Raw genomic sequence first — 55,683 nt, 5'->3', positions numbered from 1 at the left:
CAGGCTGTCATCTAACACCCAGCCAACTGGCGGCGCCGTGACGTGGCATACGTAGTAGGCTCATTGGAAGGACAAGTGACGAGGGGGACTCGATGTTTGCATGGTTGGTCGACAACGGTTGGCTGATATGGCTGGTCGTGTTTCTTGGTTTGGCCGTGGTCGAAATGCTGACCCTCGGCCTCTATTTCATCCTCATGTCCGTCGGCGCCCTGGCGGCCATGGTCGCCTACTTCCTGCACGCCGACTTCACGCTCCAGGTAGTGGTGTTCTGCGTCGTCGCGGCCGCCATGACCATCTTCATCCGGCCCGTCGCGATGGTCCACCTGCGCCGCGGCCCCGCCGACCTGCTGACGAACGTGGACCGCCTGATCGGGCGCGACGCCGTCGTCGTCGAGACCATCGGCGCCGCGGGCGGGCGCGTGAAGATCGGCGGCGACGTCTGGTCCGCCCGGGCCGCATCCGGCACCGAACTGGCGGCCGGGACCCCCGTCGTCGTGTCCGCGATTGACGGCGCCACCGCCGTCGTCACCAGCACGACGGCGGCGCCAACCGCGGGCGCCTAGGCCCACCCGCGCACCGGGCCATCCGGCAGCCGCCGAAGAACTTGTCACTCATGCCCGACAGCAACGAAAGAGGGGAACGCAATGTTAGGTTTCGGAGGTGCGGCGTTGACCGTCGTACTCATCATCCTGATCATCTTTGTGGTGGTCGTCCTGGTGAGGTCGGTACGGATCATCCCGCAGGCGCGCGCCGGCGTCGTCGAGCGCCTCGGCAAGTACCAGCGCACGCTCAACCCCGGGCTGACCATCCTGATCCCCTTCGTCGACCGGTTGCTGCCGCTGCTGGACCTGCGCGAACAGGTTGTCTCCTTCCCGCCGCAGCCGGTGATCACCGAGGACAACCTGGTCGTGTCCATCGACACGGTGGTGTACTTCCAGGTCACCGACCCGCGCGCGGCCACGTACGAGATCGCGAACTACATCCAGGCCGTGGAGCAGCTGACCACGACCACGCTGCGTAACGTGGTCGGCGGGCTGAACCTCGAGGAGGCGCTGACCTCGCGCGACCAGATCAACGGCCAGCTGCGCGGCGTCCTCGACGAGGCGACCGGCCGCTGGGGCATCCGCGTCAGCCGCGTCGAGCTGAAGGCCATCGACCCGCCACTGTCCATCCAGGACTCCATGGAGAAGCAGATGCGCGCCGAACGTGACCGCCGCGCCGCCATCCTGACGGCCGAGGGCACCAAGCAGTCGGCCATCCTCACCGCCGAGGGTGAACGGCAGTCCGCAATCCTGAAGGCCGAAGGTGACGCGAAGGCGGCCATCCTGCGCGCGGACGGTGAGTCGCAGGCCATCCAGAAGGTGTTCGACGCCATCCACAAGGGCAACCCGACGCAGAAACTGCTGGCGTACCAGTACCTGCAGACGCTGCCGAAGATCGCCACCGGATCGTCGAACAAGCTGTGGATCATCCCCAGTGAGGTGGGCGAGGCGCTAAAGGGCATCGGCAACGTGCTCGGCGCCACGACGCCCGATCTCGCCGTCCCCGGGGAGAGCGCCGGCGAGCACGTATAATGGATGTTCGGCCGGGCGGCGCATCGAAAGCCGCCGGCCCGGACGCGGGGAACATCCGTCCATGTTTCCGCGTTGAAACTGTAGACGTTACAAGCCTGCACACCACCCGACACGGTGGCGTGCGGGCATCCCGCCTGCCACGGACGACCTGCCGGCAGGCGCCTACTTGAGGAGAAGTCATGAGCGATCGCAGCCTGCGGGGCATGCGCCTGGGTGCCCAGAGCATGGAAACCGAGTCCGGAGTCGAACCGGCCCCCCGCCAGCGGGTGGAGTACCGGTGCGCCGACGGCGAGCAGGTGTTCGTGACATTCTCCATGGAGGCGGAGATTCCCCCGGTCTGGGTGTCCAAGACCGGCAAGGAGGCGATCCTGGTCGACGGCGAGAAGCCCGTGGACGCCAACGCGAAGCCCGTGCGCACGCACTGGGACATGCTGCTGGAGCGCCGCACCGAGGCCGAGCTGGAGCAGATCCTGGCCGACCGCCTGACGGCATTGCGTGAACGGCGCGGCGAAAGCGCCTGACGGCCGCTCGGCGCAAACAACCGCAATCACCCGCAAACGCGAAGGGGCCGGGCCGGAATCCGTGCAGGATCCCGGCCCGGCCCCTTTCGTGCGGGCGGCCCGGGGCGAACGCTACTTGCCCCGACCGGTGAGCTTCGCCCAGCGGGCCGCCAGGCCCCACCGCGTCACGTTGACCACGGCCTCCTGGAAAATGCCGCCGCTCATCTTCGAGGCGCCAAACTCGCGCTCGACGAACGTGATGGGCACTTCCACGATGCGCAACCCCTTGAGCGCCACGCGCCACAACATGTCGACCTGGAAGCCGTAGCCGACCGAATCGACCGTGCCAAGGTCGACGGCCTCCAGGGTGCTGCGCCGGAACGCGCGGTAGCCGCCGGTGATGTCGCGCACCGACAGGCCCAGCAGCAGGCGCGAGTAGAAACTGCCGCCACGGGAGATCAGCTTGCGGTGCAGTGGCCAGTTCACGACCTTCCCCCCGGGCACCCAACGGGACCCGAGCGCCAGGTCCGCGCCCTGCTCCACGGCGTCCAGCAGCAGCGGAAGCTGTTCGGGCTGGTGCGAGCCGTCGGCGTCCATTTCGACCAGCACGTCGTAGCCGGCCTCCAGACCCCAGGCGAAGCCGGCCAGGTAGGCGGCGCCGAGCCCCGCCTTGCCGGCGCGGTGCAGGACATGGACCTGGGGGTCGGCGGCGGCGAACTCGTCGGCCAGCGCGCCCGTGCCGTCCGGGCTGTTGTCGTCGGCGACGAGCACATCCACCTGGGGGGCCGCGGCGCGTAGCCGGGTCAGCGTCTTCGGCAGCGATTCGAGCTCGTTGTAGGTGGGGATGATCGTGAGGACGCGCAAGTAACGGGTGCCTTTCGTGTGGCCGCAAGGGAGGCGCCGGGCCCACCCCGGGGAATGCTTGGCGGGGTGCACCGGCGGGCGTGTCGGCGAACCGCCCATGTCAGCGCGCCAAGAGTCCATTATAGGTGGAATGCGCCGCCGCCAGCGTCACGGGTCACGCGCATCAGGGCGGGCAAAGACAAATCCACGCGCCTTCGGGCCAGCATGGGCCGGATTTTCAAAGATCACGGCCAAGCTGTTTTCTGATGACGCGTGGACTTGTCCCCCCTGAAGAAGCCGGCCCGCATTCCTGCGTTGCCGGCGGGGCCACGAGGATGACTGGCCCAAAGGCCAGCACCATTCGGTAAGCCGTTGTCCTAAATCCTATTGCCTCAGCGGCGTGTGTCAACAAGCGCAAGACCAGCGCCAACGCCGTCAACATGCGGGTCGGAACCGTTAGGATCCCGGGCGGGGAATCATCCGACAGTTTGTGCACTAGTAGGGGTGGCTTGTGAATAAGTGAAATATCCGACGCTATGGTTTGGCTGATCGTCGCATTGGGGGGCGGTGCGAATTTCGGCTTTGGGCGGCACTCGCGACGCCACCGCTGGGGGGATCAGCCGCCGAAACGGAGGGTGATCAGCAGGCCGATCAGTGCCACGACGCCGGCCAGAAGCATCGCTGCCCTGGGATTGCCGAAGTTGAGCGTCCATCCCAGACCGAACCGGCGCGGAACCAGCAGCGTGTGGTCTTCGCGGTTGATGTAGAACAGGCCACCGCGCCAGTACTTGTCGTCCTCCCGGTGGGTCAGGCCGGTGTCCTCCTCGCCCTCATCCTGCTCACGGTTGTTCCTGGCCAGGACCACGACTGCCACCACGACGGCGGCCAGGATCGGGAGCACGATCACCAACGGCGCCCACGAAGTGACCGTCCCGGTCCACATCAGCAGCGATGATCCCAGCATCCCCAAGTCGATCATCGCGACCAGCCCGAGCAGCGCCTTGGCGCCCAGTGACATGTACCGGCGGTGCCAGTGCGCGGAGCCGGCCGGGTGTGCCGGGTCGATGTCGGGCCGGCTGCGGAAGAAGATGGCCGCCGCGATACCCACGAGCAGTGCAGTCACGCCGATCTGCACGAACACCAATGAGAAGGCGGTGCCGACCGACTTGGCAACCAACCGGTTGGGCACGCCCTTGGCGCCGTAGTGCACCGCGAGGATCTCGGGCATCGACGGGTAGCTGATCACGCCGATCACCACCGTAGCGACCGTGACGATCAGCGCCGGTGCCAGCCAGAGCCAGGGAAACCGCGGTGGATCGGTCCGCAGCGCGGTGTCCACCGCGATGCCTTGGTGCAGGCCCTGGTACCAGCCCCCGGCGGTCTTGGCGGCCCGGATCTCGTGGTTGGCCAGGAAGAAGCAGCCGTACCAGACACCGACGAGCACCAGCACCGACAACGGCAGCAGCAACGTCTCGCCTGTCACGCCGTAGATGACGACGCCGACCCCGGCGGCGACGATCCCACTGACGAGTACCCGCCATCGGTAGATGCGGGTCTGCCTGACCACCGTCGGGTCCTCGGCACGCTGGGCCGGTACCCGAACCCCGAAGGGCACGGTCGGACTGTTGATCGAGGGCAGCGCCAGGGCGAGTACGAGCACCAGTGCCAACAACACGGAACTCAGGACGATGGCAACGGTCATGGCATGTCCTCTGGATGCGTGGTACCGAATGAATCGAGCACGGACCGACAGGTCTTGAGAACCTCGTGAGCCGGTACTCCCCTGGCGACGGCCTCGGCCAACAGGGTCCGTGCCCTCGCGGTCCACTCCGCGGGGAACGGCGGGTCCGCGACCGTCGAGGTCACCACTGCACCGGTCTTGCGGTTGAGCCGGATCAAGCCCTGCTGTCGCAGGAGGTCGTAGGCCTTGTTCACGGTGTGGAAGTTGATCCCAAAGTCCGCAGCGAGCGTCCTGGTGGCCGGCAACGAGCTGCCCTCGGCCAGCACGCCCTCGGCGATCGCCTCCACGATCTGGTCCCGAAGCTGCTGGTAGATCGGCACCTCGCTGGCCAGGTCGACGTTGAGGATCATCACTCCCACCTCCTACCTTTGTTCTATAAGTTATAGAACAAATAGTGGCCGATGGCAACGTCGAACCGTCTTGCCATCTAGGGGTTGAGCGGGATCCGTGCAGCGATTGGCGCTCGTGGATCAAATCAGTGTTGTACCGGCGGATTTTGGAGGCTTGAGGACCAACGCTCGGGAAAGGGTCGTTCACAAGACACTCCAAGGGGTCTGTGCAGAGTGTTCCATGGACGGTCGTCTGCACGAGTCATGCATGGTTCGGTCCTGATTGGCGGTACGAGGTGCGACATCGAAGCTCAAGAGGGTCTTTGGGTCACCCTATTGACGGGCGGCCGAACGAGGGCTGTAGCCTAGTGCACTGAGAGTGCAGTATGATGCACTTATGGATCAGAGTACAACGACCTTGGCGCTGGCAATCGGCGCCCGGGTTAAGCAGGAGAGGCAGTTGCGGGGCTGGACGCTTGATCAGCTGGCCGAGTCTGCAGGGGTAAGCCGCAGGATGGTAGTCAACGTGGAGCAGGGTGCCGCGAATCCCAGCGTGGGAACACTCCTGAGGATCAGCGACGCGCTCGGTGTGGGGCTGCCGGCGTTGGTCGAGCCACCTCGGCCGAAGCCGGTAAATGTCACCCGCAGTGGTGAGGGCGCCGCTTTGTGGATCGGTGAGTCCGGCGGCCGCGGGGTATTGGTTGCCGGCACCGAGCCGCCGGACGTGGTTGAACTATGGGACTGGACGCTGGGTTCCGGCGACCGTCACGTGAGCGAGGCCCACACATCGGGCACCAAGGAGCTCTTGCAGGTCCAGCAGGGCACTGTCACGGTAGAGGTCGCAGGCCAATCGGTCACCCTCGATGTAGGCGATGCAGTGACGTTCCCGGGCGACGTGGCACACTCTTACGCCAATCCGGGCACGGAGCCGGCAAGGTTCTCCCTGGCCGTCTTCGAGCCGGGTGTGGGAACAAGACACCGGCCGGAGGCGTCCGATGCCTGAGCTGAGCATGCTCCAGGCGGCGGAGTCCGCGGCCCGCGAGCTGCTCGGCGACCGGCCGGTCGAGCAGCTCCCGCACGTGGCTGCGTGGCGCGAGGCTTACCATGGCTTCGGAGCCAAACCGAACCGCACGCGCAACAGCCTGGAGGCGCTCCTGCGCCGTGCGGTGTCCGGGTTGCCTCGGGTGAACGGTCTCACCGACCTCTATAACGCGGTCTCAGTGCTCCACCAGGTCCCGCTGGGCGGGGAGGATCTGACTCGCTACAGCGGTGCGCCCCGGCTGGTCCGCGCCACCGGCAAGGAACCCTTCGATACCGCCGCCGACGGCGTCGCGGTGATCGAACACCCGGAATCCGGCGAGGTGGTGTGGTGCGATGACGCCGGAGTGACCTGCCGGCGCTGGAACTGGCGCCAGGCACGCCGCACCCAGCTCGGCGAGCACACCACCACCGCACTGTTCATCCTCGACGCGCTCGAACCCATGACCGACGAGGCGCTCCACACCGCAGCCGAGGACCTGGTCGCCCGGCTCGGTCCCGACGTCAGGGTCGCCCGCCGCCTGATAGCCGCCGGCACGACAGTCAATGAGAGAGACTGACATGCTTTTCCATTCCCGGATAAGCGCGTTCGGCGACTGGCAGACCCGAAGGGGCCAGCCGTGAGCAAACGCGTCCTAAAAAGTGTTCCCGTGCCGCCGTGGGGACTGGCCGTGGCGGCGATGCTCTCGGTCCAGCTCAGCTCGGCCCTATCAGTAGATCTGATTGCGGCGGTGGGGCCGGCCGGAACCGCCTGGCTCAGACTCAGCGTGGGAGCACTCATCTTCCTGGCCATCGCCCGTCCTCCATTGCGCGCGCTACGCCGCCACGACGTCCCCGTGCTTCTGGGGCTGGGCGTCGCCACGGGACTGATGACCATCGCTTTCCTCGCCTCAATCGAGCGTATTCCGCTCGGCACCGCCGTCGCGATCGAGTTCCTCGGTCCGTTGGCGGTCGCCGCGGTGCGTAGCCACAGCGCGCGGGCACTTATCTGGCCAGCCTTGGCACTGCTCGGAGTCGTCCTGCTGACAGAACCCTGGGATGGCGACATCAACCTCGCCGGTATCGGGTTCGCAGGGCTCGCGGCCATCGGGTGGGCCGCCTACATCTTGCTGACCCAACGGATCGGCAATCGCTTCACGGGCATCGGCGCACTCTCACTCACCGTCCCCATCGCCGCTGCCACGGCAGCGGTCGTTGGCATTCCGCAGTCCGCCGGACACCTCAACCTCGGTATCCTCGCTGCCGCCTTCGGACTGGCCGTCCTGATGCCGGTGCTGCCGTTCGCGCTCGAGATGTTCGCCCTGCGCCGGATGACGCCCACCGCATTCGGTACCCTGATGGCCCTCGAACCCGCCATCGGCGTGCTCCTCGGCCTGCTCGTGCTGCACCAGCAACCCTCGCTCACCCAATTCGGTGGCATCACGCTCGTCGTCCTCGCCGGCGCCGCCGCGCAACGCGGTGGCCGACGGCAACCGCGCTCCCGCGAACACGCCGGCCCCCGCACCGACCCCGACCTCATCGGCCAGGGGATGAAGTAGGCGACAGGCATCCAGGTAAGTGAGTCCGTCAGACTGTCGCCACGCGAGATTTCCCTGCTTACAGGTGCACACGTAGCTCAGCCCGCCCGGGGCAACGGCACATGCCGCACACTTTGCTTCCACCGTGATTCAAACAAAGGAGTTAAACGATGTTCACCGGCTTGAGTGCCTTCCCCCTGACCCCTCTGGTAAATGATGCGGTTGACGAGAGTGCTTTCGTTCGCCTGATAGAACGGCTCGCCGAGGCGAATGTTGATTCCATTACTGCGCTCGGATCCACCGGCTCGTACGCGTACCTGAGCAGTGAGGAACGAAGCCGCGTCGCCCGTCTGGCAGTCGAGCATGCCGGTGAGACACCCGTGTTCATTGGTGTCGGGGCGCTGCGGACCTCACAAGTACTCGCCAACGCTGAGAAGGCAGAGCAGGCGGGGGCTTCCGGGCTCCTGCTGGCTCCGATGACCTATCAGCCCCTCACCGGTGATGACGTGTTCGAACTGTTCCGGACCGTCACTGCGGGCTCGTCGCTGCCCGTCATCGTCTATGACAACCCGGCCACCACCCACTTCACGTTCACGACCGGGCTCTACGGACGCATCGCGGAACTGCCCGGTATCGCTTCCATCAAAATCCCGAGCGTACCGGCCGACCCGAAGCAAGCACGAGCCCGGGTCCAGGAAATCCGCGCGGCTGTCCCTGCGCACGTGACCATCGGAGTTTCCGGTGACGCCAAGGCCGCCACCGGCCTGGCCGCCGGATGCGATGCCTGGTACTCGGTCATCGCAGGCACACTGCCGGCCCCGGCCATGCGGATCACCCGGGCTGCCCTGGAAGGGCGGCTCTCTGACGCGATGGCCGAGTCCGAACGGCTCGCACCGTTGTGGCAGCTGTTCGCCGAGCTTGGCGGCAGCATCAGGGTCATTGCGGCAATAGCGGAACAGCTGGGATTGGCATCAAAATCGTGCCTGCCTCTTCCCATCCAAGGGCTGAACGAGGGCCAGCGCGCCCGTGTAGCCGGCGTTGTGAATGAACTCGGCCTCAACCGGCAGCTCTGACACCGGGGTTCCATGCGGGACGGAACGCCGGATCGGGGCGCCGGCGCGATACGTCTTCGCCGCGACGCTGGTCCGCAGCGCCGATGGGGGCGCACAGTGATCGCCTTCTTCGCCGTCCTCCAGTGGGGGCCAGGTCACCTGTGGTTCACAGTGTCGCGGGCAGCCCGTCCGCGGCGTGGAGCACCCGGCCGTGGTGCACAGTCTGCAGGCACTTCGGCGCCACCGGGGTGTCAACGGCCGGCAATAGCGGTGTCCGGGAGCGCGGATCCGTGGACCACGACTGGACGCGTTCGTCGGCCACCTGCACCATCAGTTCCTCAACCTCCCAGACGGCGAAACTGGCCGGCGCGCCCGGGCCCAGCTGGCCCAGCAGCGGGTTCGCGGCCTTGGCCGCACGCCAGCCCGCCCGGCTGTGGCCGATGAACGCGGCCCTGGCGGAGATGCGCTGACGCTCCTGGCGATGCTCCAGGGCAGCCCGGACGCTCGCCCACGGGTCGAGCGGCGTGACCGGCGAGTCGGACCCGAAGCAGACCGGCACGCCGGCGCCAAAGTAGTCGGCGATCGGGTTCAGCGTGGCCGCACGGTTGGCGCCGAGCCGTTTCGCATACAGCTCCGCTCCCCCGCCCCACCGCGCGTCGAAGACGGGTTGGACGGACACCGTCACGGCGTGCCGGGCCAGCGCCTCGATGGCGCCCGCATCGGCCATCTCGGCGTGCTCGAACCGGTGGCCGGCGGCACGCACCTTGTCGATGCCCACACGCTCCGCCGCACGGCGCAGGCCCTCCACGGCGATGTCCATGGCCGCGTCGCCGATCACGTGGAAGCCGGCCGTCAACCCCAGCTCGGACGCGGCGGCCAGGTGGTCGGTGACCTGTTCCACCGTCAGGTACTGCTGGCCCCTGTGCCCCGGCGCGTCCGCGTAGGGCTCGCGCAGCAGCGCCGTATGCGAGCCGAGGGAGCCGTCGATGAACAGGTCGCCGGCCAGCCCGAGCACGGGTGTGCCGAGCCCGGCCAGCACGGCGCGGGCCTCCTCGGCGCTGGCCACGGCCTGGCCCCAGTAGGGCAGGACCTCGGGCAGTGCCTCCTCCGCGTCCGGCGCCGTCAGGGCGGCCAGTGCGGCCAGGTCTGCCGGCGATCCGCCATGCGGGGCCGCCATTTCCGCCAGTGCCACGTATCCGGCGGCCGCCGCATGCCGCAACGCGTGCCGCCGTGCGGCGTCCCGGCCCTCGCCGGTCAGGTTCCGGGCGGCGTCCCGGGCCGTCGCGTGCGCGTCTCCGGTGACCAGGCCGTCGACCGTCCAACCCGCCCGTGCGGCCAGCCCGTGGGCCGAAGCCAGGGCCGGCGACACGACGGCGGAGTGGAGGTCCACTCGGGCCGCGTACGCCTCGCGCCCGTTCACGGCGCGGTCCAGTTCGGCCGCCGTGAACGGGCGCTGCTCCGGCCAGCGCGTCTCGTCCCAGCCATGGCCGAGCACGATGGCGCCGGCGGCCGCCGCCATCAGGTCCAGCGCCGCGGCCAGCGTCGGCGCACCGGACAGGTCCACGGACGCCAGCGCCAGGCCAGTCTCCGTCACGTGCGCGTGGGAGTCGACGAACCCGGGCGTGACAAGGGCGCCGTCCAGGTCAACGAGCGTCATCCGGTCGTCGAGCAGCAACGCGGCCGCATGCTCCGAACCGACCCAGGCCACCGTGTCGCCGTCGACGAGCATGGCGGTGGCCAGCGGGTCGGCCGTGCTGTAGACGGAGCCGTTGCGGTACAGCGTCAAGGACATGGGGAAGGATCCTTTCGGGAAGGGGGTCCGGATGCGCCGGTGCATGGCACATCCGGCTATTCGATAACGGAGGAATATTCGACGACGCCGCGCCGGAGAAGCCTGATCGCGTCAACGCACAGCCTCGGGAAGCCGGCGGGCATGCCGGGGACCTTGGCGAACTGGTCGAGCAGGTCGATGACCTGCTTCGTCCAGCGCACGAAGTCGCCGGCGGCGAGTTCCGTGCCCTGCAGCACGGCCTGCAGGTCGCGTCCGTGCGCCCACTTGTACAGGGGCCAGACCAGCCCCAGTTCGGGCTCGCCCGTCAGCGGCAGCTTATGGGCCTCCTCGACGTCCTCCAGCGCCGACCACTGGCGCACCAGCGTCTCGACCGCGCCCTCCAAGGCGACGGAGGGCATCTTCGGGCGCAGCCCCTGTTCCTCGCGCTTGGCCTGGTACACGAGCGCGCCGGCGAGCGTGGCCAGCTCGGCGGCGTCCAGGTCCTCGAACGCGCCCTCGCGCAGGCACAGGGCGATCAGCAGGTCCTTCTCGCCGTAGACCCGGCGCAGGCGTTGCCCGTCGGCGCTGGGAGCCAGCCGTCCGTCGTCGCCCGTCTCGAGGAAGCCGTACCCGGCCAGCAATTCACAGACCCGGTCGAACGTCTTGGCGATGGTGTTGGTGCGGCCCTGGATCTGGCGCACCAGCGCATCGGTCTCGCGCCGCAGGGTCCACCACCGCTCACCCCAGCGTGCGTGCGCCTCGCGGTCGCTGCAGCCGTGGCAGGGGTGCGCGCGCAATTGCCGGCGCAGCGCGTTGATGGCCGCCTCCTGCCCGGCGGCGGCCGGGCGCAGCGTGAAGCCGCCCTGCCGGGAGCCGCCGCCGGCCGGGGCGGCCAGGCGGTCCAGCACGGCGGCGACCAGCGCCTTGCGGTCCCGGGCCACCTTGACATTGAACCCCTTGGGCACGCGCACACGCGTCTGCGGCCCGATGGGTCCCTCCAGGTCGTGCACGCCCAGCCGCCGCACCTCCTTGTCCACCGTGAGGATGGTGGGGCGTGGCTCGTGCGCGTGGGCGTCACCGAAAACAACGACGGCGTGGCCGGGCGCGCGCCCGGCCGGTACGTTGATCACGTCGCCCGGTCGCAGGCTGGCCAGTGAGTCGACGAGGGCGCCGCGGTGCCGCTTGGACTGGTCGCGGGCGGCGCCGGATTCGAGGTCGGCGAGCCGCCGGCGCAATTGCGCGTACTCGCCGAAGTCGCCGAGGTGGCAGGTCATGGCCTCCGCGTAGCCGGCCAGCGACTCTTCCCGGGAGCGCACCTGCCGGGCCAGCCCGACGACGGACCGATCCGCCTGGAACTGGGCGAACGACGATTCAAGGATGCCGCGTGCCCGCTCCCGGCCGAACTGGGCGATCAGGTTGATGCTCATGTTGTAGGTGGGGCGGAAACTGGAGGTCAGCGGATAGGTTCGGCGGGAGGCCAGCCCGGCCACGGCGGCCGGGTCGGTGCCCGGCTGCCACAGCACGACGGCGTGCCCCTCCACGTCGATGCCGCGCCGCCCGGCCCGGCCGGTCAACTGCGTGTACTCCCCCGCCGAGATGCCCACATGCGCGTCGCCGTTGAACTTCTCCAGCTTCTCGAGCACGACGGTGCGGGCGGGCATGTTGACGCCCAGCGCCAGGGTCTCGGTGGCGAACACGGCGCGCACGAGCCCGTCGGCGAACAGGTCCTCCACCACCTCCTTGAAGGCGGGAAGCATGCCGGCGTGGTGGGCGGCCAGGCCGCGCAGCAGCCCGTCCCGCCAACCCCAATAGCCCAGGACCTCGCGGTCGGAGTCGGGCAGGTCCCGGCAGGCGGCGTCGACGCGCCGGGCGATCTCGTCGCGTTCGGCCACGCTGGTGAGCGACAGACCGGCGTCCGCGCATTGCTTGACGGCGGCGTCACAGCCGGCGCGGGAGAAGATGAACGTGATGGCCGGCAGCAGGTCGGCCCGGTCCAGCGCGGCGATGACCTGCGGCCGGGTCGCGCGCCGCACGGCACCCGGATGGTCTTCGGTCCGGTATGCCGGGCGGCCGTTGCGCGAGCTCCTGTCCCGGCGGGTGGGCCGGGCACCGTGGCCGTACCACCCCCGGAACGCGCCGGACGATTCGTGCCGGGCCAGGCGCAGCAGCTCCGGGTTGACCTCGAACTTCGGCCCGTCACCGGGCGCGGGCGCGGGTTCGGCCGCGGCGTCGTCGAAGCTTGTCCCGGACGCGAACAGGTCCACGATCTGCCGCCCCGCCATGACGTGCTGCCACAGCGGCACGGGGCGGTGCTCGGAAACGATGACGGCGGTGTCGCCACGCACGGTGTCCAGCCAGGCGCCGAATTCCTCCGCGTTGGACACCGTGGCGCTGAGCGAGACGATCCGCACCTCGGCGGGCAGGTGGATGATCACCTCCTCCCACACGGCGCCGCGGAACCGGTCGGCCAGGTAGTGCACCTCGTCCATGACGACGTAGGCGAGGGACTCGAGGGCGTCGGAGTCGGCATACAACATGTTGCGCAACACCTCGGTGGTCATCACAATGACCGGGGCGTCCGGGTTGATGCTCGTGTCGCCGGTGAGCAGGCCGACGACATCCGCCCCGTACTTGTGCGCCAGTTCCTGGTACTTCTGGTTGCTCAGGGCCTTGATGGGCGTCGTGTAGAACGCCTTCCGGCCCTGGGCCAAGGCCAGGTGGACGGCGAATTCCCCGACGATCGTCTTGCCCGCCCCCGTCGGCGCCGCGACAAGCACGCCCCGGCCGGCCTCGAGCGCTTTGCAGGCGTCGCGTTGGAAGTCGTCGAGCGGGAAGTCGAACGTTGCCCGGAACGCGCCGAAACGGGTCCTCGCCTCCGCGGCACGTTCCTTGGCTGCCAGATAACGCTCTGCCGCGGGGGGTGTTTCCGGCGATGACATGCCTCTAGCCTATCCCGCGGCGGTGATTGAGCTTGTCCCCGCGGCGGTGATTGGGCTTGTCCCCGCGGCGGTGATTGAGCTTGTCGAAATCACCGGGGGCCCGCTCCCGGGTCTCGACAAGCTCGACCACCGGGGGCCCAAGCTCGACCACTGGCTAGAGGTTGCCCAGCTCGTTCAACGGCGTACCGGTGTCCGCCGTGGCATCCGTCTCCTCGACCCGCTTCGCCTCGCGCAGGTCGCGACGCTTGTCGTTGAGGATGCACAACCCGATGGAACCGAAGTAGAGCGCCAGCAGGGGCACGGCCAGGAAGAACATAGAGAACGCGTCTGCGCCCGGCGCGGCCATGGCCGAAACGATGGTGACGGCCAGGATGGTGACCCGCCAGCCCTTCAACATGGTCTTGCCACGCACCAGCCGGGCCGAGTTCAGCGCGACGAGCACCACCGGCACCAGGAAGGCGATACCCATGAACAGCATCAGCTGCGTCACGAACTGCAGGTAGTCGGTGGCGTGGATGATGTTCGAGCCGCCGCTGGGCGTGAACGACGTCAGGGCGAACACGATGTTCGGCAGGATCAACCAGCCGGCGTACACGCCGGCCAGGAACAGCGGGATCGCCGAGAACATGTACGCAAGCGTGTACTTGCGTTCCTTCCGGGTCAGCCCGGGCGTGACGAACGCCCAGATCTGGTAGATCCAGACCGGCGAGGAGATGAGTACGCCGAGGAACAGCGACATCTGGATCTTCAGGTCGAAGGACGTCGAGACGCCGTCGAAGTTCAGCGTTGCCACGACGCCGCGATCGCGGCTGATCTTCCGAATGGGCTCGGAGATGTCGGCGAACAGCTGATCGTACAGGATCCATCCGGCGATGGCGCCGGCGAGCAGCGCCAGGGCACTCTTGAACAGCCGGTTACGCAGTTCAACAAGGTGTTCCTTGAGGGACATGCGTCCCTCTGGATTGGCCTTGCGGCCCTTCGGTGCACTCACGGTGGACTATTGCTGGTTAGTGGTACCGGTGCCGGTACCCTCACCGCTGGCAGCATTCCCCGGCTGCGACGGATTGTTCACGATGCGGCCCTCGACGGGCGGTTCGGCGGCCGGCGGGTTCGACGCCGCCGGTGCGGCGGTGTCGGCCTTTCCATCGTTCTTCATTTCCTTGACCTCGGACTTGATGATCCGCATCGACTGGCCCAGACTGCGGGCCATACCGGGAAGCTTCGGTGCAGCGAACAACAAAACAACCACGATGACAATGATCGCGATCGCCCACGGGCTATCAAACAGTCTTCCCACGAGAAGTCCTTTCCTTTTGGTTCATCCTACGTCTTTCAAGGCATCGATGTCGCGCAAGGATTGGAGCTGTCCGCGTTTGGTCCTGCGGGCGACGCGCCGGCCGATCCGCCCGAGCTTCCGGGCCGCCTTGCCGGCCGTGTAATCATCCTTCATATCCTCGGGGGTTGCAAAAACCGCCGACCCCGGTGCGTCGCGCGCCGGCGCGTTGATGCGGGTGGCTGCGGCCGCGTCCTCGGCGAGCCGGGCGGCGCGGGCGCGCTGGTAGTCACCCAGCCGCTCGCCCGCGGCGTCGAAGGCACGCATCGTCTTGGCGGCATCCCGCCAGACCTTGATGCCCAGCAGCACCACATACAGCGCGGCCAGCGCCACGAGCGCAACCCATATGACTATCCACGACCACCACGGCATGGCGTCACTCCCCTTCCGGGGTCTCGACAGGCTCGACCACCGGGGTCTCGACAGGCTCGACCACCGCGGGCTCGACAGGCTCGACCACCGGGGTCTCGACAGGCTCGACCACCGCGGGCTCGACCACCGGGTAGGCGGCCACGGCGTCGGCGAGCCAACGGCGCGTGGTGGCGACGACGTCGGCCGGTCCCCCGACACGGGCCGCGCCGCCGAGCCGGGCGATGAGCGGCGGCACGATCGCCGTGCTGCCGACGAGGAGGTTGACGCCGACGACGCCGGCCCCGGCCTTGGTCTGCCGGCCGCCGAACGCGTCGGTCACGGCGTCGGCGGTACGCGGATCCGTGAGGAGCACGACCTCGGTGTCCGTCGGGCCCGGAGCGTACAGGGATCCCTCGGGTGGACCCACGGTGGCGTGCCGGCTCGTCGCCGGCTCGTCCAGCTCGCGGTGCGAGATGACGCGATCGAGCCGGAAATTGCGCCAGCCGTCGGCATCCCGGCACCACGCGTGCAGGTACCAGGCCGAATCCATGGAGAACAGGGCCAGGGGCTCGACGACGCGCACGCCGACCGTCTCGCGGCCTGCCGCCATGTATCCCAGCTCCACGGCGTGCCCCGAGTCGACGAGGGACTGGAACCGGCGCAGGGTGTCCGCCGTGGTGTCCGGGACAAGTTCGACGGCCACCGCGTCGCCCAACCAGGCCAGGTCGCCGGCCACAGCGTGCACCTCCCCGCGCACCCGCTCCAGCAGGGCGGCGTCGCCGCCGGGCAGCGCGGCAAGCGCGGCCAGGCCCACAAGCAGGGCACAGGCCTCATCCTGGGACAGGCGCAGCGGCCTGGCCAGCACGTCCGCGTCCCGGATGAACACGACACCGTCGTCCCAGGTGATGTCGATCAGGTCGCCCGGATAGTAGCCCGGCAGCCCGCACATGATGAGCAGGTCCAGGTCCTTCTTCAGCTGGGCCTCGCCGAGGTCGAACTCGGCGGCGACGGCTGCCACGCTGATGCCGGGGTTGGCCAGCAGGAACGGCACCATGGCCAGCAGCCGCACGAGCCTGTCCCTGGAGTCCGCGGTGTGGACGGCACGCGGACGCGGCCGGCCCGTGAGCTCCACGGCCGTCGCGTCCACCGCGGACGCGGCCGCGGCGGCGTGCAGTTTCCCGGCGACGAGGCGGCGCAGGTCGTCGGGTTCGCGCACGAGGGCCGCGGCGCCGAGGGAGGCGAACTCGTCCGCCATCAACTCGACGTCGCGGTACGTCACCTCGAGCCGGTCCCAGCCGTCCGGGGCGCCGTCAACGGCCACGGTCCGGGGCTCGTGGCGCAGGCGTTGGTTCGTCCCGGCCGGCACGTCGACCAGGGCGGTGTGGGGGGTGCCGGTGCCCAGGCGGGCCAGCACGTCGGCCATCCGGAATCCGGGGTCCCGCTCGAACGCGGCGCGGGTGTCGATGGTGACGCCGGCCACGATGCGGGAGAGCCGGAACAGCCGCTCCCCACCCGCGGCCACGTCGCGGCCGCTCAGGTACCACTGGCCGTACTTGTTGCCCAGGCCCCACGGTTCCACGGTGCGCTCCGTGACGGTCGCGTCGCCGGAGCGGCGGTAGTCGAACGTGACGCGGTGCCCACCGGCCAGGGCGGTCCACAACGGGTCGAAAGCGGGTTCCCGGGTGCGGATCCGGGACCGGACGCTCGTGTCGTCGTCGTGCAGGGCAACGCCGGAGCGCAACGCCAACTTGCGCAGGGCACCGCGCGCGGCCGGCCCGAACGAGGCCTGGCCCCAGACGCGGGCGGCGACGGTGAGCAGCGCCAGCCCTTCCCCGTCCAGGCGGACGTCGGGCACGGCGTACTGCGCCGGGTCGATCCGGTACGTGTACGAGTCCTCGTCGTCGAACTCGCTGTGCCGTTCGGTGATGATCGGGATGCCGAGCGAGCGCAGCGTGTCCTTGTCGCGCTCCAGGGCGCGGTCGAACGCGCCCACGGGGTCCAGCCCGCGCGGGTCGGGCGCGTATCCGTTGACCCGCCCCCGGATGAACGCCTTGCTGCGCCCATACCGGGACCCGAGCAGGGCGATGACCAGGTTCAGCAGGCGTTCGGCGGCGGGGATTCTTTCGGGCACGCCCTCAGCCTACTTGGCCGGGACGGCTCAGTTGCGCACGCCGACCAGGTCGACGACGAAGATGAGCGCCTCGTTCGGGCCGATGGCTCCGCCGGCGCCACGGGAACCGTACGCCAGCTCCGAGGGGATCTCGAGCCGGCGGCGGCCGCCGACCTTCATGCCGAGCAGGCCCTGGTCCCAGCCCTGGATGACCTGGCCGATGCCCGCACGGAACTCCAGCGGCGTGCCGCGGTTCCAGGACGAGTCGAACTCCTCGCCCGTGGAGAAGGCGACCCCCACGTAGTGGGTGGACACGGTGCTGCCGGCGACGACCTCGGTGCCGGTGCCCTCGATCAGGTCCTCGATGACCAGTTCGGTGGGGACGTCGTGGTCCGGGAAGTCGATCTCCGGCTTCTGGCGGTCAAAGTTGCGGGTTCCGAAGGACATGATGCTCCTCAATGGTTGGTGGGGTTGCGGTACTACTTCTTGGACACGATCTGGACGACGAACACGAGGGGACCGCCGGGCTGGCCGGAGGACGGGCTGTCGCCGTAGGCCATGGCGGCCGGGATGACGAGCAGCACCTTCGAGCCGACCTTCTGCCCGGCCAGGCCTTTGGTCCAGCCGGAGATGACCTGCTTCAGGCTGAAGCTTGCGGGCTGGCCGCGGTCCCAGGACGAATCGAACTTGGTGCCGTTGGCCCACTGCCAGCCGGTGTAGTTGGCCGTGATGGTGTCTGATTCGGCGACGACCGCACCGGTGCCCTCGGAGAGCACCTTCACGACCAGGTCGGCGGGGGCGGTCTTCTTGGGGATGGTGACGCCCGGGACGCCCTTGGCGTCGAACGTCACCGTCGGCAGGCCGCCGGCCGCGTCCAGCTTCTTCACGTCATCCTGGCCCATGACGGCCGGCGGGTTCTTGGCCGACTCGATGTAGAACACGCTCACGGACGCCGGCTGGGCGGGCTGGTTGGGCGCGGCGGTGCTGCCGGCGACGGCCGGGGTGGCCGGGGTGGCGTAGGCGACGTAGGATCCGACGGTGGCGCCGACGAAGGCGCCGTACACCAGCGGGAAGGTCTCCTTGAAGTTGGCGTTGAACACGAAGTCCTGGCCGGCCGGCTTCGTGAAGTTCTCGCCCTCCAGCGCGGCCGTGTCGGCGTTGTAGGCGACCTGGCGCAGCACGACGGACTGGCCGTCCTTGACGACGGCGCCGGTGCCCTTGGTGATGACGCGGATCGCTTCGGCCTTGATGGCCAGCGGCTTGTCGAAGGTGACCTTCGGTGCCTTGCCCTTGCCGCCGTCGACCACCTGCACCGAGGCCAACGCCTGGGCATTGGCCGCAGGCACGGTCGTCGTGGCGGTGGGCGACGCCGACGGCGTGGCCTGGCCGCCACCGCAGGCGGTCAGCAACAGCAGGACGGGTAGCAACAGCGCAAGAAGTCGGCGCACGGAATCACTTTCGTTGGAGACGTGGGGTCAGGCCCGGCGTGGCGGTCCCGGCGGGCCCGACCAGCTTAGCGGCAAAGTCTGGACGCTTGCTGTACCAGGCTGGACCACCGGTGATTGAGCTTGTCGAAATCCCTGGTCAGGCTCGACCACCGGGAGTCTCGACACGCTCGACCACCGGGGGCCGTTACGGCAGGTGCAGGGAGGCGATGAGCTCGTCGACCCGCTCGTCCTCGCTGGCGAACGGGTCCTTGCACAGCACCGTCTGGTGCGAACGGTCATTGAGCTTCAGATGCACCCAGTCGACCGTGTAGTCGCGTCCGGCGTCGCGGGCCTGGCGGACGAAATCGCCGCGCAGCCGGGCCCGCGTCGTGGCCGGCGGGACGTCGACGGCCTCGGCGATGGCCGCATCGGTCGTGACCCTCGCGGTGCGGCCCCTGGCCTGCAACAGGTTGAACAGCCCGCGCGTCGGGGAGATGTCATGGTACGTCAGGTCCAGTTGCTGGATGCGCGGCGTTCCGAGCGCCAGCGAATGCTTCGCCGCATAGCCGTCGAGCAGCTTCTTCTTGATGGCCCAGTCGATTTCCGTGTCGATGCCGGAATGGTCGCCGGATTCGACCGCGTCGAGGGTGCGCTCCCACAGGTCCAGGATGCGCGGCACCAGTGGCGTGTGGGCGCCGTTGGCGGCCACGAAGCCGACGGCCCGGGACAGGTATTCACGCTGGATGTCGATGGCCGTCATGGTCTTGCCGGTGGCCATCTTCACCGGGTGCCGGCCGGTCAGGTCGTGCGAGATCTCCCGGATGCTGCGGATGGGGTTCTCCATGCGCAGGTCGCGCATGATCGTGCCGGCCTCGACCATGCGCAGGATCAGGTCCACGGTGCCGACCTTGAGCATGGTGGTGGTCTCGCTCATGGTCGAGTCGCCCACGATGACGTGCAGCCGGCGGTAGAATTCGGCGTCGGCGTGCGGTTCGTCCCGGGTGTTGATGATGGGCCGGGAACGCGTGGTCGCCGAGGAGACGCCCTCCCAGATGTGGTCGGCGCGCTGGGAGAACGCGTACAGCCCGCCCTGCTGGGCGGACAGCACCTTGCCGGCCCCGGCGATCAGCTGGCGGGTGACCAGGAACGGGATCAGGATGTCGGCCAGCCGGGTGAACTCGCCGCGCCGGCTGATCAGGTAGTTCTCATGGCTGCCGTACGAGTTGCCGGCCGAATCGGTGTTGTTCTTGAACAGGAAGATCTGCCCGTCGAATCCCTCGAGTATGAGCCGCTGCTGCGCCTCGGCCACCAGGTCGCCCAGGACCAACGACCCGGCGGCGTCGTGGGTGATCAGCTGCCCAACACTGTCGCACTCGGCACTGGCGTACTCCGGGTGCGAGCCGACGTCCAGGTACAGCCGGGCGCCGTTGGTGAGGAACACGTTGGAGGACCGCCCCCAGCTGACGACCTTGCGGAACAGGTAGCGGGCCACCTCCTCCGGGGACAGCGGCCGCCCGCCGGGCGCGGAATAGGCGATCCCGAATTCCGTCTCGATGCCGAAGATGCGCCGGTCCACCGCTACTCCCCGCCCTGTCCGACGGCGGTGTCCGTGCCGGCGCCCGTTGCCAGCAGCGCGGCCACCTCGTCGTCGGCCAGCCGCCGGAACGCCCGGTGCGTGCCGCGGCGTGCCGGGGTGTCACGTTCCAGCACCGCCACCTCCAACATTTCGGGCGCCAGCGCACCGGCCAGGCCGCCGGCCTGCCGGGGCGCGTCCAGCGCCACCACCGCCCATGACAGGGCCACGGCCAGCGGCGCACCGGGGCGCCAGTGCTCCAACAGGCGCGCCTGGACGGCGTCGGCCTGCCCGCCCATGGCCAGGAAACCGTGCTCGTCGGCGATGGAGCCGTCGAACGTGAGCCGGTAGATGTGGTCCCCCGCCTGGGTTGCACCCACCTCGGCGACGGCCAGTTCCACCTCGAACGGCTTCTGCTCGGCCGTGAACACCGCCCCGAGGCTCTGCGCGTACACACTGGCCAGTCCGCGGGCCGTGACGTCGTCGCGGTCGTATGAGTATCCGCGCACGTCGGCGTACCTGACCCCGGCCTGGCGCAGGCTCTCGAACTCGTTGTACTTGCCCACGGCGGCGAAGCCGATCTTGTCGTAGATCTCACCGATCTTGTGCAGCGACCGGGACAGGTTCTCGGCCACAAGCGCAATGCCGTCCTCGCAGGTGACGACGACGACGGACTTGCCCCGGGCGATGCCCTTGCGGGCGAAATCGGCCCGGTCCTTCATGACCTGTTCGGGTGAGACGTAGAACTGCTGGGTCATCTAGGCCTCCCGGCGTTCGGCGGTGCGTCGGTCAAGGATGGCCTGCACGACGACGGCGAGCTCGTCGTCGTCGACCCGGCGGGCGCCGTCGGCCGTCACCGAATACACGACCGGCCACAACTGCCGGACCAGGTCCGGGCCGCCGGTGGCGGAATCGTCGTCGGCCGCGTCGATGAGGGACTCGGTGGCCACGGCCAGCGCCTGCGGCTCCGTCATCCCGGGTGTCCACAGTTTCTTCAGCGCGCCGCGGGCGAACATGGAGCCGGAACCGACGCTGTGGTGCTCGAGCTCCTCATAACGGCCGCCTGTGACGTCGTAGGAGAACAACCGGCCGGTGCCCTCGGCGTCGTCGTAGCCGGCGAACAGCGGCACCACGGCCAGGCCCTGCAGGGCCATGGGCAGGTTCGCGCGGATCATGGCGCCGAGCCGGTTGGCCTTGCCGTCGAGGCTGAGCAGCGTGTCCTCGATCTTCTCGTAGTGCTCGAGCTCCACCTGGAACAGCTTGACGATGTCGATGGCGACCCCGGCCGTGCCGGCGACGCCGAGCACGGAGAACCGGTCGGCGGCGAACACCTTCTCGATCCGGCGGCTGGCGATCGTGGAGCCCATGGTGGCGCGCCGGTCGCCGGCCATGAGGACGCCGCCGGCGAACGTGGCGGCCACGATGGTGGTGCCGTGCGGGGTGGCCGGCATGTCACCTGCCGGCAGGGTGCGGCCGAACGGCAGCAAGTCGGGGGTGGTCCGGGCGACGAAGTCGGTGAACGACGACGTCGCCGCCGCGGCGATGGCGGCCGGCAGGCCGGGGTTCGCGTCCACGCCGGCCCCCTACTGGCCGCCCTTTTGGACGAAGCCGCGCACGAATTCCTCCGCGTTGGCCTCGAGCACGCCATCGATCTCGTCCAGCAGGTCGTCGACGCCGGCGGTCTGGGCGTTGCCGGCCGCGCCTGCCGGCGCCGGTTCGGGAGTGGGTACGGCGTCGGCCTCCACTTCCTCGTCACGCCCGGATGTGTTCCTCTGCTCCTGTGCCGGCATGGCCGTTCCTCCTTCGTCGCTCGCTTCCTACTGCCATCCTGCCACGGAAAACAACTCAGCGACGCGGCGTGCCCAGCAACGCGGCCAAAAAAGATGCGGCGTCCGGATGGGCGTCGAAAAGCTCCCGTGTCAGCGCCTCCGTGCCGCGCAGCGGCTCCTTCGTGGGAACGCGTTGCAGGCGTCGCTGGTGCGGCAGCTCGAAGATGACCGAATCCCAGCTCGCGCCCACCACCTGGGCGCCGAATTGCCGGATGCATCGGCCACGGAAGTACGCGCGCGTGTCCGTGGGCGGGTTCAGGGCCGCGGCGCCGATCGCCTCGTCCGCAACCAGCCGCTCCATCCGCCCGCGCTGCAGCAGGCGATGGTACAGGCCCTTCTCCGGCCGGACGTCGGACCATTGCAGGTCGATCAGCGCCAGCCGGGGGTCCGTCCAGGCCAGCCCGTCCCGGTCCCTGAACTGCTGAAGGAGTTCCAGTTTCGCCACCCACTCGACCTTGCCGGCAACGCTCGAGACGTCGCCGGAGAGCCCGGCCAGAACCTCCTCCCAGAGCCGCAGCACGGTGGCTGTGTGGCCGTCCCCGGTGACCGGGTCGGCGGCACCGGTGCGTTCGGCCAGGGCCCGGGCGGCCTCCAGGTACATCCACTGCACATCGAGTGCCGTCACGCGGCGGCCGTCGGCGAGCCGGTACTTGTCCCGCAGCTGCCAGTCGTGGCTGACGGCATGCAGGGTGCCGACCGGGGCCATGATCTCCACGTCGGGGACGGCGTTGTTCTCGATCAGGTCCAGCACCAGCGCCGTCGTGCCGAACTTCAGGTACGCCGACACCTGGGACAGGTTGGCGTCGCCGATGATCACGTGCAGGCGGCGGTACTTGTCCGCCGTGGCGTGGGGTTCGTCGCGGGTGTTGATGATGGGCCGGCGGATGGTGGTCTCCAGCCCGACCTCCGCCTCGAAGAAGTCCGCCCGGGCGCTGACCTGGAACCCGGCCCGGGAGCCGTCCTGCCCCAGCCCGATGCGCCCGGCGCCGCAGATGAGCTGCCGGGTGGTGAAGAACGGCGTCAGGCCGGTCACCAGGTGCGGGAACGGCACGTGCCGCGGCACCAGGTAGTTCTCGTGGCTGCCGTACGAGGCCGACTTGTTGTCCGTGTTGTTCTTGTACAGCGTGATGGGCGGCAGCCCGGGCGTGGCGGCGATGCGCCGGACCGCGGCCAATGCCACGACGTCCCCCGCCGCGTCCCACGTCACGGCGTCCAACGGGTTGGTGACCTCGGGCGAGGAGTATTCGGGGTGGGCGTGGTCAACGTACAGCCGCGCGCCGTTGCCCAGCACCATGTTCATCATGAGGGGGCCCATCGTGCCGTCGGCGGCCTCGGCCAGCCCGCCCTCGAGCGCGATCTGGGCGGCCGTGACCTCCTGCTCCTCGTCCGTGAGCTGGCTGGCGTGGGCCTCGTTGCGGGGCACCACCCAGCCGCGCGCGTCCGCCAACGGGTCCTCGTCCGTGTAGTCCCACCGCGTCTCCCCGCCGGCGGCCGCGCGGTGGCCGGTCTCCAGCGAATAGGCGTGCACCACCTGGGTGGACAGCCAGGTGGCGTTGAACGACGAGTGCCCGGGGGTGTGGATGCCGAACTCGGTCTCCGCGCCCATGACGCGCACGGCGCTCACAGGTACTGCCCCGTGTTGGTCACCGTCTCCAGGGTCTTGCCCGGCTCCTGGCCTTCCTTGCTCTGGACGATGGTGCGGATGTAGGTGATGCGTTCACCCTTCTTGCCCGAGATCCGTGCCCAGTCGTCGGGGTTCGTCGTGTTGGGCATGTCCTCGTGTTCGCGGAATTCGTCGACGACGGCCCGCAGCAGGTGTTCGATGCGAAGCCCCTTCTCGCCGCTGGTGAGAAGTTCCTTGATGGCGTACTTCTTGGCCCGGTCCACCACGTTCTGGATGACGGCGCCGGAGTTGAAGTCCTTGAAGTACAGCATCTCCGTGTCGCCGTTGGCGTAGGTGACTTCGAGGTACTCGTTCGACTTGTCGGTCGAGTACATGGCCTCCACGGTGCGCTGGATCATGGCGTCGACGGTCTCCTGCAGGCTGCCGTTGTTGGCCTCCAGGTCGTCCCGGTGGAAGGGCAGGCCCGTGGTGATGTACTTGGCGAAGATGTCCGCGGCGGCCTCCGCGTCCGGGCGCAGGATCTTCACCTTCACATCCAGCCGGCCCGGGCGCAGGATGGCCGGGTCGATCATGTCCTCACGGTTGGAGGCGCCGATGACGATGACGTTGTCGAGCCGTTCGACGCCGTCGATCTCGCTGAGCAGCTGCGGCACGATCGTCGTCTCCACATCGGAGGACACGCCGGTGCCGCGCGTGCGGAACAGCGAGTCCATCTCGTCGAAGAAGACGACGACGGCGCTGCCGTCCGATGCCTTCTCCCGGGCGCGGGAGAAGATCAGCCGGATCTGGCGTTCCGTCTCGCCGACATATTTGTCGAGCAACTCCGGGCCCTTGATGTTCAGGAAGTAGCTCTTCTGGTCCTTGACGCCGGAGCGTTCGCGCGCGCGCTTGGCCAGCGAGTTCGCCACCGCCTTGGCGATGAGCGTCTTGCCGCACCCGGGCGGGCCGTACAGCAGGATGCCCTTGGGCGCTTTCAACCCGTGTTCGCGGTACAGGTCCGGGTGCAGGAACGGCAGCTCCACGGCGTCGCGGATCTGTTCGATCTGCGACGACAGCCCGCCGATGTCCGCGTAGGAGATGTCCGGCACCTCTTCGAGGATCAGGTTCTCCACCTCGGAGCGGGGGATCTTCTCCAGGGCGTAGCCGGTGCGCCCGTCCATGGTGAGCGCGTCACCGACGCGCACCCCGGCGGCGGCCAACGCGCCGGCGACGCGCACCACGCGTTCCTCGTCGGCGCGCCCCGTCACCAGCACGCGGTCGCGGCCGAGCAGTTCCTTGACGGTGACCAGCTCGCCGACGCGTTCGAATCCGAGCGCCGCGATGACGGTGTAGGCCTCGTTGAGCAGCACCTCCTGGCCGACGCTGAGCGACTTCACATTGACCAGCGGGCTCAGTCCCACGCGCATCTTGCGGCCGGCCGCGTAGATGTCGACGGTCTCCTCGGTGACGGCGATGCCGGCCGCGGTTCCCGGCACCGTGGCCGAGGCGGCCGCCCGCGGGTTGACGGACACGAGCGTGCCGAACGAATACGGCGGCTGGCCGTCGTTCTCCAGTGCCGTGCGCAGCTTCAGGATCTCGGTCTTGGCCGCCTCCAGCGTGGTGACCAGGCGGGTGTTGTTCGTCGTGGCGGCGGCAAGTTGGCGGTCCAGGTTGCGGGCCTTCTCGCGAAGAACGTTCAGTTGGCGCTCCAGGGCGGCGTGCTGGGCCGGGAGCGGTGCCGGCTCGCCTGCTGTGGGTATGCCAGTCGTTGGATCATTCATGAGTCCACCGTCCCTTCGCTCATTGCTGCCGTTCCACTATCGAGCCTAGCGCGTCCGGCTAGGACGCCGCTGGGGGTGTGCCGTTCGTTGCGCCGCGCGACGCCTTGGGCCGGGTGCCCTTCGTCTGGACGGTGGACACGGCGTCGCGGGCGGCCCGGCGCAGCTTGCGGTCCGAGACGGCCCGCTCCCCCACGGACTCCGGCGTCCACGCGTTGAGGTCCTCGTCGGTGAACTCCGTCTTGTTGCGCTTCTTCAACGCCAGGCCGGTGACGCCGTCGGCGAGCCGGCGGGTCACCAGCAGGAAGCCGGTGTGCGCCACCATCCGGTGGTCCGGGCGCACCGCCAGGCCCTCCAGGTGCCAGCCGCGGACCATCGACTCCCAGGCATCCGGCTCGGTGAAGCGGCCATCGGCGCGGATGGCCTCGGCCGTGCGCGAGAGCTGGGTGACGGTGGCGACGTAGTTGATCCACACGCCCCCGGGCGCGAGCACGGTGGCGACCGCGTCAAGGCATTCCCACGGGGCGAGCATGTCGAGGACGACGCGGTCGACACTGCCCGGCTCCTCCTGCGCGACGACCTGTTCCTGGAAGTCGCCCAGCGAGACCCGCCAGGCCGGGTGCGGGCCGCCGAAGATCGTCTCGACGTTGCCGCGGGCGATGTCCGCGAACTCCTCGCGCCGTTCGAACGAGTGCAGGTACCCGCCGTCGCCCACGGCACGCAGCAGCGAGATGGACAGGGCGCCGGAGCCGACGCCGGCCTCGACGACGCGGGCGCCCGGGTAGATGTCGGCCATCGTGATGATCTGGCCGGCGTCCTTGGGGTAGACGACGGCCGCACCACGCGGCATGGACAGCACGAAGTCGGAGAGCAGCGGCCGCAGCGCCTGGTACTGCTGGCCGATGTTGTTCGCCACGATGGACCCCTCGGGCGCGCCGATGATCACGTCGTGGTTCAGGAACCCCTTGTGCGTGTGGTACGCGGTCCCCGGGGTCAGCATGATGGTGTTCATGCGCCCGCGCTCGTCGGTGAGCTGGACGCGCTCGCCGGCACGGAACGGCCCGCGCCGGATCGCGGCACCATGGGGCAGGCCGGCGGGCTGGGCCGCCGGCCCCGGGACGGTCTCGGTGGGGTCAATGTGGCTCATGGGGGTGTCCTTCGGATGTGTGGCTCGAAACGTGGTGGCGGAGGCGGGGCGGTGCGGCCCGGCTTCCGTGCCGGTTGCCTGTCATTTTCCCTGCAGGGCGGCAACGACGACGGCCTGTTGCAGCAGGCCCGTGACCCGACCCTCGGCGTCGATGACGGCATACTCGCTGCCTGCCAGCTGGGCCAGGTACTGGACCAGCTCGGCACCGGCCGCCTGCTGCGGCACGTAGGCGCCCGGTGCGAGGGTGCGGGCGACCGACGTGGCCGGCGTGTGGCCGGCGATGGCGGGCGGCACGTTGGCCAGGGACGGTTCGTCCACGACGGCCGACGGGCGGCCCTCGGCCGAGCACAGGATGATGGGCGCGGACGGATGCGCGGCGCGCATGGCCCACAGCTGGGCCACGCTGCAGGTGGCCGGCGCACCCACCGCGGGCACGGCCAGCGACCCCGCCGTGACGGTCGGCAGGCGCAGGCGCAGCCTCGCGTTCGCGATGGACGCGGACGCCCCCATCCACAGGAACCCGGCCAGGAACAAGGTCACCACGATCGTGGTCAGGTCCGGTCCGCCACCCAGCCACACCGGCCAGCCCAGGCCGACGATGACGATGAGGATCGTGACGATGCGCCCGGCCCAACCCGCCGCGATCGTGCCCTTCTCCTGGCTGCCGGTCGCCTTCCAGACGATGGATTCGACCAGGCGGCCGCCGTCAAGTGGCAGCCCGGGCAGGATGTTGAACCCGCCGATGAGCAGGTTCGCCCAGATGAAGATGTTGCCCAGCAGGAGCAGGACGGCGCCGGCCAGCCCGGTTCCCGCCGGCGCGGCGAGGTACACCAGGTAGGCGATGCCGGCGAGCACGAAGTTGGCGACGGGCCCGGCGAAGGCGACGACGACGGCGGCACCCGGGCGGGACTTCCCGCCGTCGAACTCGGTGTGGCCGCCCCACAGGTTCAACACGATCTTGTGGATGGGCCAGCCGTACATCTTCGCGCTCAACGCGTGGGCGAGTTCATGGACCAGCACGGAGAACAGGAGCAGCAGGGCGTAGCAGAAGGCGATGACGTAGCCCCAGATGCCCATGTCCGGGTGGATGCGTTGGAGTTGCGGGCCGAACACGATCACCGTGAACGCGGCGATGACGAACCATGACTGCGCCAGCACAATCGGCACCCCGGCAATGTGCCCGAGCGGGATGCCCTCGCGGAACCGGCCGCCGCGTGCGGGCTGGTCCGTCATCGGCCGCCCTCCACGGACAACAGCGCCCGCAGGTCCGCCGTCGTCCGGCCCGCCAGCGTCGGCCACGCCACGTGCCCGCCGTCGTCGTCCAGCGGCACGTGGTGCGCGATGCCCACGGTCAGCAGGCCGGCGGCCACGGCCGAGGCCACGCCGGGCACCGAGTCCTCCAGGGCCACGCAATTGCCGGCGCCGAGGGAGGGATCGGTGGCCCGCAACCGCTCGATGGCGCGCAGGTACGGTTCCGGGTGGGGCTTGCCCCGCGACACCTGGTCGCCGGTGACAAGGAACTCGAAGTACGGGCCGGGCAGCGACGCGGCGATCTCGCCGGCCAGCGGGCCCTCGCTCATGGTCACCAGGGCGCAGCGGACCCCGGCGCCGTGCAGGTCGGCCAGCAACTCGCGCGCGCCCGGGCGCCACGGCAGCTCCCGGCGCACCTGGGCGATCACCCGTTCCGTGAGGTGGTCGACGATCTCCCGGATCCCCCAAGGGACGCCCGCCTCCTGCAACACGACGGCCGAATCCTCAAGGGCCTTGCCCACCAGGGACAGCGCCTGCTCATGGCCCCAGTGCCCGCCGTGGGACGTCACCAGCTCGGTTTCGGCGGCGATCCAATACGGTTCGGTGTCCACGAGCGTGCCGTCCATGTCCCACAGGACCGCCTTCAACACGGTGTCCAATCCACTGGACGGGGCGGGCGCGGCGGAAGCAGGCGAAGAAGAGGGGGATCGCATGGGCCTAGTCTACGGGGCGCGCCGGGGGGAAGATTGTTCTTCATCCGACGGCGCAATGCGGCCGTCCGGGACCTCCGGCGTCGTAGGGTGGTGGTGTGATGAGTTTCAACGGTGGGGACCAGAATCCGGCCCATGCGCTGTTCGGGACCATACCGGACGGTGAGCGTGTGACCGTGATGTTGGCTGCCTTCGAGGGCTGGAACGACGCCGGCGACGCGGCCAGCGACTCGTTGAAATACCTGCACCGGTTGTGGGGGGCGAAGCGCATCGCCACGCTGGAGCCGGACGACTATTACGACTTCCAGTTCACCCGGCCGGCCATCCACCGCGCCGGCGACGGATCGCGGAAGATCCGCTGGCCCGTGACGAAGATCGCGAGGGCGTCCATCCCCGGCACGCCCATCGACATCGTGTTCGTGCACGGCGTGGAGCCGTCCTACCGGTGGCGGGCCTACACGATGGAACTGTTGGCCAAGGCGGCCGAGTTCGACGTCAACTACGTGGTGCTGGTGGGCGCGTTGCTGGCCGACGTGCCGCACACCCGGCCCATCCCCGTCACGGCCACGTGCGAGGACAACGAGCTGCGCGAACGGCTGAATCTGGAACCATCCGAATACGAGGGCCCCATCGGCATCGTCGGGGTGCTCAATGAGATGGCGCAGCTGGCCGGCCTGCCGACGGTGGCGTTGTGGGCGGCCGTGCCACACTATGTGGCCCAGGCCCCCTCCCCGAAGGCGGAGCTGGCGCTGCTGCACCGCATCGAGGACATGCTGGCGACCCCGTTCACGACGGCGGAACTCGCCGACGACGCCCAGGCGTGGGAGCGCGGCGTGAACGACCTGGCCGGTGAGGACCCCGAGATCGCCGCCTACGTGCGCCAGCTCGAGGAGGCCAAGGACACCGCCGACCTGCCCGAGGCAAGCGGTGAGTCGATCGCCAAGGAGTTCGAACGCTACCTGCGCCGGCGCGGCAAGGACCAGCCCTAGAGCCTGATGCCCAGGAGCGCCTCCAACGCATCGGTGACGAGGGCCTCGTCGAGGGCGCTCGGCGCGCCGGATCCGGCCAACGCGGCCGCGGCCCACGCGTCGACGGCGGCCAGTGCGGCCGGGGCGTCCAGGTCGTTGGCCAGGGCGGCGCGCAGGTGCGCCAGCAACGGACCGGCCGACCCCTGGCCGGAGTGAACGGCGGCGCGGCGCCACGTGTCCAGCCGGGCGGTGGCGGTGACCAGCAGCTTGTCCGTCCAGAACCAATCGGACCGGTAGTGGTTGGCCAGGATGGCCAGCCGGATGGCGTCCGGCTCGACTCCGTCGGCGCGCAGTTTCGAGACCAGCACCAAGTTGCCACGGGATTTGCTCATCTTCTCGCCGTCCAGGCCCACCATGCCGGCGTGCGTGTAGTGCCGGGCCAACGGCACCCGGCCGAGCGCGTAGGCGTGCCCGGCCCCCATTTCGTGGTGCGGGAACACCAGGTCGGAGCCGCCGCCCTGGACCGTGAACGGCCGGGGCAGGAAGCGTTGGGCGATGACCGTGCACTCGATATGCCAGCCCGGCCGGCCGGCGCCCAGCGACCCCCCGTCCCAGCTCGGTTCGCCGTCCCGGGCGACCCGCCACAACAGGGCGTCGAGCGCGTTGCGCTTGCCCGGGCGCTCGGGGTCGCCGCCGCGTTCGCCGAAGACCGGCACCATCTCGCGCTCGCTCAGCCCGGAGACCTGGCCCAGCCACCACGGCCCGTCGAGGCCGCCCCGGCCCGACGCGGAGGCGGCGTCGACGGAGAAGTAGATATCGCCGTCGGGCTCTCCCCCGGCGCCGGGGACGGCGTAGGCGAGGCCGTCGGCCACGAGCCGTTCGATGTCGGGCACGATCCAGTCGATCGCCTCGACGGCGCCGATGTACTTGTCAGGTGCCAGCACGTTCAGCGCCTCCATGTCCTCGTGGAACAGTTCCGTCTGCTCCAGGGCCAGCTGGCGCCAATCCACCCCGTCGCGCGCCGCCCGTTCCAGCAGCGGGTCGTCGACGTCGGTCACGTTCTGCACGTAGGTGACGGACCGGCCGGCGTCCCGCCAGGCCCTGTTGAGCAGGTCGAACGCCACGTAGGTGGCGGCATGGCCCATGTGCGTGGCGTCGTAGGGGGTGATGCCGCAGACGTACATGCTGACCGGGTCTCCGGCGGGCAGGGCGATGATGCGCCGTTGCGTCGTTTCGTGCAACTGCAGGGCAGGCATGGAGCCCGGCAACTCCGGGACAGGGCGCGACTTCCAGGTTTTCACTACCCCAGCCTAGTGTCAGGCGGTGATGACCCCGAAACCGAGCAGGATGTACAGCAGCAGGCCGAGGGCGATCCGGTACCAGACGAACACCCGGTAGCTCCTGGTGGAGATATACCTCAGGAACCAGCCGATGATCAGGTAGCCGACGACGAACGCAATGATCGTGGCCAACGCCGTCTGGCCGATGTTGAATGGCCCGTGCGCCCCCTCGTGCTTGGCCAGCACCTTGTACAGCTCGTACAGGCCCGAGCCCACCACCGCGGGGATGGCCAGCAGGAAGGAGTACCGGGCGGCGGCCTCGCGCGTGTAGCCCATGAGCAGGCCGGCCGTGATCGTGCCGCCGGACCGGGAGACGCCCGGGATGAGCGCCAGCGACTGGGCCAGGCCATAGAGGATGCCGTGCCTGACGGTGAGGTCCGCGAGCTTGCGTTGTTGCGTGCCGATGGCGTCGGCCACGGCCAGGATGAGGCCGAACACGATCAGGGTGGTCGCGACGATCCACAGGTTGCGCAGCGTTGATTCGATGGCGTTCTGGAACAGCAGCCCCAGGACGACGATCGGCACGGACCCGACGATCACCAGCCAGCCCATGCGGGCGTCGGGGTCGTTGCGGGGCACGGCGCCGCGCAACGAGCCGAACCAGGCCTTGACGATGCGGACGATGTCACGCCAGAAGAAGACGACGACGGCGGCTTCCGTGCCCAGCTGCGACACCGCGGTGAACGCGGCGCCGGGGTCGGCGCCCGAGGGCAGGAACTTGCCCACCACGAACAGGTGGGCACTGGAGGAAACGGGGAGGAATTCGGTCAGGCCTTGCACAAGGCCCAGCAGGGCCGCTTCTATCCAGTTCACGGGTTTCAGCGTAGGCCACGATCGTGTCGGCGGGCCTCCCGGCGCACCGTAGGATTCTAGGTATGCAGCAACGATTTGTCGGCACCAGCGGCCTGCGCGTTTCCGCCCTGGCGCTGGGCACCATGACGTGGGGCCGCGTCACGGACGAGGACGCCGCCCGCGCACAGCTTGAGGCCTTTCTCGCGGCCGGTGGCACGACTGTCGACACGGCGGCCGAATATGCCGAGGGCAGCAGCGAGGCCATCCTCGGCGCCATGGTGGGCGACGTCGTGCCACGGCACGAACTGGTGCTCGTGTCCAAGGCGGGCGTGGACCGGCGCCGCGGCCGGCGCATGGTGGACACGTCGCGCCGGGCCATGCTGGCCAGCCTCGACGCGACCCTGGCCCGGCTGGGCACCGATCACCTGGATTTGTGGCTGGCCCAGCTGTGGGATGAGAACGTCCCGCTGGAGGAAACGCTCAGCGCCTTGGAGCTCGCCGTGTCGACGGGGCGCGTGCGCTACGCCGGCGTGTCCAACTACAGCGGCTGGCAGCTGGCCCGGGCGGCCACCCTGTCCGATGCCCCCCTGGTGGCCAACCAGGTCGAGTATTCGCTGTTGACGCGCGCGGCCGAGTGCGAGGTCGTGCCGGCGGCCGACCATCTGGGCACCGGCATCATGTGCTGGGGCCCGCTGGGCCGGGGCGTGCTGACAGGCAAGTACCGCGGACAGATCCCCGCCGATTCCCGCGGCGCCTCGGACGCCTTTGCGGACTATGTGTCACCGTACCTGTTGGGCAAGCCCGCACGGATCACGGAAGCCGTGGTCACGGCCGCCAAGGGTCTCGACCGGTCGCCGCTGGATGTGGCGCTCAGCTGGCTGTTGGGACGGGACGGGGTGTGCGGCGCCGTCGTCGGGCCGCGCACCGTGGAGCAGCTGGAGCAGGTGCTCGCGGCGACGCTGGACGAGCTGCCCGCGCAGATCACCGACGTGCTGGACGAGGTCTCCCGCTAGCCGCCGCCCTTGACCCCAACGGTGACGAACCCAACTATGACGCAGCAGGTGCTGGAAATCCGCGGATTTCCAGCACCTGCTGCGTCATAGTTGGGCGGGGTCTAGTTTCCGGCGACCTGCCCGGCCAGCTCGGGGGCGTGGCGGCGCTTGTCGAAGATCGTGGCGCCAACCTCCTGTTCGGCCTGGTTTCCGATGCCCAGGTCGATGCCCTTGCGCTCCCGGATGACCAGCACGGCCGCCGTCGACACGAGCGCCATGAGCAGCAGGTAGATCGACACCGCCGTCGTCGAGCCCGTGGCCTGCACCAGCGCCGTGGCGATCATGGGGGCGAACGCGCCGCCCAGGATCGCGCCGATCGCGTAGGAGATGGCCACGCCGGAGAAGCGCACCGAGGCCGGGAACAGCTCGCTGTACACGACCGCCTGCGGGCCATAGGTCAGGCCCAGGCCGAGCGTCAGCAACGCCAGGCCCGTGAACAGCGCCCAGATGTTGCCCGTGTTCACGAGCCAGAACAGCGGGAACACCGTGAGGATCTGGATGATGTAGCCGGCCACGTACGTCTTCTTGCGGCCCCAGATGTCGGCCAGGTGCCCGCCGAGCAGGGTCGTGACGAGCCAGACGACGGCACTGCAGGTGACGGCCAGCAGCACCTCTGTGCGGTCCATGGCGAGCCCGTGCGGGTTCGTCGAGTAGTTGAGCACGTACCCGCCCGTGGTCATGTAGCCGGCGGCGTTGTTGCCGGCGAACACGAGCGCGGCGACGATGACGAGCAGCCAGTGCTTCTTGAAGAGCTCGACGACGGGCACCCGGGTCTGCTTCTTCGTGGCCGCGATCTCCTCGAACACCGGGCTCTCCTCGACCGAGCGGCGGACGATGTAGCCGATGATGATCAGCACGAAGCTGAGCAGGAACGGCACGCGCCAGCCCCACTGGGTGAACGCCTCCCCGGGCGAGATGACCCCGGACATCAGGGCGAGCACGCCGGAGGCCAGCACCATGCCCAGCGGCACACCGACCTGCGGGAACGCACCGAACAGGCCGCGGCGGCCGGCGGGTGCGTGTTCCACGGCCATCAGCACGGCGCCGCCCCATTCGCCGCCGGCCGAGATGCCCTGCATGATGCGCAGCAGGAGCAGCAGGATCGGGGCGACCAGGCCGACCGACTCGTACGTGGGCAGCACGCCGACGAGCGTCGTCGAGGCGCCCATGAGGATGAGCGTGGCCACGAGCATGGCGCGGCGGCCGATCCGGTCGCCGAAGTGGCCGGCCAGGAACGCGCCGAGCGGGCGGAACAGGAAGCTGAGCCCGACGGTCGCGAAGGAGAGCAGGATGCCGACCTGCGCACCGGCCGGCTCGAAGAACAGGTGCGCAAAGACCAGGCCGGCGGCGTTGGCGTAGATGAAGAAGTCATACCACTCGACCGTCGTGCCGACGATGGTGGCGAAGGCAACCCGGCGCTGGTCCCCGGCCGAGCTGCTGTGTGGTGTGGTGCTCATGGAAATCCTTGTTCTGGCCGCTTCGATGTGGCCGTTTCATGGGTGCGACTGCGGCGGGTGGTGATGAAACCCGGCCGTCAGATAGTAAATCGTATCTGATTCTACGGGTCTTGGTCGCGTGCGTCACACGGGTCTATGGCGTTGGACATATCCGGGCGGAGTGCTAGACGGCGGCCGGGGCCGGATCCCGGGACCACGCCTTGAAATCGAAGGTCGGGTCGGCGGCCTGGTCCGGGTCCAGCGTGCGGCCCGCGGCCAGGGCGCGCCGGGCGGCCATGTGGTCGGCAGGGGCGTTCACGCTCTCCACGGCGGCGAGCCGGCCGTCCCGGAAACAGAAAACGGAGAACTTCCCGGTGGCGGGGTCCCCTCGCAGGACCGTGCCGTCCCCCGGTTGGGACAGCCCGGCGATCTGCAGTTTCAGCGTGCCCTGGTGGCTCCAGAACCACGGCAGTTCGTCGTACTCACCCGTCTCGCCCAGGATGGCGGCGGCGGCGTGGCGAGCCTGGTCGGTGGCGTTCTGCACCGACTCCAGCCGGGCCCTGGCACCGAGCCGGGGCTGCGGGAAGTTCGCGCAGTCGCCGAGCGCGAAGATGTTTGGGTCGCTGGTGCGCAACGCACCGTCGACGACGATGCCGTTGTCCACCTCGAGCCCGGCCGCCAGCGCCAGTTCGGTGCGCGGCAGCACGCCGACGCCGACCATGACCAGGTCGGCCGGGTACTCGGCCCCGCTGCCGGCCACGGCCGCCGTCACGTGACCGTCGGTGCCGACGAATGCGGCGATGCCATCGCCCAGGCGCAGGTCGATGCCGTCGCGGACATGGGCCGCGGCGATGTGGCCCGACATCGTGGCGCTGACGGCCCGCCCGAGCGGCCGGGGGCCGTATTCGAGCACCGTCACGTTGGCCCCGCGCGCGGCCGCGGCGGCCGCGAATTCGAGTCCGATGAACCCGGCCCCGATCACCACGACGTTGGCGGCGCGGCCGAGGTGCGCATGGACCCGTTCCGCATCGTCGAGCGTGCGCAGCCCGTGGATGCCCGCCAGGCCACTGCCGGGCACAGCCAGGGGCCGGTTCCGTGCGCCGGTCGCGAGCACCAGCGTCGTGTAGCGAAGCGTCGTGCCGTCGGCCGCGGCGACGGTGCGGGCGTGCCGGTCGACGGCGGTGACGGCCACGCCGTGGCGGGCATCGACGTCGTGCTCCAGGAAGAACCTCGCGGCCCGCAACGGCAGCGGTTCCGGGTCAGCACCCGCGGCCAGGTAGTCCTTGGACAGCGGCGGCCGCTGGTAGGGGGCGTGCGGCTCCTCGCCGAAGACCGTGATGGCCCCCGCGTAGCCGCCGGCGCGGAGCGAGTCGATGAGTTGCATGCCGGCCTGGCCGTTGCCGACGACGACGACGTGCCCGCCCGGGTGCCCGGGTGCGGGGTGCGCTGGCGTGGGCATGGCCTAGACCTGGCTTCCGGGCACGTCGACCTCGAGCGTGTCCAGGCCCTCGCCAAGCGTCACCTGACAGCCGAGCCGGCTGCGCCGCGGGTCGCGCGGGTCCGCCGTGCAATCGAGCATCTCGTCCTCGTCGTCGCCGATTTCGGGCAGGACGGCCAGGTAGCCGGGGCGGACGTAGACGTGGCAGGTGGCGCACATGGCCTGGCCGCCGCACTCGCCGACGATGCCGCGGACGCCGTTGCTGACGGCGGCGCGCATCACCGAGGTGCCGGGGGCGACGTCAAGCGTGTCGACGGCGCCGTCGCCGTGGTGGAACGTGATGGTGGACATGGAATCCCCCTGTTGGGTTCGAGTGCTTGTTGGGTTGGAGTGGGCGTGTGGTTGGGCGGTGGGGTCAGTCCCACAGCACGGGCAGCGCCGTCATGCCGCGGAACACCCAGCCGGCGTCGACGGCCGGATTGTCCGGGTCCAGGCGCAGGTTGGGCAGCTGGGCGAACAGCTGTGGCAGCGCGACGTCGGCCACCGACGAGCGGGCCACCCACGTGCCGGCGCAGAAGTGGTTGCCGCCGCCGAACGCCAGGTGCGGCACCTTCTCCCGGTTGATGTCGAACGCCTCCGGGTCGGCGAACTTCGCCGGGTCGCGGTTCGCCGCGCCGATGACGACGCCAAGCCGGGCGCCCTTGGGCAGGAACACGCCCTCCAGCACCGTGTCACGGGTCGTCTGCCGCGGGTACATGCCGATGGGGGCGACCCAGCGGACGGCCTCCTCGAACGCGCGCGGGAACAGGGACGTGTCCGCCAGCACCTGGTCGCGCTGCCCCGGGTGGTCCAGGAGCGCCCACACGGCGACGCCCAGCACGTCCCGCGGTTCGTTCAGGCCGCCGCCGATCGTCATCTTCATGTTGGCGCGGATGGCCTCCAACGGGATCGGCATGGCGGCCAGCCCGGACAGGAGGCTGGCGTCCGGATTGGCGCGCAGGCGCGGCAGCATCTCGTCGATGGCGTCATCGACCTCCCGGAAGGACTGCTCGGAGGCCGCCCACACGGCGGGGTCATCGGCGTAGTTGCCGGTGCCGTTGATCATGGTCTGCGACCAGCGCTGCATGTCCTCCTGGCTGGCGTTGTGGAACCCCATAATGATGCGCAGGTTCTCCGCGGCGTACGGAGCGGCGTAGTCCCAGACGAGGTCCGCGCCCGGGCCGGCGGCCTTCAACCGCGCCAGGTACGTCTCGCTGTTTTGCTGGAAGATCCGCAGCCACGTCTCCTTGATGGCCTTGGGACGCAGCACCGTGCCGTAGGACTGCCGGTCCACCATGTGCTCGGGGTCGTCCTTGCGCAGCATCGAATGGCCCATGGCCCGCTTCATGAGCGAGCCGTCCTCGTTCGCGGAGAACACGTCCTGGTCGTTCTCGATGGTGTGGCACGCGTCGTAGCTGGTGACCATGTACCTGTTGACGGCCGGCACCCAGTGCACGGGCGCCTCCTCGCGCATGCGCCGGTAAATGGGGAACGGGTCACGGAACAGGTCGTCGATGGTTACCCAGTCGGCGACGGGGACGGCGCGGGGCGGGGGCGTCTGTTCGGCCGGTGTCGAATTGGCCAGTGTCGAATCGGTCATCGAAGTATCGCTCCTGGGGACGGCGTGTGCGGGAAATCTCATCCCAATGTGCCACGCGCCATATATTCAGGTAAAGTGTAAAATATTGGCATATATCCATGATTATTTTGAGGAATAGGGGTGGGTGTGACACGGTACACGCTGCGCCAGCTGGACCAGTTCATGGCCGTGGCCGAAACGGGAACGATCTCCGCCGCCGCCGAGCGCCTGCACTTGTCCCAGGGGGCCGTATCCGCGTCCGTCACGGAGTTGGAGCGGGTGTTCCGGGTCCAGCTCACGGTCCGGCGCAAGGCCCACGGCGTGACCCTGACGCCGGCCGGCCAACACCTGTACGCCAAGGCCTCCCGGCTGCTGGCCGACGCCGCCGAGCTCGAGTACAGCACCTCGAGCGGCGGGGCGGAGCTGGCCGGCCCGCTCGTGCTCGGCTGTTACCAGACGCTGGCCCCGACGGTCATCCCGGCGCTGCTGACGGGGTTCGGCGCGGCGCACCCGTTGGTGGACATGTCGTTCGTGGAGGGGACGCAGGACGGGTTGGCGCGGCAGCTGTCCGGCGGCCTGCTGGACCTGGCCGTGGTGTACGACATGGACCTGCCGCCCGGCCTGGCCGGCCGGGACCTGTTCACCATCCGCCCGTATGCCATCCTTCCGCCCGGCCACGCCCTGGCGGGCCGGGCCGAGGTCGGGTTGGCCGAACTGGCGGCCGAGCCCCTGGTGCTGCTCGATGCCCCGCCCAGCAGCCACCACACGCTGCACCTGTTCGAACTGCAGGGATTGGCGCCGCGGATCGGCACCCGGACGAACGACTTCGAGGTCGCACGGTCACTGGTGGGCCGCGGGGTCGGTTATTCGATCCTCGTGCAGCGCCCGGCCCTCGACACCACCTACGAGGGCCGTCCGCTGGCCGCCGTTCCCTTGGCCGCGCCGGTGCCGGGGGTCGCGGTCAAGCTCGTCTGGCCGCGGACCATGCGGCCGAGCGACCGCGCGGCCGCCATGGTGGAATTCGCCGTGGCCGAGTTGGCCGCCGGCGTCAGTGGTCGACCTCAATCATCGACGGGATCCAGTTCATCCCCGTCGTCGTCAAGCTCGTCGTCGTCCTCGTCATCCTCGTCGAAATCGCCGGCGGGTTCGCCGTCGAAGATCACGAGGGGCGTGACCTCGTCGTAGGCGTCGAACAACGCCTCCTCGTAGACCTCGAAGGCGTCGGCCAAGGCCAGGAATGCCGATTCCACGGCAGGATCGTCCTCCCCGCGGCGTGCTGCGGCTGCCACCAGGTGTTCCTCAAGGGCCGTCGTCAAGGCGTTCAACGCTGCGCGCGGGTCAATGCTCATGGGATCGACGCTACCAGCGCCGGGGCCGCGGCGATACCCCTGCCCGGGACCGTGCCCGGAGTCTGGGAAATGGCTGCGGATTGCTGCGCAGGGGACTGGACGGACGGCGAAAACGGGGCAGAATGGAGCGCAATGAAGGAAACATTCCAGTCCCCCAGGCCCGTCGCAACGGCGGACCGCCGCTACGAGTACCTGGTGCTCACCGTGCGCCCCGGCGAATCGGTGCCGGACGCCTACCAGCGCCTGCGCGAACACGCCGAGTACGGCAAGTGGGAGCTTGAACGCAGCCGCCTGTACATCGGCGGAGGACGCAAGTACTGGATGCGCCGGCGGGTGCTGCGCGTCGAACGGACAATCTAGTCGTCCAGCGGGCCCAGCCACGCATTCGCGATCGTGCCGTGCGCCGATTCGCCGTCGGACGGGTGGAAGATGCCGGCCAGCACGTCCCGGTACAGCCGGCCCAGTTCGTTGCCGGCAAAATAGCTGCCGCCGCCGGAGACGCGCAGCATCAGGTCAACCACCTCGCGCGCCGTCTCGGTGGCGCGGATCTTCAGGCCCACCAATTGCGGGAACCACTGCCCGCCGTGGTCGACGAGTTCGTCGACGTCCCGGGCCACGGCGTCCAGCTGCGGGTACAACCCGTCCATGGCCATGGCGGCATCGGCGATCTTCCAGCGGATGTCCGGATCCTGGGCGTACGTCCTGCCGTCGAACTTCTTGGACGTGCGCCGCTGCACCGCGGCCACGCCCAGCTGCAGGGCCCGCTCCCCCAGCCCGGTGTACACGGCGGCCAGCAGCGTCTCGAAGCAGGCGAAGATGGCGAAGATCAGCGGGTCGGCGTTCGGACCGACGGGCAGCTTGCGGAACACGCGCTCCGCCGGGGCGACGACGCCGTCCAGCACCGTGGTGTTCGACTGGCTGGCGCGCATGCCCAGCGTGTTCCAGTCGTCCCTGATGGTGTAGCCGGGCGTGTCGCGGGTGATGAACGCGTGCACCAGCTGTGGTTCGGCGCCGGAGTCGTCCTTGCCGAAGATGCCCAGCCGCGTCCATGCGGGCGAGAGCGACGTGAAGATCTTCGTGCCGGTGAACCGGTAGGAGCCGTCCGGCAGCGGTTCGGCCACCGTGTTGGAGTCGAACAGGACCTCATCGTTGCCGGCCTCGGAGTTGCCGAACGCGAACAGCTCCCCCGCCACTGCCTCCTCAAGCACGTAGTGCAGCGAGTCGTCCCCGCGCGCGGCCAGGACATGGGCGACGCCGGTCCACACCAAATGCATGTTGATCGCCAATGCGGTGGCCGGGGCCGCGGTGGCGAGCCGCCGCTGCGCCGCGGCGGCGAGCCGCAAACCGAAGCCGAGGCCGCCGTCGTCCGCCGAGGCGAACAGGCGAAGGTAACCGGCGTCCCTCAAGTCGACGAGATCGTCGTGGAAGAACTCGTTGCGTTCGTCGTAGCCGGCGGCGCGGGCGCGGATGCGCGCCAACAACTCATCGGGCAGCAGTTCCTCGATTGCCTTCTTCTCCGGCGTCATGTCCGTCGCTCCTAGTAGGTGGACAGCAGGCGGTCGAGCACGCGGGCGCCGAACTTCAGCGAGTCGACGGGCACGCGTTCGTCGACGCCGTGGAACATGCCGGCGAAGTCGAGGCCGGCGGGCAGGCGCAGCGGGGCGAACCCGTAGCCGGTGATGCCCAGCCTGCTGAGCGACTTGTTGTCGGTGCCGCCGGAGAGCGTGTACGGCAGCACGGTCGCGTCCGGGTCCTCGGCGTGCAGGGCATCCACCATGGCGTCCACGAGGTTGCCGGTGAACGGGGTTTCCAGGGACACGTCGTCGTGGATGCTGGCGACGTCGACGCCGGCGCCGGCCAGCTCGCGCACCGTCGCCAGGACCTCCTCGTGCCGTCCCGGCAGCGTGCGCACGTCGACCACGGCCTCGGCCTGGGCCGGGATCACATTGGCCTTGTAGCCGCCGGAGAGCAGCGTCGGGTTGGCCGTGTTCTGCAGCGTGGCGCCGACGAACCGGGCCACGGTGCCCAACTGGTCGAGCAGGACCTGCGGGTCGGCTTCGTCAAAGGCGATGCCGGTCAGCTCCGAGACGCCCTCGAGGAACTGGCGGGTCGTGGCCGTGTACTCGATGGGCCACTCGTGGCCACCGATGCGGGTCACCGCGGCCGCCAACCGGGTCACGGCGTTGTCGGTGTTGATCTGCGACCCGTGGCCGGCCCGGCCGTGGGCGGTCAGGCGCAGCCAGGCCAGGCCTTTCTCGGCCGTCTGCAGCAGGTAGGCGCGCCGGCCGTTGATCTCCGTGGAGAACCCGCCGACCTCGGAGATCGCCTCCGTGGCGCCGTCGAACAGCTCCGGCTTGTTGTCCACCGCCCAGCGGGCGCCGTAGGTTCCGCCCGCCTCCTCGTCGGCGAAGAACGCAAAGACGATGTCGCGGCGCGGCTTGCGCCCGTCCCGGGCCATGGACCGCAGCACCGACAGGATCATGGCGTCCATGTCCTTCATGTCGACGGCGCCCCGGCCCCAGATGAGCCCGTCCCGTTCCTCGGCGCCGAACGGGTCCACGCTCCATTCATGCTTGAGCGCCGGGACCACGTCCAGGTGCCCGTGCACCACGAGGGCGCCGCGCGACGGGTCCGTGCCCTCCATCCGGGTGACGACGCTGGCCCGGCCCGGGGCGGACTCGAACACGGTGGCCGCCAGGCCGGCCTCCTCGATCAGGCCGGCCGTGTACTCGGCGGCGGCCCGTTCCCCGGGACCGCTGTTGTCCCCGAAGTTCGTGGTGTCGAAGCGGATCAATTCCTGGCAGATGCGGACAACTTCATCCTGCGCCGCGGGCGTGTTCACGGGGGCTCCTCGGTGGGTCGGTGCGTCAGCTTCAGCCTACCGCGCCGCTTTTCGGGACCGGCCCGCGCCCGCCCGGGCCGTCGATTCCTGTTTCCGCGAAGAGTCGTGCTATCGTATTTCTCGCTGCAAGGAGAGTTTGCGGAACGGGCAACCGGCGCGCGGATTCTCCCTATTCACCTGCGCGGGTGGCGGAATGGCAGACGCGCTAGCTTGAGGTGCTAGTCCTGGAAACGGGGTGGGGGTTCAAGTCCCCCTCCGCGCACAGAGAGACCCCCGGGAAACCGGGGGTTTTTTCATGCCCTTTTCCAGCCCTGTCGGACCCCGCTGCAAGAATCCGGCCCATGCGGGGAGCGACGAATCGCCCCGGACCCCGCCTCGATCAAGGACCAGCCCATGCACACCACCGCGAAGAAGGCCGCAAAGACCCTCACCCTCATCACCCGGCTGCTCGCCAAGGCGGAGGCCACCGGGTTTCCGGACGAGGCGCAGGCCTTCCAGGAACACGCCGAACGGCTCATGGTCCGGTACGGCATTGAGCAGGCCACCGTCGACGCCGAGGCCGGGCGGCTGGGAAAGCCCCGGGAGGCGATGGTCGAACGGCATTTCCCCGTCACCGGCACGTACCGGGTGGGGCGCAGCCAGGGCTTCACCGCGATCGCGCGCGCGTTCAACTCCGTCCAGGTCCTCGAATCCACCGGCCGGACGGCCAAGACGCTGTACCTGATCGGTGCCGAATCGGATGTGGACCAGGTCATGCGGTTGTTCCATTCGCTGCTCGTCCAGATGGACGGGGCCATGCACGCCTGGTGGGCGGCCGTGCCCTACCGGGACGCCTTGAGCGCCAACGACCGGACCCTGGAGCGTCGGCAATTCCAGCTGAGCTTCCTCCACCGGGTGGCGGAGCGCATCACCGCCCTCCACGCATCGGAGGCGGCCGCCGGCGAGCCGGGCCGGGCACTCGTGCTCGTCGGGCGCCGGGAACGGGCGGAGGAGCACGTGCGGACGCTGCACCCGCGGGTCCGGATCGTGCGCCCGCGCGGGCTGCTGGCCGGGACCCACTCGGCGCACGCGGCCGGGTCGGCGGCCGGGTCCCGCGCCACGGTCAACGAGCGGGTCGGCGGGCACGCGTTCGGGCAAGTCAAGGGCTGAGCCGGTCGGAATCCCGCGTCAGCGCTGGACCGGCGTGTTGCTGAAGCTGCCCCCCCACACGGCCCGCGACCCGGATTCGCCGATGTTGAACACCTGGACGACCGCGAGCGCGCAGATCGCCGCCATGCCCAGGACGACGACGACGCCCACCACGCGCGCGGCGACCGCACCGGCGCCGCGGCGCAGGCGGGCGCCGGCTCCGACCCGGTGCCACAGCCAGACGGCCACCGAGGCCCCGAACAGCGCCCAGGCCCACGGCAGCAGACCCCGGCCGAGCACGGCATGCGTGGTGATGGCCGGCGTCGTGCCGACGCGCAACAACAGCCACTCCCCCGCCTGCTGGGCCAGGAAGACGAAAACGAGCGTGACGAGCCCCAGCCCGGGCGTGACGATGCCGAGCCGGCGGCGCGCGGCGGGCCAGAACATGTGCAACAGGATGCACAGGGCGGTGAGAGGGATGAAGACGGCCACGGCGTGCACCAGCAGGATGTGCAGCGGCAGTCCGTTGAGTTCGTAGTCCATGCCGCAGCTCCCTCGGGTTGGTCTTCACTTGTGCGATGCCAGGCGTGCGCCGGCACGCCGTCGGTGCCACCATGGTGGTAGGTGTTTCGGGCGGGCGGCCACACGGCCCGTCGGAAACACGTAATGCAGGGTCACTGTAGTTCACCGGCCATGGCAATTGCCTGGCGGTGAACCCGTGCGGCCGCTTCTACGTCTTACCGGCGGGAGGATGTCGTGAAGGAACCCGGAACGCGTGACGCAGAGGTGCAGGACGCCATGCGCGCCCTGCATCGAGACTATGCCGGCGTGCTGTGGCGCTTCGTGGTGCGCCTGACCCGCGACGACGCGCTGGCGGAGGACATCGTGCAGGAGACGCTGGTGCGCGCGTGGCGGCACCCGGCGGTGCTGTCGCGTCCGGCACCCGCCCTGCGCGCGTGGCTGTTCACGGTGGCCCGCAACCTCGTTATCGATGAGAGCCGTAGCGCCCGGCACCGCCACGAACGTGGCGCCGCCGAGGTGCCCGAGGCGGCCATGCCGGATGAATTGGACAGGGCCTTGGACGCATGGTTGATCGAGGATGCGCTGGCGGCCCTGTCCGTCGAGCACCGGGACGTCATTGTCCGTGCCTACTACGGGGGGCAGGGCGCGGCGGCCATCGCCGACGACCTCGACATCCCGGCGGGTACGGTGAAGTCGCGCCTGCACTATGGCTTGCGGGCACTTCGCCTGGCCCTGGAGGAGCGGGGGGTGAGCCAGTCATGACCGATGCCTATGAGCTGTGGGACGGCGCCTACGTCTTGGGCGCGCTGTCCCTGCAGGAACGGCGCGAGTTCGAATCGCACCTGTCCACCTGCCGGGCCTGCCGGGACCGGCTGGCCGCCCTGTCCGGGCTGCCCGGCCTGCTGGCGCTCGCCGCCGCTCCGGTTCCCGAGCGGGCCACCGTGCCCCGGGCGGCCCCGGCCTACACTGTGTTCGCCCTGAAGGTGCGACGCCGGCGCGCCCGTTTCGTCGTTGCGGCGGCCGCCGCCGTACTCGCCGTCTCGGGCGGCACGGCCGTCGTCACCGCGTCGCTGGTGCCGGGCACGGCCCCGTCGGCAACCGTGGCCAGGGCCGGTACCGTGCTGCACTTCGCGGCGCCCGCCGGCGCACCTCTGCCCGGGCTGTTGACCGCGACCGGCCGGCTGGTGCCCGAAGCGTGGGGCACCACGATCGAGTGGACGTGCACGTATGCGAATGCGGCCACCGACCCGGCCGGTTATGCCGACAGGACGTCCGACGCGGCCGCCTACGAGCTCGTGGTGATCGACCGCACCGGGGCGCGCACGACCGTGGCCAGCTGGTGGGCCGGCCCCGGCGCCACCGTCAGCCCGCGGGCCGCCACGTCGATCCCCGCCCGGGACATCTCCCGGGTGGAGATCACGGCGGCCGGCTCGGTTACCCCACTGCTCATGGCGGAACCCGCGGCGTGAGCGCCGCGGGTTCCCGTCACGAAACGGCCGGTGTCAGTACCCGTTGTTGGCCGGCGCCGACGTCGAGGTGCTGGTCGCACCGATCTTGGCACCGTCGGGTCCGACGACCCACCAGATCCCGGTGAAACCCTGCCCCTTCACGTCGCCGGGATTGGTATCCGGTACGTACGTGTACAGCGGCAACCCGTTCAGCGTGACCTGCCGGGTGCCGTCGCTGCGCATGAATGTTCCCACCGTCCCGGTGACGTCCATGACCGCGGGCGTGCCGGTCGCCGTCGTCGTGACCGCCGGCCACAGCGCCGCGCACGGGCCGGTGCAGGCGCTGGTGCCGGCCCCGGCCTTGTCATTGTCGAAGACGTAGACGGTCATTCCGGCCGAATTCACGACGATCGTGCCGAGCGAGGTCTGCCGGGTCGACAGTACCGCGGCCCCGGTGGCCGGCGGTGTCGACATGCCGGTCTCCGGCGTCGTCATGCCCGGCGATGCCGACTGGCTCGGGGGCGCCGAACTGGTGCCCGGACCCGACGGCTGGCCCTGCGAGCATCCCGCCGCTGCCGCAATGAGGACCGCGGCCCCGGCCGCAAGCTGCAAAAGGCGCCCGGCGCCCCACCTTGTTCCCGTGTGTGTGGTCATGACCCGTGTTTCCCGTCTTCCATGCGGCACGCCTGCGTGGCCATCCGCTATGGACTAGACGAGGCGGGTGCCGCACGGGTTCACCGGCCGCGCGCACCCGGCTGCTTCATGTCCACCACGTCGATGGTGCGCCGCAGCGGGATCTCCTTGATGAACAGCACGGCGATGAGGGCCACGACGGCGATGACGGCGCTGATCGCGAAGATCATGGCGGCGCCGTCACCGTAGGCGGCCCGGACGATGATCTTGACCGGTTCCGGCATGGTGGACAGGTCCAGCTGCGCGCCGCCCCCGCCGGCGGGGGCGTGGATCCCTATCGCGGCCAGCCCCTCGGTGACGAGGGTGGTGACCCTGGTGCCCATCATGGCGCCGAGCACGGCGACACCGGCCGCGCCACCGACGGTACGGAAGAATGCGACGGAACCGGACGCGGCACCGATGTCCTTCGCGGCCACGGTGTTCTGCACGGCCAGGACCAGGTTCTGCATCATCATGCCCAGGCCCAGGCCGAACACGAACGTGTACACGCCCACGAGCGTCAGCGACGTGTCGTGGCTGAGGGTGCCGGACAGGCCCAGGCCGATGATCAGCAGGGCGGCGCCGGCCACGAGGAACCGCTTCCACTTGCCGTAGCGCGTGACCAGTTGCCCGGAGATGACGGCGCCGGCCAGGTTGCCGGCGATCATGGGCAGGGTCAGCAGGCCCGCCTCGGTGGGGGTGGCGCCGCGGGACACCTGGTAGTACTGGCCCAGGAACGTGGAGGACGCGAACATGGCGATGCCCACGGAGACCGAGGCGATGATGGCCAGGGCCGTGGTGCGCTGGCGGACGATCTTCAGCGGGATGATCGGCTGGGACACCTTGGTCTCGACGAAGAGCAGCGCGGCCAGGAGCAGGATGCTGCCACCGACCATGAGCGCGGACTCGGCCGAGATCCAGTCGTAGTAGCCTGCCTGGCCAGCGAACGACACCCAGATGAGCAGCAGGCTCACGCCGGAGGTGAGCAGCACGGAACCGGCCCAGTCGATCTTCGCCGGGCGGCGGACGTGCTTGATCTTCAGCGTGACCTGCAGCAGGATCAGCGAGATGACGGCCAGCGGCACGCAAACGAAGAACGTCCAGCGCCAGCCCAGCGGGCTGTCCACGATGTAACCGCCGAGCAGCGGGCCGCCGGCGGTGCCGACGGCCATGACGGCGCCCATGTAGCCGGAGTACCGGCCGCGCTCACGCGGCGGGATGATGGTGCCGATGATCGCCTGCGCCAGCGCGGTCAACCCGCCCATGGCGATGCCCTGGATCACGCGCGCGGTCAGCAGGAACGGGATGCTCGTGGCGAAACCGGCCATGACGGAGCCGGCCACGAAGATGACGATGCTCAGCTGGACAAGCAACTTCTTGTTGAACAGGTCGGAGAGTTTGCCCCAGATGGGCGTCGTCGCCGCATTGGCCAGCAGCGCCGCCGTGATGACCCAGGCGAAGTCCGTCTGCGTGCCGTGCAGCTGGTCCATGATGGTCGGCAGCGCATTGGCCACGATGGTCGAGGACAGGATGGCGGTGAAGAACGCGGCGAGCAGGCCGGTGAGGGCCTCGAGCACCTGCCGGTGCGTCATGGCGCCCTCCTCCACGTGCCCTGCCGTGGCCCGCGCCGGTGCGTCCGTGGTTGGTCTCTGTGTCAAGAATGTGCTCCTGTGCGATGGTCGATCGAGTGGTTGCGGGAGGGGTGCAGGCTGCGCATGGCGTCGGTCAGGTTGACCAGCACGGTCAACGCCGTGGCCGCCTCCTCATCACTCCAGTGCCCGATTGTGGCGCTGAGCGTCTCGGACCGCCTGGCGGCGATGGCGGCGAGCGCCCGCGTCCCCTTCTCGGTGATCGTCAGCAGGTGGGCGCGCTTGTCCGTTTCGCTGGTACGACGGCGGACCATGCCCTGGTATTCCAGCTCGCCGATCTGCCGGCTCAACGAGGACGGGCCGACGCCGAGTTCGGTGGCCATGTCGATGGCCCGGCAGCCCTCGTGTTGGCTGACCATGCGCAGGACCGCCTCGTGGGCGAAGCCCAGGTCCGAGTCGGCCGCCGCGTGGGCCAGGGCGATGTGCACCGTGCGCTGGAGGACGAACATCTCATGCACCAGCTCATGCGCCGTCTCGTCACTGATCACCCTGCCACCTCCCATATAGTTGCTTGTGTCAACCATATACCCATTGGTTGATTAGGGCAACTAACTACCTGGCGAGATGTGTCACACCCCGCTCACTTCAAGCCAACGGGTCTCGCTCCCCAGCCGCTCCCCACCGGTGGTCGAGCCTGTCGAGACCCCTCGCGGCCGTGGGTCCAGGCTCAACCACCGGTGGTCGAGCCTGGACCCGTCACAGTTGGGAGGGCGAGGGGGTGACTAGGGTCTGTCCTGTGAATCATCGGAGCCAGAGGATGGTGGCTGCGAGGAGGATTTCGGAGCAGTGGTACGCGGCGCGCTTGGCGTAGCGGGTGGCGAGGTCGCGAAACTGCTTGAGCCGGTTGAAGCAGCGCTCGACGACGTTGCGGCGCTTGTATTCCTCCTTGTCGAAGTCCGGGGGCCGGCCTCCCGCGCGTCCCTTGGCGGCCCGGCGGGCCACCTGGTCGGACCGTTCGGGGCTGGTGAACCGGATGTGCCGTGCCCGCAGGGCCGCCCGGGTAGAGGGATGCGAATACGCCTTGTCCGCCAGGACCGCCTCGGGCCGGGACCGAGGCCAGCCGGGCCCGGGGCGGCGGACCCGGATCCCGTCCAGCAGGGGCAGCAGCTGCGGGTTGTCCCCGTCCTGGCCGGGGGTCAGGATCACGCCCAGCGGCAGGCCCCGCCCGTCCACGGCCAGGTGGATTGTGCTGCTCAGCCCGCCCCGGGAACGCCCACTCCCGTCCCCGTCCACTGCGATGGCCTCGTTTCCGGGCTGGCAGCCCCCTTTTTTCGGGCCCCGGCGGCATGCTGGTGGGCCCGCACGATCGTGGAGTCGATGCTGAGGATCCACTCGACCTCTCCGACGGCGTCGTCCTTGACGACCGCCTCGTCCAGGATCCGCTGCCAGGTCCCATCCAGCGTCCACTTCCGAAGCCGTTCGTGTGCGGTCTTCCATGGCCCGTAGCGGTCGGGCAGGTCCCGCCACGGGGCACCGGTGCGCAGCTTGAACAAGATCGCATTGATCACCTGCCGGTGGTCACGCCACTGCCCGCCCCGGCCCGAAACCGGCAGAAGCGGCTCGATCCGTACCCACGCCTTGTCCGTCAGTTCTCCTCGTCCCACCACATTTCAGGACTAACACAACCGGCAACGGATTCACAGGACAGACCCTAGGGCCTGAGGAGGATCGGTACGGAAATTCACGCTAAGGGTCCGGTGCCTGTTGCATGGGTGGCATGGCGGTCGATTTTCTCAGTGATGGGCAGGCCGCCGGGTTCGGCCGATTCCCCGATGAGGTATCGCGGGAGGACCTGGAGCGCTTTTGTTGGGTGGACGATGCCGATCTGTCGGTGGCGGGTCGCCGTCGGGGGATGCGCAACCGTCTGGGATTCGCTGTTCAACTGGCCACGGTGCGGGTCGTGGGCCGGTTTCTGACGGATCCGCTGCCCGTTCCCTGGCCGGCGGTGGAATCCGTGGCCGGGCAGCTGGGCATTGCGGATGCCTCCGTTCTCAGGCTGTACGCGCAACGGGGACAGACCGGTTACGAGCATGCTGCGGAGATTTCCGCCGTTTACGGGTACGTGGACTTTACTGATCCGGTCAAGCACGAGGAACTGAGACTGTTCCAGTCGGCCCGGGCCTGGACGTCGTCGGAGGGGCCGGTGCGCCTGTTCGAACGGGCGACGGGCTGGTTGCGTGAGCGGAAGGTCCTCCTTCCTGGCGTCTCCACGTTGACGGGCCTGGTTTCAGAGGTCCTTGCCGGCGCGAATGACCGACTCTATGCCGTGCTGGTTGACGCGGCCGGACCCGCGATGATCCGGGAGTTGGAGGGCCTGCTTCGTGTCGAGGACGGTTTGAGGCTGACCGCGTGGGAAAGGCTGAGGACGGGGCCTGCGAGGGTCTCGGTGCCGGAGTTGCTGCGGCAGCTGGACCGGCTGACACGCCTGCGGGCCCTGGGCGCGGGGACCGTGGACGTGGAGACGGTCCCCGCGGGCCGGATGAATGCCCTGGCCCGTTACGGGTTGGGGGGTAAGGCATCGGCGCTGCAGGGGTTGTCGGGCCAGCGCCGGGGCGCCACCCTGCTGTGCGCGGTGCGGGCGTTGACGGCCGAGGTCGCCGATGATCTGTGCGACGCCCTGGATGCGATCGTCGCTGAACGGGTGGTCCGCAAGGCGGGCCGGGAATCCACGGCGGCCCGGTTGAAGTCCCTGCCCCGCCTGTCGAGGGCATCGATGCAGCTGGCAAAGGCTGCCAAGACCCTGGTTGAGGTCCTGGGCAACACGGAATTGTCCGGGCGCAGGCCGTCTCGGTGCTGGCCGAACAGGTCTCCTTGCCCGAGTTGCGCGCCGCGGTAGACGTGGTGACTGAATTGGTGAATCCGGACGGCAGCGAGGGCGACACCGCGGCCGAGATGATGCGCCGGTTCACCACGGTGCGGTCCTTCCTGCCGGCGCTGGCAGCGTTGCCGGCCGTTTTGGACGGCCGTACAACCGATCCGGGCCAGGTTGATCTGACCAATCTGTCACCGGCCTGGCAACGCCTGATCGGCACGGAGGGCGAGATCGACCGCAGGGCGTACACGGTGGCCGTGATGGACGCCGTCCACAAGGCGCTGCGGCGCAGGGACATTTTCGTTGTGGGCGGGCGCCGCTGGGGAGACCCCCGGGCACGGCTGCTGACCGACCCGGCATGGGAAGCGACCAAGAACGAGACCCTGACCTCACTCCAACTTCTTGAAGAGCCCGCGACCCACCTTGCCAGTGTCCGCCACAGCCTGGACGCCCGCTACCGGGCTGCGGCCGATCAACTGGCCAGTAACACTGCGGTGCGGATTGGCGATGCCGGCAAGGTTCACCTCACTCCCCTGGAAGCCAAGACGATACCCGAGTCCGTGACGCAGCTGCGGGGGCTCGTGTCGACGATGCTGCCGCGGGTAGACCTGCCCGATGTGCTGTTGGAAGTGAATTCCTGGACGGGGTTCCTCTCGGAATTCAGCCACGTTTCGGAAGGTTCGGCATGGATGGGCCAGCTCGGTGTTTCCGTCGCCGCCATCCTGGTGGCCGAGGCGTGCAACGTCGGCCTGACACCGGTGGCCAAGGACGGCCACCCCGCCCTGACCCGTGGACGCCTTGCCCACGTCGATCAACACTATGTGCGTGCCGACACGCTGCACGCGGCCAACTCCCGGCTGGTCCAGGCTCAGTCCGCTCTTGGTCTTGCCCAGCGCCGGGGTGCCGGCCTGCTGGCGTCCGTTGATGGGATGCGGTTCGTGGTGCCGGTGCCCACCGTCAACGCCGGGGCGGATCCGCGCTCCTTCGGCCAGGGCCGCGGCCCGACCTGGCTGAACTATCTCAACGACCAGGTGGCCGGCCTGGGCGCCGTCGTCGTCCCGGGAACGGTCCGCGATTCCCTACACATTTTGGACGGGCTGCTCGATCTTGACGGCGGCCAACGCCCCGAGATGGTCGCCACCGACACGGCCTCCTACTCGGACCAGGTTTTTGGGCTCTTCACCCTGCTCGGATACCGGTTCTCGCCCCGCCTGGCCGGGCTGCCGAACCAACGGTTCTGGCGCATCGGTACCACAGCGGACTACGGACAGTTGAACGCGGTAGCCGGCCGCAACCGGATCAACCTGGACCTCATCACGGCCAACTGACCGGACATGCTCCGCCTCGCCGGGACCTTGACGGCCGGGACCGTGCGCGCCTCGGAAATTCTGCGCGTCACCCAGGGCGGCGGGACACCAACCCTGCTCGGCAAAGCGTTGGCGGAGTACGACAGAATAGCCAAAACCGAGCATCTACTGGACTTCATCGATGTTGACGAGGGCTACCGCCGGCAAATTCATACCCAATTGACGCTGCAGGAATCCCGGCACGCCCTGGCCAGACTCATCTTCCACGGCCGCCGGGGCCAGATACGCCAGTCCTACCGGGAAGGCCAGGAAGACCAACCCGGAGCCCTGGGCCTGGTCCTGAACGCCGTCATCCTGTGGAACACCCGCTACCTGGACGCCGCGCTCACCGAACTCCGCGGCCATGGCGCCAGTGTCACCGATGAAGACGTGCAACGCCTGTCCCGCTGGTCTCAAAACACATCAACATGCTGGGCCGCTACACCTTCACCGCAGACTCCACGGGAACGCAGCTTCGGCCCTTTCGGAACCCCGACGAAGACCGAGAGACCTGAACCAAGCAACATTGCCCTGAACGTTATCCGTCCCGTTTGGCGAACCCGCCACGGGATCGTGTGCCCATTTGCAGTCAGGCGATTGGTGGTCCCGACACGAATTGGCTACTCGCCCTCAGAAACCTCATCGTTCGCCGTTTTCTCTATCCAGTCGATCGCCTCATCCGAGAGGAAAAATCCCTCTCGAACGTTGTCCCCAACCCAAGAAGCATCTGCCGTGGGTTGGCCCGCCACAGCCATAATCTGATCCAGAACGCTTAGCGGCACAACGTCACCATTGTTGTTGATCAACCATTGTTGGGTTGACGAGTCCAATAATGGCCACCAGTTCTCAATGCGCATGGCCTCATTCTGACACCAGGCTGTTCGATTGGGGAACCGCCTGCGGGACGTCCGCGCAGGATCCGCCAGCGGATCTCACGAACGGTTGTCGACCGGCATCGTTACATGTAACATTGTCGTATGGCAAGCACACGAGAGCGGGTACGCCAACATCGCCAGCGTCTGCGCGAGCAGGGCCTCAGGCCCGTTCAGATCTGGGTGCCCGATGTACGGGCCCCAGAGTTCGTCGCGCAAGCTCACCGCCAGTCGGCCGCCATCGCCGCCAGCGAGCATGCAGCCGATGACCAGGCGTTCGTCGATGCCATCTCCGTCGATTGGGACGCCGAGGCGGAGCCCGGCGAGTGAGGCGAGGCGACATCTACATCGCTGCCGCGCGTGGTGCCTACACCGGCAAGCCAAGGCCCGTGGTCATCGTCCAGGACGATCGGTTCGACTCAACCGCTTCGGTGACGGTGTGCCCGCTGACGACGAATCCGGTCGAGGCGCCACTGATCCGGATCACCGTCAAGCCCACCACCGCCACCGGGATCGGGCAGCCAAGCCAGATCATGGTCGACAAGGTCACGACGATGCCACGGGTGAACGTGCGCGATCACCTCGGCCGTCTCGCCGATGCCGATCTTGTCCGGCTCGACCGCGCACTTCTGGTATTTCTCGGTCTTGCCGATTGAGCCAGCTCGCCCAGCGGTGCCGTGTCGCAAGCGGAACGGTAACTGGGACAGTTTGACTGCTTCATTATTGAGTCATGCAAACTCGGGGCAGTCCCTTACTTCATCAGGGCCACAGGCGTTGCCTGTCCCACGCGGCTCCGGTCCGGATATAGCGAAGGCGTTGGTGATCGCGATTCGGTTTGCCCTGCCAAAATTCTACTGAGCTTGGCACGACTGTCCACACTGCCCAATGTGGAGAACCTGTAAGGCCGTCTGTCTCTATCGCAGCTTTGGCTTCTGTGAGTGCTTCATCTCGGACGGCGTCACCGGCAATGACGGAACTCTGCTGACCGGCCAAAGCAATTGCCCGGGCCTGTGAGTGACGGGCGAGGAAGTCCTCAGCTGACTCGGCTGTCGAAGCTCGTTGCGCGATGCCACGGACACGCACCGAACGGGCCAGAGGGCTCCAGTAAAACGTGAGCGCGCAGTTTGGATTTTGAAGCAGTTGGCGCCCCTTGGCAGATTCATCGCTGGTTGCGATCTTGAACCCACAGTCGTCGGTCACGTCTTTGACGATCAACATGCGAGCATCCGGAACACCATCCTCATCGACGGTCGAGAGCGTGGCTGCGTGGACTTCCGGCACGTCGGCATCGAGCGCAAACCTGAGCCATCGCAGGAACAGCTCACCCGGTGTAGCTGGCACTGAAGCCCAATCGAAGTCCGGTGCTTGCCCGACAATTGAAGGAACCATCCGAAGCTCGTCACGAAGTGTCTGCATCGTCCTATTCTCCACAAAGAAAACTCCTATGGCGAAGCCAGAAGCGTCCGACAGCGGAACCCTCAACGGACACTATCGTGTGGCCGATCCACGGGCTGATCTGAGAAGGTCAATGTTAGAACCGTCTGGGTGTCCAACCTGACGGCAGCATTCCGGTTACTGCTCCGCGTTGAATGTCAGTTTCGGCTGACCAACCTTGCGCTGCTTGCCGAGTATCGAATGGGTGCGGCTCTTCTGGAGTGACGATACAGTGCCCAATTTTTTGGAGCAGGATCCGAACTATGCGCGCGGCGGAACCCCTTCGGACGCGGTGGCAGGCTATCGGGTCTTGCCCGTCTGGGGCGGGTCCTCTTCTTGTGCCAGGGCCTGTAGTGAAACGGTCTCAAGTTTGGCGACCAGGTCCTTCACGCGACGGGCGTTGTCGAACCAGGGCTGGTAGCGGGCGAGCTGCTCTGCACTGAGGTAGCGGGTCACGGTCTTGCCGGCCACGGTATGGGTCCACTGAATGTATGGCCCATGCAATACGGGTGGGTCGGCCTTGCACGCGCAGTTGCGCTTGCCGCAGCGCATCTGGCGCACCACGATGCTGCCCGGCAGCACCCCGTCAATGTCAGCCAGCTGCGCGGCCAGCGCGGTGCGGGTGGCCTGAAATGACAGCTTCGGCGTGTCGGGGGTCATCTGTCTCCTTCGCGGCGGCAATGAGGGAATCATCATTCTTATGATCCTACAGTTCTCAAGCTGTGGGCATCGTCAGTGAGGAGCAGCTCATGCCGGAACACGCAACGATCACCGAGGCGTTCATCGCCAGCCAAACCCAATTCACGGCACTGGTGGACTTCGCCGCAGGCGACACGGCCGCCGCAATGGACCACGCCGACCTGGAGGAGCAGCTGAGCAGCCGCGGCCGCGAGTTGCTGCGCCAGCTCTACCAGGACCACTTGGACCTGCGTGCGCGGCGCGAACGCCGCCTCACCGCGCTCACCGACGCCGCCGGTGTGACACATCACCGGGTCGAGGCCGGCCACCAACGGACTCTGGCGACCGTGTTTGGGGAGGTGACGGTGGACCGGCTGGCATACCGCGCCCCCGGGCAGGGCAACCTGCACCCCGCCGACGCGGCACTGAACCTGCCGGCCGAGAAGCACTCCCACGGGTTGCGGCGTCTGGCCGCCACCGAAGCGGCCCGCGGCGCGTTCGATGAGGCATGCAGTGCACTGACCCGCACCACCGGGGTTGTCACCGGCAAGCGCCAGGTCGAAGCCCTGACGGTGCGGGCCGCGACGGACTTCGCCGCTTTTTATGCCACCCACCGCCAGCCCGCACCGGCAGCGCAGAGCGAGCTGTTGGTGTTGCAGGTCGATGGCAAAGGCATTGTCATGCGGTCCGAGGGGCTGCGTCCGGCCACCGCGAAAGCAGCCGGCCAAGCATCCCCGAAGCTGCCGGGCCGGCTGAGCAAAGGCGAGAAGCGGTATCGCAAGCGCATGGCCGAGGTCGGTGCGGTGCACGACGCGGTCCCGGTGGTGCGCACCATCGTCGACATCCTGCCCGCCACCGATGCCGAACGGGCCGCGGCCGCCGACGGTCCCAGGGCCACCGGCAAGTGGCTGACCGCCAGCGTCACCCAGGACGCGGCCAGTGTCATCGCAGCGGTGTTCGACGAGGCCACCCGCCGCGATCCCGACAAGGCCCGGACGTGGGTTGCGCTCGTTGATGGCGCCAACCACCAGATCGAGCGGATCAGGGCCGAAGCAGCGACCCGGGACGTCACCGTGCACGTCCTCATCGACATCATCCACGTCATGGAGTACCTGTGGAAGGCCGCCTGGTGCTTCCACACCGAAGGTGACCCGGCCGCCCAGGTCTGGGTTCATGCCAAGGCCCGTCAGATCCTGGCAGGCAAGGCCAGAACCGTGGCTACCACTATCCGGCGTACCGCCAGCACCCGAAAGCTGAGCGCCACCGCACGCAAGGCAGCAGACAACGCGGCCCGCTACCTCACCAACAAGACACCGTATCTTGACTATCCCCAGGCCCTGGCCGCAGGGTGGCCAATCGCCACCGGTGTCATCGAGGGCGCCTGCCGACATCTGGTCGCGGACCGGCTGGATATCACCGGGGCCCGTTGGGGGCTGGCCGGCGCTGAATCGGTCTTGCAGCTACGCGCCTTGCGAAGCAACGGCGACTTCGAGGAGTACTGGAAGTTCCATCAACGCCAAGAGCATCAGCGTGTCCACGCCAACCGCTACGCCCAAGACGCCATCCCACAAGCAGCGTGAGCATCACTCCAGAAGAGCCACACCCGTATCGAATGCGGCGCGCGCCAAACGGAGGCCGACGTCGGGGTGGCTCATCCCAGGGGCGCCACCCCGACGCGTCGAGGCGCGAACGCTCCACTGCTTATCGGCAAACCCTCCACCGCGGAATACATGGTATTCCCCGTAGCGGGCCGGATCGAGCAGGTCCCAGCACCACTCCCATACGTTTCCTAGACGAGTAATTCCAAGGGGTCCCGGCGGAGCGTCGAGTGTTGACGCGGGATGCAAGGGTGCCCAGAATCGGCGTTATCA

55 protein-coding genes, 1 tRNA gene and 3 pseudogenes (1 of these 59 only partly in view) are annotated in these 55,683 nt (G+C 68.8%); 21 read left to right on the top strand and 38 right to left on the bottom strand.

Going from position 1 to position 55,683, the window contains the following annotated elements:
* The 4 genes from yczR to EJC77_RS09635 form a co-directional block, all read left to right on the top strand.
* Positions 1-15 carry the 3' portion of a MocR-like transcription factor YczR gene (gene yczR / locus EJC77_RS09650; protein WP_125612022.1) on the top strand. The gene continues 1,404 nt to the left of window position 1, outside the view, so only the last 15 of its 1,419 coding nucleotides appear in the window; the start codon falls outside the window, past its left edge; it ends in the stop codon at positions 13-15.
* Between the two features lie 77 nt (positions 16-92).
* Complete coding sequence (locus EJC77_RS09645; protein ID WP_125612020.1) at positions 93-563, top strand: NfeD family protein; 471 nt, start codon at positions 93-95, stop codon at positions 561-563.
* An 81-nt stretch (positions 564-644) separates the two neighbouring features.
* A complete protein-coding gene (locus EJC77_RS09640) occupies positions 645-1,574 on the top strand; it encodes an SPFH domain-containing protein (protein ID WP_125612018.1) in 930 nt (309 codons plus the stop codon).
* A gap of 179 nt (positions 1,575-1,753) precedes the next feature.
* Positions 1,754-2,095, top strand: a complete 342-nt coding sequence (locus EJC77_RS09635) for an RNA polymerase-binding protein RbpA (RefSeq protein ID WP_125612016.1) — start codon at positions 1,754-1,756, stop codon at positions 2,093-2,095.
* Between the two features lie 111 nt (positions 2,096-2,206).
* On the opposite strand, the gene EJC77_RS09630 is transcribed toward EJC77_RS09635, so the two are convergent.
* From EJC77_RS09630 to EJC77_RS09620, 3 genes are all read right to left on the bottom strand, one after another.
* Positions 2,207-2,938 (bottom strand): polyprenol monophosphomannose synthase, encoded by a 732-nt coding sequence (locus EJC77_RS09630; protein WP_125612014.1) that lies wholly within the window; start codon positions 2,936-2,938, stop codon positions 2,207-2,209.
* Between the two features lie 595 nt (positions 2,939-3,533).
* Positions 3,534-4,619, bottom strand: coding sequence for a DUF1648 domain-containing protein (locus EJC77_RS09625; protein WP_125612012.1), 1,086 nt, complete (start codon positions 4,617-4,619; stop codon positions 3,534-3,536).
* Complete coding sequence (locus EJC77_RS09620) at positions 4,616-5,008, bottom strand: GntR family transcriptional regulator (protein ID WP_125612010.1); 393 nt, start codon at positions 5,006-5,008, stop codon at positions 4,616-4,618. Before EJC77_RS09620 ends, EJC77_RS09625 begins: the two co-directional genes overlap by 4 nt.
* Before the next feature lie 376 nt (positions 5,009-5,384).
* Between EJC77_RS09620 and EJC77_RS09615 the strand changes: the two genes are divergently transcribed.
* The 4 genes from EJC77_RS09615 (at position 5,385) to EJC77_RS09600 (ending at position 8,615) form a co-directional block, all read left to right on the top strand.
* The gene (locus EJC77_RS09615; protein ID WP_125612008.1) at positions 5,385-5,990 is read left to right on the top strand and encodes a helix-turn-helix domain-containing protein; all 606 of its coding nucleotides are present in this window, start codon (positions 5,385-5,387) and stop codon (positions 5,988-5,990) included.
* Positions 5,983-6,585, top strand: coding sequence for a B3/B4 domain-containing protein (locus EJC77_RS09610; protein WP_125612006.1), 603 nt, complete (start codon positions 5,983-5,985; stop codon positions 6,583-6,585). The genes EJC77_RS09615 and EJC77_RS09610 overlap by 8 nt, the downstream gene beginning before the upstream one ends.
* Before the next feature lie 120 nt (positions 6,586-6,705).
* A complete protein-coding gene (locus EJC77_RS09605) occupies positions 6,706-7,563 on the top strand; it encodes an EamA family transporter (RefSeq protein WP_125612081.1) in 858 nt (285 codons plus the stop codon).
* A 149-nt stretch (positions 7,564-7,712) separates the two neighbouring features.
* Complete coding sequence (locus EJC77_RS09600) at positions 7,713-8,615, top strand: dihydrodipicolinate synthase family protein (protein WP_125612004.1); 903 nt, start codon at positions 7,713-7,715, stop codon at positions 8,613-8,615.
* A gap of 145 nt (positions 8,616-8,760) precedes the next feature.
* Here EJC77_RS09600 and EJC77_RS09590 read toward each other — a convergent pair whose 3' ends face one another.
* The 17 genes from EJC77_RS09590 to EJC77_RS09510 all read right to left on the bottom strand — a co-directional run bounded on the left by EJC77_RS09590 (position 8,761) and on the right by EJC77_RS09510 (position 28,419).
* Positions 8,761-10,386 (bottom strand): amidohydrolase, encoded by a 1,626-nt coding sequence (locus tag EJC77_RS09590; RefSeq protein WP_125612001.1) that lies wholly within the window; start codon positions 10,384-10,386, stop codon positions 8,761-8,763.
* A 56-nt stretch (positions 10,387-10,442) separates the two neighbouring features.
* Positions 10,443-13,304, bottom strand: a complete 2,862-nt coding sequence (locus EJC77_RS09585; RefSeq protein ID WP_125611999.1) for a DEAD/DEAH box helicase — start codon at positions 13,302-13,304, stop codon at positions 10,443-10,445.
* Positions 13,305-13,458: 154 nt separating this feature from the next.
* Complete coding sequence (gene tatC / locus EJC77_RS09580) at positions 13,459-14,253, bottom strand: twin-arginine translocase subunit TatC (RefSeq protein ID WP_125612079.1); 795 nt, start codon at positions 14,251-14,253, stop codon at positions 13,459-13,461.
* Positions 14,254-14,301: 48 nt separating this feature from the next.
* Complete coding sequence (gene tatA, locus EJC77_RS09575; RefSeq protein WP_125611997.1) at positions 14,302-14,601, bottom strand: Sec-independent protein translocase subunit TatA; 300 nt, start codon at positions 14,599-14,601, stop codon at positions 14,302-14,304.
* 21 nt (positions 14,602-14,622) lie between these two features.
* Positions 14,623-14,970 carry a hypothetical protein gene (locus tag EJC77_RS09570; protein ID WP_240630052.1) on the bottom strand — a complete coding sequence of 116 codons (348 nt, stop codon included), beginning with the start codon at positions 14,968-14,970 and terminating at the stop codon, positions 14,623-14,625.
* 43 nt (positions 14,971-15,013) lie between these two features.
* Positions 15,014-17,119 carry a helix-turn-helix transcriptional regulator gene (locus tag EJC77_RS09565; protein WP_125611993.1) on the bottom strand — a complete coding sequence of 702 codons (2,106 nt, stop codon included), beginning with the start codon at positions 17,117-17,119 and terminating at the stop codon, positions 15,014-15,016.
* A 27-nt stretch (positions 17,120-17,146) separates the two neighbouring features.
* The gene (locus EJC77_RS09560; protein WP_125611991.1) at positions 17,147-17,545 is read right to left on the bottom strand and encodes an FKBP-type peptidyl-prolyl cis-trans isomerase; all 399 of its coding nucleotides are present in this window, start codon (positions 17,543-17,545) and stop codon (positions 17,147-17,149) included.
* Positions 17,546-17,577: 32 nt separating this feature from the next.
* On the bottom strand, positions 17,578-18,546 hold the full coding sequence (locus tag EJC77_RS09555; RefSeq protein WP_125611989.1) for an FKBP-type peptidyl-prolyl cis-trans isomerase: 969 nt from the start codon (positions 18,544-18,546) through the stop codon (positions 17,578-17,580).
* A gap of 184 nt (positions 18,547-18,730) precedes the next feature.
* A complete protein-coding gene (gene pafA / locus EJC77_RS09550) occupies positions 18,731-20,101 on the bottom strand; it encodes a Pup--protein ligase (RefSeq protein ID WP_125611987.1) in 1,371 nt (456 codons plus the stop codon).
* Positions 20,102-20,103: 2 nt separating this feature from the next.
* On the bottom strand, positions 20,104-20,856 hold the full coding sequence (gene prcA, locus EJC77_RS09545) for a proteasome subunit alpha (RefSeq protein WP_125611985.1): 753 nt from the start codon (positions 20,854-20,856) through the stop codon (positions 20,104-20,106).
* Entirely contained in the window at positions 20,857-21,672 is an 816-nt protein-coding gene (gene prcB / locus EJC77_RS09540) for a proteasome subunit beta (RefSeq protein WP_240630048.1), read from the bottom strand.
* Between the two features lie 9 nt (positions 21,673-21,681).
* Positions 21,682-21,888 (bottom strand): ubiquitin-like protein Pup, encoded by a 207-nt coding sequence (locus EJC77_RS09535; protein WP_125611983.1) that lies wholly within the window; start codon positions 21,886-21,888, stop codon positions 21,682-21,684.
* Between the two features lie 55 nt (positions 21,889-21,943).
* A complete protein-coding gene (gene dop, locus EJC77_RS09530; RefSeq protein WP_125612075.1) occupies positions 21,944-23,533 on the bottom strand; it encodes a depupylase/deamidase Dop in 1,590 nt (529 codons plus the stop codon).
* A 14-nt stretch (positions 23,534-23,547) separates the two neighbouring features.
* The gene (gene arc, locus EJC77_RS09525; RefSeq protein WP_125611981.1) at positions 23,548-25,311 is read right to left on the bottom strand and encodes a proteasome ATPase; all 1,764 of its coding nucleotides are present in this window, start codon (positions 25,309-25,311) and stop codon (positions 23,548-23,550) included.
* Positions 25,312-25,369: 58 nt separating this feature from the next.
* The gene (locus tag EJC77_RS09520; protein ID WP_125611979.1) at positions 25,370-26,455 is read right to left on the bottom strand and encodes a tRNA (adenine-N1)-methyltransferase; all 1,086 of its coding nucleotides are present in this window, start codon (positions 26,453-26,455) and stop codon (positions 25,370-25,372) included.
* 81 nt (positions 26,456-26,536) lie between these two features.
* Positions 26,537-27,688 carry a site-2 protease family protein gene (locus EJC77_RS09515; RefSeq protein WP_125611977.1) on the bottom strand — a complete coding sequence of 384 codons (1,152 nt, stop codon included), beginning with the start codon at positions 27,686-27,688 and terminating at the stop codon, positions 26,537-26,539.
* On the bottom strand, positions 27,685-28,419 hold the full coding sequence (locus EJC77_RS09510; protein ID WP_125611975.1) for an HAD family hydrolase: 735 nt from the start codon (positions 28,417-28,419) through the stop codon (positions 27,685-27,687). Before EJC77_RS09510 ends, EJC77_RS09515 begins: the two co-directional genes overlap by 4 nt.
* Before the next feature lie 98 nt (positions 28,420-28,517).
* Here EJC77_RS09510 and EJC77_RS09505 point away from each other — a divergent pair, with 98 nt between their 5' ends.
* Positions 28,518-29,405, top strand: coding sequence for a PAC2 family protein (locus tag EJC77_RS09505; RefSeq protein WP_125611973.1), 888 nt, complete (start codon positions 28,518-28,520; stop codon positions 29,403-29,405).
* Here the strand turns inward: EJC77_RS09505 and mshC are convergent.
* Together mshC and EJC77_RS09495 are read right to left on the bottom strand one after the other, a co-directional pair.
* Positions 29,402-30,685, bottom strand: coding sequence for a cysteine--1-D-myo-inosityl 2-amino-2-deoxy-alpha-D-glucopyranoside ligase (mshC, locus tag EJC77_RS09500; RefSeq protein ID WP_125611971.1), 1,284 nt, complete (start codon positions 30,683-30,685; stop codon positions 29,402-29,404). The two genes, EJC77_RS09505 and mshC, sit on opposite strands and share 4 nt — an antisense overlap.
* Positions 30,686-30,700: 15 nt before the next feature.
* Positions 30,701-31,537, bottom strand: coding sequence for an undecaprenyl-diphosphate phosphatase (locus tag EJC77_RS09495; RefSeq protein ID WP_125611969.1), 837 nt, complete (start codon positions 31,535-31,537; stop codon positions 30,701-30,703).
* Between the two features lie 62 nt (positions 31,538-31,599).
* Here EJC77_RS09495 and EJC77_RS09490 point away from each other — a divergent pair, with 62 nt between their 5' ends.
* Positions 31,600-32,529, top strand: a complete 930-nt coding sequence (locus EJC77_RS09490; RefSeq protein ID WP_125611967.1) for an aldo/keto reductase — start codon at positions 31,600-31,602, stop codon at positions 32,527-32,529.
* Positions 32,530-32,630: 101 nt separating this feature from the next.
* On the opposite strand, the gene EJC77_RS09485 is transcribed toward EJC77_RS09490, so the two are convergent.
* The 4 genes from EJC77_RS09485 to EJC77_RS09470 all read right to left on the bottom strand — a co-directional run bounded on the left by EJC77_RS09485 (position 32,631) and on the right by EJC77_RS09470 (position 37,081).
* Positions 32,631-34,025: an MFS transporter gene (locus EJC77_RS09485; RefSeq protein ID WP_125611965.1), complete on the bottom strand. Its 1,395-nt coding sequence runs from the start codon at positions 34,023-34,025 to the stop codon at positions 32,631-32,633.
* A gap of 163 nt (positions 34,026-34,188) precedes the next feature.
* The gene (locus EJC77_RS09480) at positions 34,189-35,463 is read right to left on the bottom strand and encodes an NAD(P)/FAD-dependent oxidoreductase (protein ID WP_125611963.1); all 1,275 of its coding nucleotides are present in this window, start codon (positions 35,461-35,463) and stop codon (positions 34,189-34,191) included.
* A 3-nt stretch (positions 35,464-35,466) separates the two neighbouring features.
* Complete coding sequence (locus tag EJC77_RS09475) at positions 35,467-35,793, bottom strand: 2Fe-2S iron-sulfur cluster-binding protein (RefSeq protein WP_125611961.1); 327 nt, start codon at positions 35,791-35,793, stop codon at positions 35,467-35,469.
* A 64-nt stretch (positions 35,794-35,857) separates the two neighbouring features.
* On the bottom strand, positions 35,858-37,081 hold the full coding sequence (locus EJC77_RS09470) for a cytochrome P450 (RefSeq protein ID WP_125611959.1): 1,224 nt from the start codon (positions 37,079-37,081) through the stop codon (positions 35,858-35,860).
* 120 nt (positions 37,082-37,201) lie between these two features.
* On the opposite strand from EJC77_RS09470, the pseudogene EJC77_RS09465 reads away from it, so the two are divergent.
* Positions 37,202-38,086 (top strand): annotated as a pseudogene (locus EJC77_RS09465) (LysR family transcriptional regulator); the annotation flags it as partial.
* A 35-nt stretch (positions 38,087-38,121) separates the two neighbouring features.
* Here EJC77_RS09465 and EJC77_RS20675 read toward each other — a convergent pair.
* Positions 38,122-38,409 (bottom strand): hypothetical protein, encoded by a 288-nt coding sequence (locus EJC77_RS20675; RefSeq protein ID WP_205787060.1) that lies wholly within the window; start codon positions 38,407-38,409, stop codon positions 38,122-38,124.
* Positions 38,410-38,541: 132 nt separating this feature from the next.
* Here EJC77_RS20675 and EJC77_RS09460 point away from each other — a divergent pair, with 132 nt between their 5' ends.
* Entirely contained in the window at positions 38,542-38,769 is a 228-nt protein-coding gene (locus EJC77_RS09460; RefSeq protein WP_125611957.1) for a DUF5703 family protein, read from the top strand.
* Here EJC77_RS09460 and EJC77_RS09455 read toward each other — a convergent pair.
* Together EJC77_RS09455 and EJC77_RS09450 are read right to left on the bottom strand one after the other, a co-directional pair.
* Positions 38,766-39,935, bottom strand: a complete 1,170-nt coding sequence (locus EJC77_RS09455) for an acyl-CoA dehydrogenase family protein (RefSeq protein WP_125611955.1) — start codon at positions 39,933-39,935, stop codon at positions 38,766-38,768. The two genes, EJC77_RS09460 and EJC77_RS09455, sit on opposite strands and share 4 nt — an antisense overlap.
* 11 nt (positions 39,936-39,946) lie before the next feature.
* Positions 39,947-41,251 (bottom strand): M20/M25/M40 family metallo-hydrolase, encoded by a 1,305-nt coding sequence (locus tag EJC77_RS09450; RefSeq protein WP_125611953.1) that lies wholly within the window; start codon positions 41,249-41,251, stop codon positions 39,947-39,949.
* A 179-nt stretch (positions 41,252-41,430) separates the two neighbouring features.
* Here EJC77_RS09450 and EJC77_RS09445 point away from each other — a divergent pair.
* Positions 41,431-41,513, top strand: a tRNA-Leu gene (locus EJC77_RS09445).
* A 131-nt stretch (positions 41,514-41,644) separates the two neighbouring features.
* Positions 41,645-42,400, top strand: coding sequence for a DUF2786 domain-containing protein (locus EJC77_RS09440; protein WP_125611951.1), 756 nt, complete (start codon positions 41,645-41,647; stop codon positions 42,398-42,400).
* A gap of 18 nt (positions 42,401-42,418) precedes the next feature.
* Here EJC77_RS09440 and EJC77_RS09435 read toward each other — a convergent pair whose 3' ends face one another.
* Positions 42,419-42,922, bottom strand: a complete 504-nt coding sequence (locus tag EJC77_RS09435) for a hypothetical protein (RefSeq protein WP_125611949.1) — start codon at positions 42,920-42,922, stop codon at positions 42,419-42,421.
* A 213-nt stretch (positions 42,923-43,135) separates the two neighbouring features.
* Here EJC77_RS09435 and EJC77_RS09430 point away from each other — a divergent pair, with 213 nt between their 5' ends.
* Positions 43,136-43,663 carry a sigma-70 family RNA polymerase sigma factor gene (locus EJC77_RS09430; protein WP_276309069.1) on the top strand — a complete coding sequence of 176 codons (528 nt, stop codon included), beginning with the start codon at positions 43,136-43,138 and terminating at the stop codon, positions 43,661-43,663.
* Positions 43,660-44,370, top strand: coding sequence for a zf-HC2 domain-containing protein (locus EJC77_RS09425; RefSeq protein ID WP_125611947.1), 711 nt, complete (start codon positions 43,660-43,662; stop codon positions 44,368-44,370). The genes EJC77_RS09430 and EJC77_RS09425 overlap by 4 nt, the downstream gene beginning before the upstream one ends.
* Before the next feature lie 33 nt (positions 44,371-44,403).
* On the opposite strand, the gene EJC77_RS09420 is transcribed toward EJC77_RS09425, so the two are convergent.
* The 4 genes and pseudogenes from EJC77_RS09420 to EJC77_RS09405 all read right to left on the bottom strand — a co-directional run bounded on the left by EJC77_RS09420 (position 44,404) and on the right by EJC77_RS09405 (position 48,274).
* Positions 44,404-45,003, bottom strand: a complete 600-nt coding sequence (locus EJC77_RS09420; protein ID WP_125611945.1) for a COG4315 family predicted lipoprotein — start codon at positions 45,001-45,003, stop codon at positions 44,404-44,406.
* An 80-nt stretch (positions 45,004-45,083) separates the two neighbouring features.
* Entirely contained in the window at positions 45,084-46,613 is a 1,530-nt protein-coding gene (locus tag EJC77_RS09415) for an MFS transporter (protein WP_125612069.1), read from the bottom strand.
* 62 nt (positions 46,614-46,675) lie between these two features.
* Positions 46,676-47,158 carry a MarR family winged helix-turn-helix transcriptional regulator gene (locus EJC77_RS09410; protein WP_164520372.1) on the bottom strand — a complete coding sequence of 161 codons (483 nt, stop codon included), beginning with the start codon at positions 47,156-47,158 and terminating at the stop codon, positions 46,676-46,678.
* Positions 47,159-47,411: 253 nt separating this feature from the next.
* Positions 47,412-48,274: pseudogene (locus EJC77_RS09405) on the bottom strand (IS5 family transposase).
* A gap of 104 nt (positions 48,275-48,378) precedes the next feature.
* On the opposite strand from EJC77_RS09405, the gene EJC77_RS21535 reads away from it, so the two are divergent.
* Together EJC77_RS21535 and EJC77_RS21530 are read left to right on the top strand one after the other, a co-directional pair.
* Positions 48,379-49,506, top strand: coding sequence for a DUF4158 domain-containing protein (locus tag EJC77_RS21535; RefSeq protein WP_420820310.1), 1,128 nt, complete (start codon positions 48,379-48,381; stop codon positions 49,504-49,506).
* A 56-nt stretch (positions 49,507-49,562) separates the two neighbouring features.
* Positions 49,563-51,280, top strand: a pseudogene (locus tag EJC77_RS21530) (Tn3 family transposase); the annotation flags it as partial.
* A gap of 168 nt (positions 51,281-51,448) precedes the next feature.
* Here EJC77_RS21530 and EJC77_RS09395 read toward each other — a convergent pair.
* A complete protein-coding gene (locus tag EJC77_RS09395; protein ID WP_125611939.1) occupies positions 51,449-51,685 on the bottom strand; it encodes a hypothetical protein in 237 nt (78 codons plus the stop codon).
* A gap of 120 nt (positions 51,686-51,805) precedes the next feature.
* Here EJC77_RS09395 and EJC77_RS09390 point away from each other — a divergent pair, with 120 nt between their 5' ends.
* Positions 51,806-52,030 carry an antitoxin MazE family protein gene (locus EJC77_RS09390; protein WP_125611937.1) on the top strand — a complete coding sequence of 75 codons (225 nt, stop codon included), beginning with the start codon at positions 51,806-51,808 and terminating at the stop codon, positions 52,028-52,030.
* On the top strand, positions 52,027-52,356 hold the full coding sequence (locus EJC77_RS09385) for a type II toxin-antitoxin system PemK/MazF family toxin (protein WP_125611934.1): 330 nt from the start codon (positions 52,027-52,029) through the stop codon (positions 52,354-52,356). Before EJC77_RS09390 ends, EJC77_RS09385 begins: the two co-directional genes overlap by 4 nt.
* Positions 52,357-52,459: 103 nt before the next feature.
* Here EJC77_RS09385 and EJC77_RS09380 read toward each other — a convergent pair whose 3' ends face one another.
* Together EJC77_RS09380 and EJC77_RS09370 are read right to left on the bottom strand one after the other, a co-directional pair.
* A complete protein-coding gene (locus EJC77_RS09380; RefSeq protein ID WP_125611932.1) occupies positions 52,460-53,116 on the bottom strand; it encodes a pyridoxine/pyridoxamine 5'-phosphate oxidase in 657 nt (218 codons plus the stop codon).
* A 318-nt stretch (positions 53,117-53,434) separates the two neighbouring features.
* Complete coding sequence (locus EJC77_RS09370; protein ID WP_125611930.1) at positions 53,435-53,794, bottom strand: DUF6788 family protein; 360 nt, start codon at positions 53,792-53,794, stop codon at positions 53,435-53,437.
* Positions 53,795-53,883: 89 nt separating this feature from the next.
* On the opposite strand from EJC77_RS09370, the gene EJC77_RS09365 reads away from it, so the two are divergent.
* Positions 53,884-55,392, top strand: coding sequence for an ISKra4 family transposase (locus tag EJC77_RS09365; protein WP_125611929.1), 1,509 nt, complete (start codon positions 53,884-53,886; stop codon positions 55,390-55,392).
* 3 nt (positions 55,393-55,395) lie between these two features.
* On the opposite strand, the gene EJC77_RS09360 is transcribed toward EJC77_RS09365, so the two are convergent.
* Positions 55,396-55,659 (bottom strand): SUMF1/EgtB/PvdO family nonheme iron enzyme, encoded by a 264-nt coding sequence (locus EJC77_RS09360; protein ID WP_276309068.1) that lies wholly within the window; start codon positions 55,657-55,659, stop codon positions 55,396-55,398.
* Between the last annotated feature and the right edge of the window lie 24 nt (positions 55,660-55,683).

Origin of the sequence: Specibacter cremeus, from assembly GCF_003946885.1 — a bacterium.
Lineage (GTDB): Bacteria > Actinomycetota > Actinomycetes > Actinomycetales > Micrococcaceae > Specibacter > Specibacter cremeus.
Note: the sequence above shows the minus strand (reverse complement) of the source record. Positions and strands in the feature narration are given on the sequence as shown.

Coding starts and splice junctions, on each gene's coding strand:
- EJC77_RS09440 (WP_125611951.1), top strand. CDS start 41,645: ATGCACACCACCGCGAAGAAGGCCGCAAAGACCCTCACCCTCATCACC.
- EJC77_RS09365 (WP_125611929.1), top strand. CDS start 53,884: ATGCCGGAACACGCAACGATCACCGAGGCGTTCATCGCCAGCCAAACC.
- EJC77_RS09520 (WP_125611979.1), bottom strand. CDS start 26,455: ATGAGCCACATTGACCCCACCGAGACCGTCCCGGGGCCGGCGGCCCAG.
- EJC77_RS09505 (WP_125611973.1), top strand. CDS start 28,518: ATGAGTTTCAACGGTGGGGACCAGAATCCGGCCCATGCGCTGTTCGGG.
- EJC77_RS09470 (WP_125611959.1), bottom strand. CDS start 37,081: ATGACCGATTCGACACTGGCCAATTCGACACCGGCCGAACAGACGCCC.
- EJC77_RS09415 (WP_125612069.1), bottom strand. CDS start 46,613: ATGACGCACCGGCAGGTGCTCGAGGCCCTCACCGGCCTGCTCGCCGCG.
- EJC77_RS09490 (WP_125611967.1), top strand. CDS start 31,600: ATGCAGCAACGATTTGTCGGCACCAGCGGCCTGCGCGTTTCCGCCCTG.
- EJC77_RS09600 (WP_125612004.1), top strand. CDS start 7,713: ATGTTCACCGGCTTGAGTGCCTTCCCCCTGACCCCTCTGGTAAATGAT.
- EJC77_RS09605 (WP_125612081.1), top strand. CDS start 6,706: ATGCTCTCGGTCCAGCTCAGCTCGGCCCTATCAGTAGATCTGATTGCG.
- EJC77_RS21535 (WP_420820310.1), top strand. CDS start 48,379: ATGGGTGGCATGGCGGTCGATTTTCTCAGTGATGGGCAGGCCGCCGGG.
- EJC77_RS09370 (WP_125611930.1), bottom strand. CDS start 53,794: ATGACCCCCGACACGCCGAAGCTGTCATTTCAGGCCACCCGCACCGCG.
- EJC77_RS20675 (WP_205787060.1), bottom strand. CDS start 38,409: ATGAGCATTGACCCGCGCGCAGCGTTGAACGCCTTGACGACGGCCCTT.
- EJC77_RS09395 (WP_125611939.1), bottom strand. CDS start 51,685: ATGCGCATTGAGAACTGGTGGCCATTATTGGACTCGTCAACCCAACAA.
- EJC77_RS09480 (WP_125611963.1), bottom strand. CDS start 35,463: ATGCCCACGCCAGCGCACCCCGCACCCGGGCACCCGGGCGGGCACGTC.
- EJC77_RS09460 (WP_125611957.1), top strand. CDS start 38,542: ATGAAGGAAACATTCCAGTCCCCCAGGCCCGTCGCAACGGCGGACCGC.
- EJC77_RS09510 (WP_125611975.1), bottom strand. CDS start 28,419: ATGCGATCCCCCTCTTCTTCGCCTGCTTCCGCCGCGCCCGCCCCGTCC.
- EJC77_RS09560 (WP_125611991.1), bottom strand. CDS start 17,545: ATGTCCTTCGGAACCCGCAACTTTGACCGCCAGAAGCCGGAGATCGAC.
- EJC77_RS09585 (WP_125611999.1), bottom strand. CDS start 13,304: ATGTCATCGCCGGAAACACCCCCCGCGGCAGAGCGTTATCTGGCAGCC.
- EJC77_RS09635 (WP_125612016.1), top strand. CDS start 1,754: ATGAGCGATCGCAGCCTGCGGGGCATGCGCCTGGGTGCCCAGAGCATG.
- EJC77_RS09425 (WP_125611947.1), top strand. CDS start 43,660: ATGACCGATGCCTATGAGCTGTGGGACGGCGCCTACGTCTTGGGCGCG.
- EJC77_RS09620 (WP_125612010.1), bottom strand. CDS start 5,008: ATGATCCTCAACGTCGACCTGGCCAGCGAGGTGCCGATCTACCAGCAG.
- EJC77_RS09485 (WP_125611965.1), bottom strand. CDS start 34,025: ATGAGCACCACACCACACAGCAGCTCGGCCGGGGACCAGCGCCGGGTT.
- EJC77_RS09590 (WP_125612001.1), bottom strand. CDS start 10,386: ATGTCCTTGACGCTGTACCGCAACGGCTCCGTCTACAGCACGGCCGAC.
- EJC77_RS09535 (WP_125611983.1), bottom strand. CDS start 21,888: ATGCCGGCACAGGAGCAGAGGAACACATCCGGGCGTGACGAGGAAGTG.
- EJC77_RS09515 (WP_125611977.1), bottom strand. CDS start 27,688: ATGACGGACCAGCCCGCACGCGGCGGCCGGTTCCGCGAGGGCATCCCG.
- EJC77_RS09390 (WP_125611937.1), top strand. CDS start 51,806: ATGGCAAGCACACGAGAGCGGGTACGCCAACATCGCCAGCGTCTGCGC.
- EJC77_RS09610 (WP_125612006.1), top strand. CDS start 5,983: ATGCCTGAGCTGAGCATGCTCCAGGCGGCGGAGTCCGCGGCCCGCGAG.
- EJC77_RS09475 (WP_125611961.1), bottom strand. CDS start 35,793: ATGTCCACCATCACGTTCCACCACGGCGACGGCGCCGTCGACACGCTT.
- EJC77_RS09640 (WP_125612018.1), top strand. CDS start 645: ATGTTAGGTTTCGGAGGTGCGGCGTTGACCGTCGTACTCATCATCCTG.
- EJC77_RS09455 (WP_125611955.1), bottom strand. CDS start 39,935: ATGACGCCGGAGAAGAAGGCAATCGAGGAACTGCTGCCCGATGAGTTG.
- EJC77_RS09435 (WP_125611949.1), bottom strand. CDS start 42,922: ATGGACTACGAACTCAACGGACTGCCGCTGCACATCCTGCTGGTGCAC.
- EJC77_RS09420 (WP_125611945.1), bottom strand. CDS start 45,003: ATGACCACACACACGGGAACAAGGTGGGGCGCCGGGCGCCTTTTGCAG.
- dop (WP_125612075.1), bottom strand. CDS start 23,533: ATGGGCGCGGAGACCGAGTTCGGCATCCACACCCCCGGGCACTCGTCG.
- prcA (WP_125611985.1), bottom strand. CDS start 20,856: ATGACCCAGCAGTTCTACGTCTCACCCGAACAGGTCATGAAGGACCGG.
- arc (WP_125611981.1), bottom strand. CDS start 25,311: ATGAATGATCCAACGACTGGCATACCCACAGCAGGCGAGCCGGCACCG.
- EJC77_RS09645 (WP_125612020.1), top strand. CDS start 93: ATGTTTGCATGGTTGGTCGACAACGGTTGGCTGATATGGCTGGTCGTG.
- tatC (WP_125612079.1), bottom strand. CDS start 14,253: ATGTCCCTCAAGGAACACCTTGTTGAACTGCGTAACCGGCTGTTCAAG.
- EJC77_RS09625 (WP_125612012.1), bottom strand. CDS start 4,619: ATGACCGTTGCCATCGTCCTGAGTTCCGTGTTGTTGGCACTGGTGCTC.
- EJC77_RS09615 (WP_125612008.1), top strand. CDS start 5,385: ATGGATCAGAGTACAACGACCTTGGCGCTGGCAATCGGCGCCCGGGTT.
- EJC77_RS09380 (WP_125611932.1), bottom strand. CDS start 53,116: ATGCAGACACTTCGTGACGAGCTTCGGATGGTTCCTTCAATTGTCGGG.